The sequence below is a fragment of the Novosphingobium sp. YAF33 genome, assembly GCF_052113265.1.
Taxonomy (GTDB): domain Bacteria; phylum Pseudomonadota; class Alphaproteobacteria; order Sphingomonadales; family Sphingomonadaceae; genus Novosphingobium.
Genome location: NZ_JBFRCW010000009.1, coordinates 111604 through 169274 on the forward strand (window position 1 = coordinate 111604; position 57671 = coordinate 169274).

Genomic DNA, 57671 nt, shown 5'->3' on the forward strand with positions numbered 1-57671 from the left:
TTTCCAGCGAGTTCCCGCTGATGGTTCCAGTGCCCTCCGCGCCTTTCTCCAGCGCCGTCGCGCCGGTGCGGGCCGGCACTTACATGAGCGCTCGCCAGCTGATCGAGCTGATGATCACCCGCTCGAACAACTACGCCACGGACGCCTTGCTCAAGGTGGTGGGCGGGCCATCGGCCGTGAACGCCTGGGTCCGCCGGACCGGCATCGATGAGTGGCATATCGACCGCGACATCGCCACCCTGGTCCGCGACGATGGCGCCATCGATCCCGCCAAGGTCGTCGACAAGCGCGACAGCGCGACGCCGATCGCGGTGGTCGAACTGCTCTCGGGCATCTACCAGGGCAAGTGGATGAGCAAGCAGGGCCGCGACGTCCTGCTCGGCGCCATGAGCCGTACCGTCACCGGCAAGCGCCGCATTCGCGCGGGGCTTCCGGCCGAAGTGTCGGTTTCGCACAAGACCGGATCGCTCAACAACACCTCCAGCGACATCGGCATCATCGAGACGCCGGATGGCCGGGCCTATGCCGTGGCGATCTATGTCACCGGACAGGGCACGCGCCCGAACCGCGAGGCGCGTATCGCCAGCATCGCCCGCGCCATCTACGAGGGCTACCTGGCGGAAGGCTCTTCCTACCGCACTGCCGTGCGCTGAGCCTCCGCACGGCCCCGGCCGTGAAGAAAGCCACGAAAAAGGCGCTTCGGACCGGGTCCGAAGCGCCTTTTTCGTAATCGCAACCGGGCGGCGGGCGCCCGGTCCGCGAGGATCAGTGCTGATCGGCGGTGTCGTGCGGGGTGCTTTCCGCATCGGTGACGTCGGCGGCGGCCTTCTCGGCATCGGCGGCGATGTCGTCAGTGGTCTTTTCGGCCTTCTTGGCAGCGTCGGCCGCGGCATCCTTCACGCCGTCGGCAGCGTCGCCGGCAGCGTCCGAAGCCTTGGCGCCGAGATCGGTCATGGCATCGCCCACGTCATCGGCAGCGTCCGACACGTCGCTGGCAGCCGAAGTGGCGGTGTCCGATGCGGCGTCCTGCGTCTTCTCGGAGCAGGCGGCGAGCGACAGGGCCGCGACGGCGGCAGTGGCGGCGATAACGATCTTGCGCATGTTCTCGGTATTCCCTCGTTTGCTGAAAGCGTTTGCTGAAAAGACAAACCCTGTGAGCCCATCCGCGCGGATGCGGGCGGCTTCCCCCCGTGGAAGGAGAAACTAGGCCGCTCGGACGCGCGATTCAAGCAGTCGCGGGCAAACGACGGGGGAGCGAATTGGTTCCATCTATTCCGCCGGGTGATTTCACCCGTCTCTTTCCACTGCCCTGCTGACGGCCCGCGCCCGCGCTGCTAGTGGTCTTGCCATGGATTCCAAGCAGCATCTCTACCTCGTCGACGGCTCGGCCTACATCTTCCGCGCCTATCACCGTCTGCCGCCCCTGACGAACCCGGAAGGGACGCCGGTGGGCGCGGTCTACGGCTATACGACGATGCTGTGGAAGCTCGCGGACGACCTGAACAAGGCCGATGGCCCGACTCACCTGGCGGTGATCCTCGATGCCGGCAGCCATTCGTTCCGCAACGATATCTACGATGACTACAAGGCCAACCGCCCCCCGCCGCCCGAGGATCTGGTTCCCCAGTTCCCGCTGATCCGCGACGCCACCCGCGCGTTCTCGCTGCCCTGCATCGAGGAAGCAGGCTTCGAGGCGGACGACCTGATCGCCTCCTACGCCCGCGCCGCCACGGCGCAGGGCTGGGACGTGACCATCGTGTCCTCGGACAAGGACCTGATGCAGCTGGTCGGCAAATGCGGGATCGGTGGCGGCTGCGTCGACATGCTCGACACCATGAAGAACCAGCGCATCGACATTCCCGAAGTGGTCGAGAAGTTCGGCGTCCCGCCCGAGAAGGTGGGCGACGTGCTGGCGCTGATGGGCGATTCGGTGGACAACGTGCCCGGTGTCTACGGCGTCGGCCCCAAGACTGCCTCGAAGCTGATCCAGGACTATGGCGACCTCGAATCCGCGCTCGCCGCCGCGCCTGCGATGAAGAAATCCAAGCTCCAGGAGCGCCTGATCGAACAGGCCGAGCAGGCCCGCCTGTCCAAGGTGCTGGTCACTCTGAAGGAAGACTGCACGCTGCCGATGGCGCTGGAGGACTTCAAGCTGGACGCCATTCCGCCCGCGCCGCTTGCGGAATTCCTTGGCAGGCACGGCTTCACCAGCCTGCTCAAGCGTCTGGACGGCGGCACCGGCAGCCCGGACCGGCCGACCCAGCTTCACCCGGCCAAGCCGGTCACGGCAGCCAGCGGGCCCACCGAGGGCGCGGCGCGCCAGTCGCTGCCGGAATGGCCGGCGGTGGACTATGCCGCCTACGAATGCGTGCAGACCGTGGAAGCGCTGGAGCGCTGGGTGGCGCGCGGGCTGGCCGCCCATGTCGTGGCCATCGACACCGAGACATCGATGCTCGATTCGATGAAAGCGGATCTGGCAGGCGTCAGCCTTGCGCTCGGCCCGAACGATGCGTGCTACATTCCGCTCGGCCATGGCGGCACCGACATGTTTGCCGAAAAGCCGCAGCAGGTGCCGCTGCAGACTGCGCTGGCGCTGCTCAAGCCGCTGCTGGAGAGCGATGCGGTGCTCAAGGTCGGGCAGAACATCAAGTACGATCTCAACGTCCTGGCCCGCCACGGCATAGACGTGGCGCCGGTGGACGATACGATGATCGTCAGCTTCTGCCTCGACGCCGGCCGCCAGATCGAAGGCATCGGCGGCGGGCACGGCATGGACGAACTGTCCGAACGCCACCTTTCGCACAAGACCATGGCCTTCAAGGACGTCTGCGGTACCGGCAAGAAGGCGATTCCCTTCGGCGAGGTCCCGCTGGACCGCGCCACGCCTTATGCGGCCGAAGATGCCGACGTGACCTGGCGCCTCCACGCCCTGCTCAAGCCGCGGCTTGCGGACGAAGGCGGCACGCGCATCTACGAGCGGGTCGACCGCCCGCTGATCCCGGTCGTGGCGCAGATGGAGCGCCACGGCATCAAGGTGGACCGCGAGAAGCTGGCCGGGCTCTCCAGCCAGTTCGCCGAGGCGATCGGCGCGCTGGAAGGCGAGATCTACGGCAAGGTCGGCCAGGAATTCACCATCGGCAGCCCCAAGCAGCTCGGCGATATCCTGTTCGAGAAGCTTGGCTACAAGGGCGGCAAGAAGGGCAAGAGCGGCCAGTATTCCACCGACCAGTCGGTCCTGGAGGGCCTGGCTACCCAGGGCGCCGAAGTCGCCACCAAGGTGCTGGAATGGCGTCAGCTGTCCAAGCTGCGCTCGACTTATACCGAGGCCCTGCAGGCGGCGATCAACCCGCGGACCGGGCGCGTCCACACCAGCTACAGCCTTGTCGGCGCGCAGACCGGGCGTCTGTCCTCCACCGATCCGAACCTCCAGAACATCCCGATCCGCACCGAAATCGGCCGCCAGATCCGCGACTGCTTCGTGGCCGAGCCGGGCCATGTCCTGCTGGCCGCCGACTATTCGCAGATCGAACTGCGCCTGGCCGCGCACATGGCCGACGTGCCAAGCCTCAAGGAAGCGTTCGCCGAGGGCGAGGACATTCACTCGCGCACGGCGATGGAGATGTTCGGCACCGTGGACCGCGACACGCGCGGGCGCGCCAAGACCATCAACTTCGCGATCCTCTACGGCATTTCCCGCTGGGGCCTCGCCGGCCGTCTCGGCACCGAGGCGGACGAGGCCCAGGCCATGATCGACCGCTACTTCGAGCGGTTCCCGGGCATCCAGCGCTACATCGTCCACACCCTCGAACAAGTGCGCGAGCGCGGCTATTCGGAGACCCTGTTCGGCCGCAAGACCTGGTTCCCGCGCATCACCTCGAAGAACGGCGCCGAGCGTCAGGGCAGCGAGCGCGCGGCGATCAATGCGCCGATCCAGGGCACCAGCGCCGATATCATCAAGCGCGCCATGGTCCGCATGAACCCGGCGCTCGCGGCAGCGGGGCTCGGCCATGTCCGCATGTTGCTTCAGGTGCACGACGAACTGGTGTTCGAACTGCCGGAAGCCGATGTCGCGGCCGCGTCCGACGTGATCCGCAGCGTGATGGCCGGCGCGGCGGCGCCTTCCGTCAGCCTCGACGTGCCGCTGGGCGTGGAGATCGGCTCGGGCCTGAGCTGGGGCGCGGCGCACTGACGGCCCAGGTTGGGGGAGGCGCCGGCGGCAAGTGAGCCGCGGCGCCGATCCCCGGGCAGCGCCTAGGTTCCGCTTTGGCCCTGCCGGGGAGCTTCCGCCGCCCCAGGCCATTCCCGTCAGGCGACGGCAGGACGGTGTCCGCTATCCGGGACATCGGTTCCTTACCGGCCGGGCATGAGGCGGTATGCCACCATCACGCGCCATAGGCGCTCGAAATGGCCTGCGGAATGACGGGCGATGGCCTCCGCTTCGCGCGAAACGCCCTGCAACACCGATGAACCGAAGCCCGGGGTGAAACTGCTGCGATGCAGCATTGTTTCAGCACCATGATCCAGTTCATCGATCGCATCCTCGACGGGTTGCCCGATTGGGCAGAGGGGCCGCTCATGGCGGTGCTGGCCGCGCTGATCGGGCTGGTGCTGGCATTCGCTGTGCACACTTTGCTGTTCCGCATCCTCAACCGCATTGCCCATCGCAGCGCGAGCGAGGCGGACGACCTGGTGGTGAACCGGCTCAACCGGCCGACGCGCTGGGCTTTCCTGGCGATGGGCGTGGTGCTGGCCGCGCGCGAGACCCCGGCGCTGGAATCGATCTGGGAGCGGTTCGCGCCTTTCGTCATGCCGCTCCTCACCGGCTGGGTCGCCGTGGCCGTGCTGCGCGCCTTCGTCGAAGCGATGATCGTGCGCGCCGACATCTCGGTGGAGAACAACCGCAATGCCCGCCGCCGCCGGACCCGGCTGGCGATCTTCAGCCGTATCGGCACGTTCCTCATCGTGTTCCTCACCGTATCCGGCATGCTGGCCTCGGTGCCCGGCGTGCGGGAGATCGGCGTGACGCTGATGGCTTCGGCGGGACTGGCGGCCCTGGCGGTCGGCGCGGCGGCGCAGCCCGCGCTCAAGGCGCTGATCGCCGGCTTCCAGATGGCGATGACAGAGCCCATCTCCATCGACGACGTCATCATCCTCGACGGCGAATGGGGCCGCATCGAGGATATCCGCACGACATACGTGGTCGTGCGGCTGTGGGACGACCGGCGCCTGGTGGTACCGTCCAACCGTTTCCTGGAGGACACCTTCCAGAACTGGACCAAGACGACCTCGCAGCTCCTGGGCACGGTGTTCCTCTATCTCGACCAGGGGACCGAAATCGGCCCGATCCGCGAGGAATACAGCCGCCAGATCACGGCGCACCGCCTTTGGGACAAGCGCGCCCAGGTGCTGCAAGTGACGGATTGCAAGGACGAGGCCATCGAAGTGCGCCTGCTCATGAGCGCCAAGGACGGCCCGACCCTGTTCGACCTGCGCTGCGAGATCCGCGAAAGCATGATGGACTGGATCCGCCGGAACCAGCCCGAGGCGCTCGTGCGGCGGCGGACCCTGCCGGTCGGGCCGGTGGAAATGGGTGCCACCGCGGGTTTGGCCGAACTCGTCGCCGCTTCGGGAAATGGCGAGGCCAGGAAGGCGAACTGACCGGGGGCCGGGACGTGGGCGCTAGCCCAGCGCGATCTCTTCACCCAATTCCAGCGCTGCGCGAAAATCCGCATCGTGGCTGACGCAGATGATGGCGCCGTCATAGCCGCGCAGGGCCTGCTCCAGCATCTCCACGGAGGCGAGATCCAGGTGATTGGTGGGCTCGTCCAGGATCAGCAGCCAGGGGACGTCCCGGCGCGTGAAGAGGCAGGCCAAAGCCAGCCGCATCCGCTCGCCGCCGGAAAGGGTGGAGATGTCCCGCTCGGCCCAGGCGCTGCGGAAGCCGAAGCGGGCAAGGGCGGCGTGGGCGGCGTGGCGGTCGGCATCGGGGTTGAGCCGCAAGTAGGCGTCCAGCACGCTTCCGCGCTCGCCCAGCAGGGAGACGTGCTGGTCCAGCAGGGCGATTCGCGCATTCTTGGAGCGAAGATCGCCGGTTTGGATATAGCCAGCGTCGGGCCGGTCGAGCCCGGCCAGGATGCGGATCAGGCTGGTCTTGCCCGAGCCATTCGGCCCGGTCACGGCAATCCGGCGCGGGCCGCGCAGAAGGAGGTCGAGCGGACCGAACAACCGGCGCCCGCCGCGCTCGCAGCATAGGCCCCGCGCCTCGATCAGGGTGTGGCCGGCAGGCAGTCCGCTCGGCGGCAGGTCGATATGGATCGGCGCCAGCACTTCGACTTCGCGGCGGGCCACGTCGAACTGCTCCTGGACGCGGCCGACCAGTTCGTCGCCCAGCTTGCGCTGTCGCCCGCCCGTTTCCTCGGCCCGCTGCTTGCGCGCGCCGAGCAGGATCTTTGGATCGCCGCCCTTCGCAGCGTCCTTGCGGCCCTTGCTGTCGCGGCGCGCCTGCTTCTCGGCTTCCTGCTGCTTCTCGCGCCGGGCCTGCCGCAGGGCGTCCTCGCTGCGTTCGAGCGCCGAGGCCGCGCGGGCGCGTTCGGCGCTGCGCTGTTCGTCGAATGCGTCCCAGCCGCCGCCGACCATATGGATGCCCACGCTCGTCAGTTCGACGATGCGGTCGGCGCGGCGAAGCAGGTCGCGGTCATGGCTGGCGACAAGGGCGCCGCCGCTCCAGGCACCCAGCAGGTCGGCCACGGCCTGGCGTCCGGCATCGTCGAGATTGTTGGTCGGCTCGTCGAGCAGGAGCACGTCGGGTTCGCCCAGCAGCAGCCCCGTCAGCATGAGGCGGGTACGCTGCCCGCCGCTGAAGCTGGCGAGCCGGCGCGCGGGGTCAAGCTCCGCGAAACCCGCCAGGGCGGCGGCTTTTTCGAAACGTTCGGCAAGGGTCCAGTCGGCGAGGTCGAAATCGTCGTCCTCGAACCGGCCTTGCGTGATGCGGTCGAGCCGGGCGAAGTGCGCGGCAAGGCCCAGCGCCTCGGCGACGCTGGCGCTCTCATCGGGGGGAAGCTGGCGCAGCAGGCCGATCCGGCCCTGGCGGGTGATCGTGCCTTCGGAAATCGGAACTTCGCCGGCAATCGCGCGCAGGAGCGTGCTCTTGCCCGCACCGTTGCGGCCGACCAGCCCCAGGGTTTCGCGGCCGAGCGCGAAAGTGAGATCGCGGAAGAGGGGAGAACCGTTGGGCGCCGAGCAGGCAACGCGGTCGAGAGTCAGAAATGTCATGGGAACACCGGCAGATAGCGTTTGGGAAAAACGGGCTATGTGCTCAGATGTCCATCGATCCATTCCTTCGGTTGCGACCGGTTCCTTACCTCAACGCGCTTCCATGGGCAAGTCGGCCCATGGACGAATCAGGCGCCTTTGGTGCAGGCCGGGGTGATCTGGAATATCTGGTTCCAGTTCTTGCCGGTCACGAAAATGCGGCGGCCCGGCGCGTCCCAGGCGATACCGTTGAGCACGGCATCGACGCCGGCGCCGCCCGCCTGCTCGCGCAGCCCGGCAAGGTCGAGCCAGGACTTCACTTTGCCCGTTTTCGGGTCGATGCGGGCGATGCGGTCCGTCATCCAGACATTGGCCCAGATCTCGCCGTCGATCCATTCCAGCTCGTTGAGATTCTCGACGGGCTTGCCCTCGGCCGTGACGGCGAGGCTGCCGGTCTGGCGCATGGTCGCCGGATCGCGGAGGCGCAGGGCGGCGGACCCGTCGCTCTGGTAGATCGTGTTGCCGCTGCGCGTCATGCCCCAGCCTTCGCCTTCGTAATGGAAGGTACCCAGCGGTTTCAGCGTGGTGCGATCCCAGCGATAGCCGATCCCGTCGCGCCAGGTCAGGCTGATGAGCTGGCCGTTCCAGTCGATCAGCCCTTCGCCGAAGACCGCAGGATCGATCTCGATCTGCCCCACCGGCTCCAGCGTTTCCAGCTTGCGCACGACGATGCGGGAATCGCCCTTCTGGCCGGTGCTTTCGTAGAGCAGGCCCCGGTTGAAGAAGAGGCCTTCGGTGAAGGCGGCGGTGTCATGCGGGAAGGCGTTGTCGATGCGGTAGCCGCAGACCGGCACGTCCTTCGCCTGCGCGGCAGGGGCAGCGGTGAGGGCGAGTGCGGCGGCGAGCAAGGCGCGGACGGGAGAATTCATGCGATGCAGGTGCCGCAAGGGCGCGGCCTCCGCAAGAGGCGATGGGATGGGGAAGGGCCGTCGTCCCGGACCGGGTCCGGGACGACGCACCGCTCAATCGCCGTGCTTCTTTTCGCGGCGGGATTCGACCATGCCCGGGGCGATGAAACCGATCGGGATCACTTCCATGGCCCGCTTTTTCAGTTCGCCCTTCATGCGCTCGTACTCGGCTTCCATTTCCTCGGTCACCGTGGCGCGGCTGTCTTCGAGCGCATCGTCGAAGTCCTCGCGGCGAACCTGTTCCACTTCGGCACCGCGCTTGCGGATGGCGATCAGACCGGCGCGGCGCACCACGTCCTCAAGGTCCGCGCCGGTGAACCGCTCGGTCCGCGCGGCGACATCGCGCAGCGAGACATCGTCGGCCAGCGGCATGCGGGCGGTGTGGATGCCCAGGATGTGCTCGCGCCCGGCCTCGTCAGGCGTGCCGACATAGACCAGCTCGTCGAAGCGGCCGGGGCGCAGCAGGGCGGGATCGACCAGCGCCGGGCGGTTGGTCGCGCCGATCAGCACGACCGACTGCAGTTCCTCCATGCCGTCCATCTCGGCAAGGATGGTGTTGACCACGCGGGAGGTGACTTGCGGTTCGCCGCCACCGCCGCCCATGCCGCGGGCGGGCACGAGGCTGTCGATCTCGTCGATGAAGATCACGCAAGGCGCGACCTGGCGCGCGCGGGCGAAGAGGCGGGCGATCTGCTGCTCGCTCTCGCCGTACCACTTGGACAGCAGGTCGGACGACTTGATCGAGATGAAGTTCGCCTCCGCCTCCTTGGCGACGGCCTTGGCGAGCAGGGTCTTGCCGGTGCCCGGCGGGCCGTAGAGCAGGAAGCCCTTGGCGGGGCGGATACCCAGCTTGTGGAAGGCTTCCGGGTTCTTCAGCGGCAGTTCCACGCCTTCCTTCAGCTTGAGCTGCGCATTGTCGAGGCCGCCGATGTCGGCCCAGCCGATGTTGGGCACTTGCACCATGACTTCGCGCATGGCCGAAGGCTGGACGCGCTTGAGCGCGGCCACGAAATCCTCGCGAAGGACCTGGAGTTCTTCCAGCACTTCGGGAGGGATGGTGCGGGCTTCAAGGTCCAGCCGGGGCATGATCCGGCGCACGGCCTCGATCGCCGCCTCGCGGGCGAGGGCGGCGAGGTCGGCCCCGACGAAGCCGTGGGTGGTGCGCGCGAGTTCGTTCAGATCGACCTTGCTGCCCAGCGGCATGCCGCGCGTGTGGATGCCGATGATCTCACGGCGGCCGGCTTCGTCGGGCACACCGATCACGATCTCGCGGTCGAACCGGCCGGGACGGCGCAGGGCCTCATCAATGGCGTCGGGCCGGTTGGTGGCGGCGATCACCACGACATGAGCGCGGCTGTCGATGCCGTCCATCAGGGTGAGCAACTGGGCAACGAGGCGCTTTTCCGCCTCGCCATGAACCTGGCTGCGCTTGGGCGCGATCGAATCGATCTCGTCGATGAAGATGATCGCCGGCGCGGCCTTGGTGGCCTGCTCGAACACCTCGCGCAGCGCCTTCTCGCTTTCGCCATAGCCCGAGCCCATGATCTCGGGACCGTTGATGGTGAAGAAGTTGGCCTCGCTCTCATTGGCGACCGCCTGGGCGAGGCGCGTCTTGCCGGTGCCCGGCGGGCCATGCAGCAGCACGCCCTTCGGCGGGGCGACGCCGAGGCGGGTGAACAGTTCGGGATAGCGCAGCGGCAGTTCCACCATTTCGCGCAGCTGGCGGATGGTGTCGCTCATGCCGCCGACATCGTCGTAGTTGACGTCGCCGCGCGCGTCGTGGGCTTCCTCGAAGACCTCGCGCAGTTCCACTTCCGTGTTCTCGTCGATGTGCACGATGCCGCGCGGCGTGGTGGAAACGACGTTGAGGCGGATCTGGGTCAGCGCATAGGCTGGTGCATCGAACATGCGGCGAAGCTGCGGGGGAATATCCGCGACCTGCTGCTGGCCGGTGGTGGCGACAAGGTCCCCCTGCACCATCGGGCGGCCGAAGAAGTTGCGCTTCAGCGCGGCCGAGGGCCCCTGGAGGCGCATATCCTTCTGCGCGGGCGCGAAGACCACGCGCTGCGCGGGGCGCGATTCCGCCTTGCGCACGATGACGTGATCGCCGGATCCGACTTCGGCATTGCCGCGCTGGAGGCCGTCCAGGCGAATGACCTGAAGGCCTTCGTCCTCGTCATAGGCGAGCACGGCGCGAGCAACGGTGGCGGCCTTGCCGGTGATTTCCAGCACGTCGCCTTCCATCGCGCCGATCTCGGAAAGCGCCGCGCGCGAGAGGCGGGCGATTCCCTGGCCGCTTTCTTCCTGTCGGGCAGCCGCGACCTGCAGCTTCACGGTCCGATCGTCGACGTTGGTCTGGGCGTCCGCCATGAGTGTCCTTTCATCCTCCCGATGCCGGCATGCACCGCTTCGTGCGTGCCGTCCGGGGTGTGGATCAGGAACTAGGTATCGGTCTCCCGGATTTCAAACCAACCAACGGTCACTGCGGATGTTTCCGATGGAACTCTTTGAGAACGCCGTTCTCAAATAAGCAAAAAGAAGGCCCGGACGTTGCCGGCCGGGCCATGAAAGTTTTGGGAGAGGATGCCTGAAAGGCAGCTTCTATATGCTCCGAATCGGGTTTTTGTGCAAGTGCGAAAACACCGATTTGAGATTGCGAAACGCGCAAGCAACGTTGCGCGGCCGGTAACTACCCCGGGTATACGACCTGTATTTTAAATAAAACAATGACTTATGAAATGAATCACCTTTCATGTCGGTCTTGACGCAATCGTCAAGGCGATGCGCCTGTCCGTTAGAATGCAAACGTTGACTGTTGCGTCGCGCCATTTGCTCACCGTGCTGAGTATCCAGCGGAAAAGGCGCCCGATCATGCGAAAGGGCGCCGGCGCACGGCCTGAAGCCGGCACCGACGCCCTTGATACGATTTACCTGCGCGCCTTGCGGGAACTCGTCAGTGCGAGAACAGGACCGCGGGGGCGCTCGCTTCGGACAGGAAGTGGGCGGTGACGCCGCCGAAGAGGAATTCGCGCAGGCGGCTCTTGCCGTAGGCGCCCATGACCAGCAGGTCCGCGTGGTTCTGGTTCACGGCCAGCGCCAAGGTTTCCTCGGTGGAACCGCGCCTTTCGTATTCCTCGTACTCCGCATGGAGTCCGTTGCGCGACAGATAGCGCAAGGCATCGGTTACCGGAAAGCCGCCGGACTTCTCGATCACGGTCACCAGTTTGACCGTCTGCGCGCTCTGCAACAGCGGCACGGCAGCCTTGAGGGCACTGGCGGCTTGCTCGCCGCCGTCCCAGGCGATGACGGCGCGGCGGATCGGCAGGGCCAGCGTGCGGCCTTCGGGCAGGGCCAGGACCGGCGCGCGGGCCACCATGGCCAGTTGCCCGGCAATGCCGCTGGACCGCGAGACGACCACCAGGTCGGACAGGCGCGCGGCGCCGGCAAGGGCGGGAACCGGGTCTTCCTCGCTGCGGATCACTTCGAAGGGAATGTCGCCGCGCGTCAGGCGTGCCTCGATGGCCTCGGCGGCGCTGTCGTCCTCGCCGCGCGCCTTGTCGAGCGCTTCGGAGATGACATAGCTGCCGCCCATCGGGTCCATGGCGATGTAGCGCGACACCGGGGTATCGACGAGCACGGTTACGTGGCCGTCCATGTGGCGGGCGAGTTCGAGCGCGGTGGCGACGCGGCTGTCGCTATCGGGCTTGCGGTCGGCGTTCACGAGTATCGAGCGCATGGTATTTCTCCCGTTGATGGCAGCTAACCTATGGCCCGGTAACCTATCGTAAGGTCATGGAATTGCCATGACGAAGATCAAACTTCCGCTTCTCCGGCCGTTTCTATGGAGAGGCGGGTGGCGCGCTCGAACAGGTCCAGGATCATGGGATCGCGCTCTCGCGTGCGGATCGCGGCTTCGAAATGGACCTTGTGCTGCGGGCGGGGGAGCACTTCCACCAGGATCCCGCGTTCCAGCTCGCGGCGGACCATGGTTTCGGGCAGCACTGCCGCGCCCTGGCCGCGCGAGACGATCTCGATCAGCATGCGCACGTTGTTGCAGGTGTTGAGCGTGCGGGGCGCGATCCGGTGCTGCTCCAGGGTCTCCAGCGTGACTCCGTGGAGCGGGGAGTGGTCGGGCAGGGACCAGACGGGAAAGGAATGAGCGCCCGGCGTCCCGTTGCGGCGCAAATCTGCGGATTCGGCCAAGGCGGGGCTCGAGGCCCAGACCAGGTCGACGGCGCCGATCGGCGTGGTCCGCAGGCCGGGGCTGGCGACGGGGCCGGCCAGGAACACGATGTCGCGGGTGCCCGAGAGAAGCTGCTGGAGCAGCCGGGCCGTCAGGTCGAGTTCGATTTCCAGTGTGACGCCGGGGCGTTCGCGCGCGATCGCGCCGATGAAGCCGGGCAGGCAGGTGGCGGCCGCGATCTCGCCCGAGCCGATCCGCACGGTGCCGCTGGCCCCGGCGAAGTCGCTGGCGTCGAGCAGCACGCGCTCCAGACCCTGCCGCAGCGGCTCGCAATCCTGCACCAGGCGGCGGCCGCGGGCCGTCAGCACCATGCGCCGTCCGTCGCGCTGGAACAGCGATACGCCGAGTTGCTCCTCGATCTCGCGAACCCGCGCGGAGATGGCGGGTTGGGTGGTATTGAGTCTTTGCGCCGCGCCTGCGAACGTGCCGAGCCGGTCGATCCACATCAGCGTTTCGAGATGGAAARGGGCGATACGTTTCATAACCGTGTCTTATCTATTCCGATAAATAACAATCGCTATTCGTAATGGAATTGCCTGTCTAGGCTCGCTTGCCGGAGCGATTTTCCGAGCCGACCAGAACGGCCCGGATGCTCCAAGATTTTGGTTTGCCGCGTTTTCCGGGCCAGAGGGTGATGCCACCCGATCGGAAGACGCTCTAACGGGAGAATGGCATGAACAAGGTCTATCCCAGCGCCGATGCCGCGCTGGACGGATTGCTGAAGGATGGCCTGCTGATCGCCGCCGGTGGTTTCGGCCTTTGCGGCATCCCCGAGCGCCTGCTCGATGCAGTGCGCGATTCGGGCGTGAAGAACCTGACGTTCGCCTCCAACAATGCCGGTATCGACAACGAAGGCATCGGCAAGCTGCTGCGCACCAAGCAGGTGAGCAAGATGATCTCTTCCTACGTCGGCGAGAACAAGGAGTTCGAACGCCAGTTCCTCTCGGGCGAACTCGAAGTCGAATTCTGCCCGCAAGGCACTCTGGCGGAGCGCATGCGCGCCGGCGGCGCCGGGATTCCGGGCTTCTACACCAAGACCGGCGTCGGCACCCAGATCGCCGAGGGCAAGGAAGTGAAAGTCTTCCGCGGCGAGGAATTCATCCTGGAGGAAGGCATCTTCGCCGACCTCAGCCTGGTGAAGGCGTGGAAGGCGGACGAGACCGGCAACGTCGTGTTCCGCAAGACCGCCCGCAACTTCAACGTGCCGGCCGCCACTTGCGGCAAGGTCTGCGTGGTCGAAGTGGAGGAGATCGTCCCCACCGGCTCGCTCGATCCCGACGGCGTCCACCTGCCGGGCGTGTTCGTCCAGCGCTTGGTCCTCGGCGCGCCCTACGACAAGAAGATCGAATTCACGACCACGCGCGAGAGGGAGACCGCCTGATGTCCTGGGACCGCAACGAGATGGCCGCGCGCGCGGCAAAGGAACTCCAGGACGGGTTCTACGTGAACCTCGGTATCGGCATCCCGACCCTGGTGGCGAACCATGTGCCCGGCGGCATGACGGTGACGCTCCAGTCGGAAAACGGGATGCTCGGCATCGGGCCGTTTCCTTACGCCGACGAAGTCGACGCCGACCTCATCAATGCGGGCAAGCAGACCGTCAGCGAACTGCCGCAGTCGGCCTATTTCGACAGCGCCACCAGCTTCGGCATGATCCGCGGCGGACACATCGACCTGGCCGTGCTGGGCGCGATGGAGATTGCCGAGAACGGCGACATCGCCAACTGGATGATCCCCGGCAAGATGATCAAGGGCATGGGCGGCGCGATGGACCTCGTGGCCGGCGTGAAGAAGATCATCGTCGTGATGGAACACAATGCCAAGAACGGCGATCCGAAGTTCATCCCGGCGTGCACTCTGCCGCTCACCGGCAAGAACGTGGTCGACATGATTGTCACCGATCTGGCCGTGTTCCAGCGGCCCGGCCACCAGAGTCCGTTCAAGCTGATCGAACTGGCTCCGGGCGTGACGGCCGACGAAGTCGCGGCTAAGACCACGGCGCACTACACGACCTGATGTCCCGCGAAGGAGAGTTCCGGATGGCCTATACCCTGATCACCGCCAATCGGAACTACTCCAGCTGGTCGCTGCGGCCGTGGCTGTTGATGAAGGCGCTCGGCATCGATTTCGCCGATCGGATCGAGCCCTTCACCGCGCCTGCGAACTACGACGCATTCCGCAGCTTCTCGCCCACCGGGCAAGTGCCCGCGCTGATCGACGGCGACCGTACCTTGTGGGATTCCCTGGGCATCACGCTCTATCTGGCGGACCGCCATCCCGGCATCTGGCCGGCCGATGACGCCGCACGCGCCTTCGCGCAATGCGCGGTCGCGGAAATGCACGGCGGCTTCTCGGCCCTGCGCAACGACTGCACGATGAATGTCGGCGTCCGCGTTCGCCCAAAGCCGATGCGGCCGGGGCTGGTCCGCGATGTGGCCCGGCTGCGCGAGCTGTTCAGCGAGGGTCTCTCGCGCTTCGGCGGCCCCTGGCTGGCCGGGGCCAGCTTCACCGCCGTGGATGCCTTCTTCGCCCCGGTCGCCTTCCGCATCCGCACTTACGGCCTCGATGTCGGCACCTGCCAGTCCTGGGTCGATGCCGTGCTGGATCACCCCGCGATGAAGCAGTGGGAAGCCGAAGCCCTGGCCGAGACCTGGCGTGAGGAAGGCCACGAGGCGGAACTGGCCGAATGCGGCGACGTGATCGCCGACTACCGCAACGCGGATTGATCGCGCGCGGCCTTGCCGCCAATGCCTTGCTTGCGTCACCAAGCTGACGCAGTCTCCGTCCCCGAACCTATTCCCTCGCTTCCCTTGGAGAGCCTCGAATGTCCGATATCGCCCAGATTCCGCTGACCCGCATCGATGGCAGCGCCGACAGCCTGGCCAATCACGAAGGCAAAGTCCTTCTGGTGGTCAACGTCGCTTCCAAGTGCGGACTGACGCCGCAGTACGAAGGGCTGGAGAAGCTCTACGAGGACTACAAGGGCAAGGGCTTCGAAGTGCTGGGCTTCCCGGCCAATGACTTCGGCGCGCAGGAGCCGGGCACCGACGAGGAAATCGTCGAGTTCTGCCAGCTCAATTACGGCGTCTCGTTCCCGCTCTTCACCAAGGCCGACGTTACCGGCGAAGCCAAGCAGCCGCTCTATGCCGCGCTCACCGCAGCCATTCCCACCAAGCAGGGCGATGTCGATGGCATGAAGGAGCGCTTCAAGGGCTATGGCATGACCCCGAACGACGATCCCGAAGTGCTGTGGAACTTCGAGAAGTTCCTGGTCTCGCGCGAGGGCGCCGTGGTCGGACGTTTCGCGCCGGGCACCACCCCGCAGGATCCGCTGCTGGTGGATGCGATCGAGGGCGAACTGGCCAAGTAAGGTAGGGCGGCCGAGTAGGGCAGGTCGGGCCCGACGGGGAGGTTCCCCGGTCCGGCCACCTGCTCATTCGCCGACGAGGACGAAAGGCGCCCATGTGGCGGGATGGGCCCCGCCAGGCACGTGGGTGTCCCCAAGCACGGTCATTTGCGCGCGTCTCAGCGCCTCGGCGCGGCTGGTCCGGCCATGCGCCGCCCGCACGGTGCGCAGCGTCATGCGGCTGGCGACATCGTCGCGGACGGGCCAGTGCGACAGCAGGAGCGCGCGGGCTCCCGCCGCAACGAAAGCGCGGGCCAGGCCCGAATACGTCGGAGCATTCTCGCTCTCGCCCGCGCTGGTGTCGCAGGCCGAGAGAATCACCCAGTCCGCATCCAGGTTCAATCGCGCGATTTCCGAAGCGGTGAGCAGGCCATCTTCGGAGCCATCCGAGCCGGGAGCGGGCGTGAGCACCAGGGCAGGCTCCACCAGGTTGCGGTACGCGCCGCCGACCAGGCCGTGAGTGGCGAAGGCGATCACCCCGGCGGCCGAGAGCGGGGCCGCTTTCACCGCCGCCTCGGTCGCTCCCGCTCCCACGAGAACCTGGCGTTCGCCATGAAACGACCGGGCCATGGCCTGAAGTTCCTGCGCCGCACCCGGCAGTTCGGGCAGGCCGGCGAGCGCGGATTCGAGGGAGTTGGTCCAGCTTTCCGTTCCGCCCCGGGGCAGAAGCGGCGCACCGATCCCGGCAAATCCGCGCGAGCGGGCATGGCGCTCGCCGGGGCGGGCGAGCGGCGCTGCGGTCACCAGCGTGCTCACGCCGTGATGGCGGGCGAGCCAGTCGGTCTGGCGCAGCGCCTGCGGATCGGCATCGTCGCCAGTCGGGGGCCTTGTCACCAGCGCGCCGAAGGGCAGGGCGGACAGCATGCCCGGCGCCAGGATCGCGACATCGCGGCTTTCCTGCAGCGCCCTGGCGATCGGCTGGGGGAACAGCAGCCGGTAGAGCTGGTAGGCCGAATCGCGGTCGAAGGCGGATTTGCCGTCGGTGAGCACGCCGTCCTCGATCGAGGCGCGAAGCCGCCGCTGCAATTCGGCCAGGCGCCGTCCGGGGACCGGCGTTTCCGCCGCCGTTACGGCCTTGCGGGTGACGGCCATGATCACCAGGCCCTCCGCGTCCTGCCCGTAGAGCAGGAGCGCCTGGCCCGGCGCCAGTCGGGACCGGGCGGCGGCCAGGCTGGCAGGTTCGAAGCCCGTCAGTGAGGCATAGCCGGGCACCAGTGCGCCGATCCGTTTGTCCAGTGCGCGGAGGTTTTCCTCGGCTGCGGCGATCCTCTCGGCGGTCGTGTCGGGGCTCTCGTTCGGGCTTGCGCCGGTCCGGTCCCGGGTGAGCGCGCGGTCGCGCTGCTTGTGCAATTCGCGCAGTTCGGCGCTGGCGGAGAGATAGGCGCGGATCGCGGCATTGGCCTCGGGACCATAGCGATCGGCAATGGCGTCGACGGAAGTGAACGCGGTCTGGAGATCGCCCATCCCCGCCATCTGCAAGGCGTCGAACGCGGTTTCCCGGTCCCCTGCGGCGATGGCGATCCGGGCTTCGAGGACGAATGTGCCCGCGGCCTGGTCGCGAAGGCGAATCGTGCCGGTGGCGGCGCTGGTGCGATCCAGCAGATGGCTGCGCAGAGGCTCGAGTGCGGGCTTTGCCGCAGCGAGCGCCGCTGCCGGATCGCCCCGGCGGGCGTCGACGGCGGCGCGCAGGGCCAGCGCGGCCACCCGGTCGAGATTGGTCGGCAGCGCCCGGCGCGCATAGGCTGCGTTGACATGGTCGAGCAGCGCCTGCGCGGCATCGATGTCTCCGGTGGCAAGGAGCAGTTTGGCCAGGCTGAGTTCGGCGCGGAGCACTTCGGGATCGTCGGGCGAGGCGGCGATGCGCCGCGCCATGCCCAGCGCCTTGCGGTCGAGCGCGAGGGCGCGGTCGATCTGGCCGTCGTCGCGGACGATCCGGGCGATCTGCCCGAAGACATTGGCGCCGGACATCGGCTGGTCCGAAGCGGGCAGCTTTTCGAAAATCTCCGCCGAGCGCTCGTAGAAGCCCAAGGCGTCCTCGGAAAATCCGGCCAGATCCAGCGCATAGGCCACGGCATTGAGCGAATAGCCCAGATCGCGCGGGTCGGGATCGCTCTTGGCCATGCGCAAGTCCAGCGCCCGCCGCAGGATCGGCGTGGCCTGGGCGTAAAGCCCCGCATCGTTGAGCGCGGCGCCCAGCGCATTGAGCGTGGCCAGCGTCAGGCGGTGCTCCTTGCCGAGATGCGAGTCGGCCCAGATCGCGGCGGCGCGGGCGGCGGCGATCGCGGACGTCGAATCGCCGGCCTGAATCTGCAAGGTGCTGAGGGTTATGCCGTAGACGGCGGGACTCTCGTTGTTACGGCCCGTCCGCGTGCTGGCCAGGGTGGCCACGGTCACGGCCTGCTGCACTTTGGGAATCGCTTCCAGAGGCAGCCCGCGGCGGTAGTCGATCAGCGCCAGCCCGTAGAGCGCGGCGGCATATTCGCTGCTGTCGCGCCCGGCGAGGGTCTCGCTCAATTCCAGTGCGCGCAGCTTGTAGGTTCGCGCTTCGTCCAGCTTGCCCATGCTGGAGAGTGCGGATCCGATGTTGTTGACGATTTCCGCGCGGCGCGGCGTCATGGGTTGATTCCGCGCGGTCATCTCCGCGTCGAAATCGCGAAAGCCCGCCAGCGCTTCCTTGTAGCGGCCCATCCAGAACAGCGCTTCGGCCCGGGTGGCTTCGGCCATGAGGCGGTCCACGGGATCGACGGCGCCGGCCTTGCGGGCACCGGCAAGTGCGGCATCGATCCGGCGAAGCGCGGCCTTGGGATCGCCCGAGGTGTCGTAATCGGCAAGGGCGCGAAGTTCGGCCACGGCGGAAACTGGCCCGGGCGCTGCCGAGGCTCCTGCCGCAGTCCGGGCCGAAGCCAGCGCCGCCGGAACGCCCACCGTCATTTCCGCCAGAAGGCCCGCTGCCAGGCAGGCCCAGAGCCGAGTCTTCATGCTTGCCCCCCGCCGTAAGTCGATGGCCAGGGCGAATCCCCTTCATCGAAACCGGCAACGCTCATTCAAGGGCAGAAATCCGGGCTTCGGGCAAGCATCCAATTGTTCTGACAGCGCAAACCCTGCTTCAGGAGGGGCGCTCAGGCGTCTCCGGTGGCGACGGGCCGGGCCGGGTCGGCGATCCATTCGCTCCATGATCCGGGGTAGAGCCTTGGCTGCGGCAGGCCAGCCACAGCCATCGCCAGGGCATTGTGACAGGCGGTCACACCCGAGCCGCAGGAGAGCAGGGCCGGCTGCTCTCCCAGCAGGGCGGTGAAGGCGGCGCCGAGTTCGTCGGCCGGGCGGAAACGTCCATCGGCGGCGAGGTTGTCGCGGAAGAAGCGGTTGCGGGCGCCCGGGATATGCCCGGCTACGGGGTCGACGGGGTTGGGATCGCCCCGGAACCGCGACGGGTCGCGCGCGTCCAGCACTTGCGCCGCGCCTTGCTCGATATTGGCCAGGACTTCCCGCGCGGTGGCCGGCGAGGGGACGAGCGGATCGCCGGCGACGAAGTCGCCCGGCACGGCAGGTGCGGCGTCGCCGGTCTCCAGCGGCAGGCCGGCGACCGTCCAGGCTTGCTTGCCGCCGTCGAGCACGGCGACCCTGGCGTGGCCTATCCAGCGCAGCAACCACCAGGCCCGCGCCGCCCAGGCGCCGCCGCTGGAATCGCAGGCCACCACCTGCTGGCCCTGCTTGAGTCCCTGAGTCCGCAGCCAGGCCGCAAAAGCGACGCGCGCGGGCAGCGGATGGCGGCCGTTGCTGCCATCGGGCGGGCCGGCCAGATCCTCGTCGAGATGGGCATAGCGCGCGCCCGGCAGGTGCCCGGCGCGATAGGCGGCACGGCCCTTGTCCGGCATGCCCAGTTCGAAATCGCAATCGAGCACCAGCACGTCCGCACCGTCCGCGAAGAGCGCGTGCAACTGCGGGACGGATATCAGCGTGTCGTAAGCCATCGGGAATGCCTCGGAGAAGAGATCGGATGCCATTAGGCCAAAGCCGGGCGCGCTGTCGACGCCGCGCATCGCGAATAGCGCAGCACCGGGCGCAGGGGGATGACAGTGGGGAGAAAAGTCCGAACCTGGCTGGACGGAACGAAAACGGGCCGGGTTTCCGCGTGGGAAACCCGGCCCGCTTCAAGGCCGTCCGCCGAATTCCGGGATCAGATCCCGGACCGGACTGCGGTTCAGGCCAGAGCGGCCTTCAGCGCGTCGGCAAGGTCGGTGCGTTCCCAGGGGAACAGGTCGCCTTCGGGCTTGCGGCCGAAGTGGCCGTAAGCAGCCGTCTTGCCGTAGATCGGCTTGTTGAGGCCAAGACCCGTGCGGATGCCGCGCGGGGTCAGGCCGCCGAGCTTGTCCGCAGCGACCTTGGCGATCGCCACTTCGAGATCCGCGTCGCTGGCCGAGCCGGTGCCGTGAGTATCGACATAGAGCGAAAGCGGCTCGGACACGCCGATCGCATAGGCGATCTGGATCGTGCAGCGCTTGGCGAGGCCGGCTGCGACGACGTTCTTCGCGAGGTAGCGCGTGACGTAGGCGGCCGAACGGTCGACCTTGGTGGGGTCCTTGCCCGAGAAGGCGCCGCCGCCGTGCGGAGCTGCACCGCCGTAGGTGTCGACGATGATCTTGCGGCCGGTCAGGCCGGCATCGCCGTCAGGGCCGCCGATTTCGAACTTGCCGGTGGGGTTGATGTGGAACTTGGTGTTTTCGGTGACGAAACCGGCAGGCAGGATCTCGCCCACGGCTTTCTTCACGTATTCCTTGAGTTCCGCGTCCTTGCCGCCTTCGTGGTAGCCGGCCTTGTGCTGGGTGGAGACGACCACGGCGGTCGCTTCCACGGGCACGCCGTCCTTGAAGCGCAGGGTGACCTGGCTCTTGGCGTCGGGTTCGAGGAACGGCGCGGCGCCCGAGTGACGGTCGGCCGCGAGGCGTTCGAGGATCTTGTGGCTGTAATCGAGCGTGGCCGGCATGAGGTCCGGCGTTTCGTCGCAGGCGAAACCGAACATGATGCCCTGGTCGCCAGCGCCTTCGTCCTTGTTGCCGGCCGAGTCCACGCCCTGCGCGATGTCCGCGCTCTGCGGGTGCAGGTGGTTCTCGAACAGCAGGTCCTGCCAGTGGAAGCCGGCCTGTTCGTAGCCGATGCGCTTCACGGTTTCACGGACGATGTGCTGGATTTCCTCCTGCGCGCCGTCTTCCCAGTGACCGTCCTTGTCGATCATGCCCTTGCCGCGCACTTCGCCGGCAAGGACGACACGCTGGGTGGTCGTCAGGGTTTCGCAGGCAACGCGGGCTTCCGGGTCCTTCGAAAGGAAGAGATCGACGATGGCGTCGGAAATCTGGTCCGAAACCTTGTCGGGATGGCCTTCCGAGACGCTCTCGGAGGTAAAGACATAGTCATTTCGCATCGTGACACCACATATAAAGAAATCTTTATGTGGGCACTGGTCTAGCGACGACGACGGCGGAGCGCAATAACGGAAAGCGCAAGCGTCCAGAAAGCCGTGGCAAGTGTCAGCGGCAGCAAGTTTCCGAATATTGCGAAAGGCGTCGGTTCGCGGGGCGGCGGGATGCGTCCGTCAAGCCTGCCGGCGCTGTGCCAGGGCACATAGGCGCGCACCAGGCCATCGGCATCGATCACCGCGCTGATCCCGGTGGTGGTGGAGCGCATGACCGGAAGCCCTTCCTCGATCGCGCGAAGCCGGGCCTGGGCCAGGTGCTGCGGCGGGCCCCAGCGTCCGAACCAGCCGTCGTTGGAGGGGTTGAAGATATAGTCCGGCCTCACGCGCGGGTCGGCCACCTGACCGCTGAAAACGATTTCGTAGCAGATCTGCACGCCCGCCTTGCCCCAGGCACCGAGGTCGAACGTGCGCGGACCCGGTCCGGGCCAGAAATCCAGCGCGCCGGGCACGAGGCGCGTCGCGCCGAGCGGTTCCAGCAACCAGCGCAGCGCGAGGTACTCGCCATAGGGGACGAGATGGGCCTTCGAATAGCTCGCCAGCAGATTGCCGTTGCCGTCGATCATGGAGACCGAATTGCGTGCGGCGATGCCTTCGCCGTCCTTGATGACGAGATCGACCGCGCCGGTCATCAGCACGGCGTAAGGGCCGATGACCCGGCCGATACGCTCGCGCGCCAATACGGGATCCTCCGCATAGGTATACATGCGGTAGAGGAACTGCGGATAGCCATCGCGAATATAGTCACCCAGGCCCGATTCTGGCCAGAATACCACGCGCCGGTCACCCGGCGCGCGCGGCAGGGACAAGCGCGCCAGCTTGACGAAATTGGCCTCGTAGAAGCGCGGGTCGTCGATGAATTCCTGGCGAATGTCCGGCTGGACAAGCGTGTAGCGAACGGCGCCTTCGGTGCGCGCGGCCCAGGGGTCTGGCAGGGTCATCAACGCCGCGAGCGGCCCGAACAGGGCGAGGGCAGCGAGAGCCCAGGCCCAGCGTGCGCCGCCGCGCGATCTGCGCGAAAGCCGCCAGAGCAGGCCGGGGACACAGGCGATCAGCGCGAGGAGCCCGGACAGCCCATAGGTCCCCACCCAGGGCGCCAGCACGGCCAGTCCGCGCGTATCGTGACCGCCGAGCATGGCCACGCCAAGCGGGTTCCAGGCAAAGCCGGTGAAGACCCAGGCCCGCAGCCACTCGGTGACGATCCAGGCCGGGGCAAAGGCCAGCGCGAGAAGCAGGAAAGCGCCGGGACCGGCGGCATTCGGCGGGCCTTCCGGGGTTCCGCCGCGGTCCAGCCGCAGCAGCAGCCAGGCGCCCAGCGCGGCGAGGCCCGGATATACCGCGAGATAGAGAGAGATCAGGCAGACGGCGATCATGCCCAGCCAGGCAGGCATCGAGGCCTGATAGGTAAAGGCCGTCGCGATCCAGTTGTCGCCGAGCGTGAAGTGACCGAGACCGAAGAACCAGCCGATGAAGAACGCGCGCTTCCCGGTGGGCGCCCGCGCGATGAGTTCCACCAGCACGGCCACGCCGAGCAGGGTCAGCGGCCAGAGGCCCAGAGGTTGGAAGCCGAAGGCGGCGATGACGCCGGCCAGAATCGCGACAAGTCCGGCCGCAAGGCGCGGGCGGCGATCGAGGAAGTCCATTACGGGTTTCAGAGCCGGGCCTCGCGCCGATGGGAATCCAATGGCGCCGCTATGTAGGGGCCTGTCGTGGGAGGCAAGCGAAGTTCGTGAAAAGAGCGGATTTGCCTGCGCCGTCCCTGAACTCGCTTCACTTATTGCCGGGCCGGAAAAGCGACGACCCACGTCCTGCCTTGCGGCGAGACGTGGGTCGCGAAATGCAGGACGTTTCCGCCCGGCCGGTCAGGCTCTTACGAGTTGACGGCTTCCAGCGGGTTTTCACCGCCTTCGTCCGACGACGGCGCAGCCTTGCGGGTGCGGCGGCGACGGGGCTTTTCCTCGGCGGCCTCGGCCTCCTCGGTGGGCTTTTCAACCGGCTTTTCCGCAGCCTTGGCGGCGCGGGGTGCGCGCTTGGCCGGAGCGGCGGCGATGGCGGGCGGCAGGATCGCGGGATCGAGGTTGCCGGTCGGTTCGGCTTCCACGGCGGGAGCCTCTTCACCGGCATTTTCGCCCGCTGCTTCTTCGTCACGGCGGCCGCGCGGCTTGCGCTGCTTCAGGCCACGCGAGGCGCGATTGTCGCGAACGAACGGGTTTTCCGCCGGTTCGTAGACCATCGGATCGCCGGTGACTTCCGCCTCGTTGCCGGGAGCGGCAACCGCCTCTTCCTCGACCGATTCGGGGCGGGGAGCGCGCTCGTCGCGGCGGCTGTCGTCGCGACGGTTATCTTCGCGGCGGGTATCCTCACGACGCCCATCTTCACGGCGGGTATCGTCACGACGGTTATCGTCACGGCGCGAATCTTCGCGGCGGGGCTGGCGCTCCTGGCGCTGCTCCTGCCGATCGAAGTTGCGCTCCGGACGCTCCTGGCGTTCCGAACGTTCCTGCCGTTCCGGGGCGGGCGATTCGTAGTCGCCATATTCGTCGACTGCGTAATCGTCGCCATAGTCGGAACCGCGATCGTCGCGGCGCGGCTGGCGCGAATCTTCTTGGCGTTGCTTTTGATCAGCAAGGACGCGGAAGTAGTGGTCTGCGAACTGGAGGTAATATTCCTCCTGCACGCGGTCACCATTCAGATGCGCGTCATGGGCCAGCTTCTTGTACTTCTCCAGCAACTGCGGCGCATTGCCGCGAGCCCTGCTGTCGATCCGATTGATCTGCTGACCGCCCTGCTGGCGATTGTTACCGCGGCCACGCCGACGGTTATTACCACGATTATTATTCAAGGATTATTTCCTCAAAAACCCAGGGCATCGGCCTGTTCCCGTCGGGCCGATCTGCCACACGTCACATGATCACGGATCGCCCCCGAGTGCCGTGAACTCCACCGTTGCCGGGTCGTAGCCACTTCAGGCCGCGACGATCTGCAAAGGTTGGAGGCGAACCACCCACATGGGAAATTCCATCCATGTGCTGGTTCGCCGTAATCCTTAGGCATTCCGGGCCGGAATTCCAAGTGAAAACTTACGCAGCTGTTGAAAACTCCAGCACCCTGGGACGATTTCCCRGATCGCGATGGAGGCGGCTGGAGAGGCCGCACTCGCTGCCGATCGCAGTGACGGGCTCGGCCTGTTCGTGGCCGATCTCCACCAGCGCGGCGCCGCCCGGGGCAAGCAGGCCCGGTAATTGCGGGATCAGCACGCAATAGTCGTCCAGCCCCATTTCGCCCGCGTAGAGCGCGCTGGCCGGCTCGTACCCGGCGACCGAGCGGTCAAGCGTCACGGTCGTCTCGACATAGGGAGGATTGGCGAGAATCAGGTCGAACGGCCCGCCCAGCGCATCGGCCCAGCCGGGCGCGTGCCAATCGGCCAGCGCCATGCGGGCACGCGCGCCAAGGCCCAGCGCTCCGGCATTGCCGGTCGCCACCGCGAGCGCGCCGGGGGAACTGTCCACGCCCACGCCGCGCGCTTCGGGCAAGTTGGCGAGCACGGCCAGCAGCAGGGCGCCGGACCCGGTTCCGCAGTCCAGCACGGCGCGGGCGGCGGGCCGGGCGGCCAGTGCCGCCTCGACGAGAATCTCCGAATCTCCGCGCGGGATCAGCACGTCCGGCCCGACCGTGAACGGCAGGCCGAAGAACTCCTGAGTGCCGGTGATATAGGCGACGGGTTCATGCTCCGCGCGGCGCGCGACCAATGCGGCGAAACCTGCGGGCGCAGGATCGCGCATGCGCGAGAGCAGCAGCGACGAGCGCGAGCAGCCGATGGCGTGGGCCATCAGCACTTCGGCGTCGAGACGGGCGGTGTCGCTGGTCGCGGAGAGAAGTCCGGCGGCTTCGCGAATCGCCTCGCCGGCCGTGAGCACGGGGTCAGTCATGGTTGGGCGCGGTCAGCAGGCGCGGGGCGCTTGACAGGCACCCGGCGCCAAGGCCGGATCCTCAAGCATCCATGGCCGCGAGGCGCTTGGCCTCGTCCTCGGCCAGCAGAGCGTCGACCATTTCGGCAAGGCCCGGACCTTCGAGAATTTCGGGCAGGCGGTGGAGGGTCAGGTTGATGCGGTGATCGGTCACGCGGCCCTGCGGGAAATTGTAGGTGCGGATGCGCTCCGAACGGTCTCCCGAACCGACCATCGCCTTGCGGGCCTCCGCCTCCGCGCCATGGGCCTCTTCGCGCATCTTCTCGTAGAGACGCGCGCGCAGGACCTGCATGGCCTTGGCCTTGTTCTTGTGCTGGCTGCGCTCATCCTGGCAGATCACCACGAGATTGCTGGGCAAGTGCGTGATGCGCACGGCCGAATCGGTGGTGTTGACGTGCTGGCCGCCCGCGCCTGAGGCGCGGAAGATGTCGATCTTGAGGTCCTTGTCCTCGATCTGGACGTCGACTTCGCTCGGCTCGGGCAGCACCGCGACGGTCGCCGCCGAAGTGTGGATACGGCCGCCCGATTCGGTGACCGGCACGCGCTGGACTCGGTGGACGCCGCTCTCGAACTTCAGCTTGGCGAAAACGCCCGCGCCGGCGACATTGGCGACCACTTCCTTGAAGCCGCCGAGATCGTTGGCGTTGACGGAGATCATCTCGACCCGCCAGCCCTGTTCCGCGGCATAGCGCTCGTACATGCGATAGAGGTCGGCCGCGAAGAGGGCGGCTTCGTCGCCGCCGGTGCCGGCGCGGATTTCCAGCATGGCCGGGCGCACGTCTGCCGCGTCGCGCGGGAGCATGGCGATGGCCAGCTGCCGCTCGGCCTCGGGCAGTTCGGCCTTGATCCGGTGGATTTCCTCCTCGGCCAGGGCGCGCATGTCGGGGTCGGGGTCTTCCAGCGTCTGGAGCGATTCCATTTCCCCGCGCATCGACACGACTTCGGCAGCGACGCGCGCCACCGGTTCCAGCTCGGCATAGTCGCGGCTGGCGGTGACGAAGGCGTCGCCTTCCAGCGTTCCCGAGGCGAGACGCGCCTCAAGCTCGGAGAAACGCGCGGCGATCTGCGCCAGACGGGTGTCGGATATGCTCACGGATGGACCGACTGGAGGACCTGCTCGACCGCGAGGTATTCGGCGGTCGGCTCGGCCGCGCGCAAGTTGGCGCTGGGCTGGCCGTCCTTGGCGCCGAACGAGACGAGCACCTTGGCGCCCATCTTCACGGCCTTGTCGAAGCGCTTGCGGGGGCTGCCGGTGGCGACCATCTCCGCGTCGAGGCCCTGGAAACGCAGCGCGGTGATGACCTTCTGGGCATAACCCAGCGCGGCATCGTCCTCGACCGCAAGCACCACCGTCAGCGGCGCTTCGGTGAGCGTGCCGGCATCGGCCACCAGCATGGCGAGCCGCTCGATCCCTGCCGCCCAGCCCACGGCCGGGGTGGCAGCGCCGCCGAGGCTTTCCATCAGTCCGTCATAGCGGCCGCCGCCGAGCACGGTGCCCTGCGCGCCGAGGCGGGTGGTGACGAATTCGAAGGCGGTGTGGCGATAGTAGTCCAGCCCGCGCACCAGCGACGGCGCGCGCTCATAGGCGACGCCGGCGGCATCGAGCCCGGCGGTCACCGCGGCGAAGAAGTCCTGCGCCTCGGCCGAGAGATAGGCGTCGATCTTCGGCGCATCGCCGACGAAGACCTTGTCGCGCGGGTCCTTGGAATCGAGGATGCGCAGCGGGTTGCGTTCGAGGCGGTCCTGCGAATCCTCGGACAATTCCGCCTTGTGAGCGCGGAAATATTCGATCAGCGCCGCGCGCCAGGCATCGCGGCTGGCAACGTCGCCCAGGGTGTTGAGCTGAAGCGTCACGCCGTCCGAAATGCCCAGTTCCTTGAGCAGGTGGTCGGCCATGACCAGCAGTTCCACGTCGGCCAGCGGTTCGGGCGAGCCGATCAGTTCGGCGTCGATCTGGTGGAACTGGCGGTAGCGGCCCTTCTGCGGGCGTTCGTAGCGGAACAGCGGGCCGTGAGTCGCGACCTTGAGCGGGGCGAACTGCTTCCAGCCGTCGGTCAGGTAGGCGCGGGCGAGCCCGGCGGTGAATTCGGGGCGCAGGGTCAGCGATTCGCCGCCGCGGTCCTCGAAGGAATACATCTCCTTGGACACCACGTCGGTGGTCTCGCCGATCGAGCGCGAGAACACTTCGGTCTTCTCGAAGACCGGCATTTCCACCCGGCGGAAACGGTAGAGCTTGCGGACACGCTCGAACGTCGCGACGACATGGGAGAAAGCCTCGGCATCGGTGCCGAAGATGTCCTGGGTTCCGCGAATAGCCTGTGGTGTGGTGCTCATGACGCGCGCGCTTAGCCCGATTGCAGCGGCGGGGAAAGTGGCCCCGGCCGGTTTAGTGGATTGGACGGTTGCCAAATCGGGCAACTGTCGCAAAGAATGACGTAATGAAATATCGTTCCGCGGTCGTCACGCTCCTCGCCCTTCTCTCCGTATCAACCCCGGCCCTCGCGCAGGACACGGCGCAGCGCAGCCGTCCTGCGGCCCCCGCGCTGCCCGCACCGCTTCCCGCCGCGCAGGACAAGGCCTATCCCGGCACGATCGCGCTCGACATCGATGCCAGCGATGTCGTCCACGGCGTCTACCGCGTCACGCAGCAATTCCCCGTTGCGGCCGGCACCGACAAGCTGATCCTCGTCCAGCCGAGCTGGCTGCCGGGCAACCATTCGCCCACCGGCCCCGCGGCGCTGCTCGCGCAGGTCCATTTCTTTGCCGATGGCAAGGAGATCAAGTGGCAGCGCGACACCGTGGCCGTGAACGCCTTCCATCTGGAGCTGCCGGCAGGAACGCAGGTCGTCACGGCCAGGTTCATCCACACCTCGCCGGTGCAGGCCAAGGAAGGCCGCATCACCATGACGCGGGAAATGCTGAACCTGCAGTGGGAAAAGATGAGCCTCTATCCCTCGGGCTACTACACCCGCGGGTTGACCGTGAAGCCCACCGTCAAGTTCCCGGCCGGCTGGACCGTCTACACCGCGCTCGATGGCAAAAGCCAGCAGGGCGACACCGTGACCTGGGCGCCGACCGACTACGAGCGCCTGGTCGACGAGCCGATCTTCGCGGGCAAGTACGCCCAGCGCTGGGACCTTGGCCATGACGTCAGCATGGACGTGGTGGCAGACGAGGCCAAGCTGCTCGGCATCAAGCCCGAGAACATGAAGACCTACCGCAACCTCGTCTCGGAAGCGCTGCTGACGTTCGGCGCGCGCCACTTCGACCATTACGACTTCCTGCTGGCCCTGACCGACCGCATGGGCGGGATCGGCCTGGAGCACCATCGTTCGAGCGAAAACCAGATGGAGCCCAAGGTCTGGACCGAGTGGGACAAGATGGACTTCGATCGCAACGTGATCCCGCACGAATTCGTCCATAGCTGGAACGGCAAGTATCGCCGCCCGGCCGATCTCTGGACGCCGGACTACCAGCAGCCGATGCAGAACACGCTGCTCTGGGTCTATGAGGGCCAGACCCAGTTCTGGGGCTATATCCTGGCCGCGCGCTCGGGCGTGCAGACCAAGCAGACCATCCTCGACACGCTGGCCGGCGCGGTCGCGCGCTATGCGGAAGCCACGCCGGGGCGCGGCTGGCGTTCGGTGGAGGACACCACGTTCGCGCCAGTCCTCAACATGCGCCGCCCGCTGCCCTACACCTCGGTCACCCGCACCGAGGACTACTATGTGGAAGGCGCGCTGACCTGGCTCGAAGCGGACCAGATCATCCGCCAGGGCACCGGCGGCAAGAAAGGCCTCGACGATTTCGCCAAGGCCTTCTTCGGCGTTCGCGACGGCGATTGGGGTGAACTGACGTACGACTTCGACGAAGTCGTCAAGACGCTGAACGGCGTCTACCCCTACGACTGGGCCAGCTTCCTCAAGACCCGCATCTACGACACCAACCAGCCCGCGCCGACCAAGGGCGTGGAGATGGCCGGGTACAAGCTGGTCTGGAAGGATACGCAGAACGGCTATGAGAAGGGCGTCGCGGATTCGCGCAAGTCGCTGGACCTCAGCTATTCGCTGGGCGTCTCGCTGGACAACGAGGGCACCGTGACGGGCGCCGTGTTCGATGGACTGGGCTACAATGCCGGTCTCGTCAGCGGGGTGAAGGTCATGGCGGTGAACGGCACCGCCTATAGCGGCGAGACCATCAAGGACGCGATCACCGCGGCCAAGACCGCGAAAGAGCCGATCTCGCTGCTGGTGAAGCGCGGCGATGCCTTCAGCACCGTGACCATCGACTATCACGGCGGCCTGCGCTGGCCGTGGCTGGAAAGCACCACGCCGGGCAAGGTGAACGGGCTCGACCGCCTGCTGGCGCCGCGCAGCAAGTAACGCTCCGTCCGCGCGGGGGTCATCGCGCAAGTTAGCCTTTTAAGGCAACGAGTTAGCCCGGAAGCGGATCCCCGTCCGCTTCCGGGTTTTTTCGTGCCGGGCCATCAGTGTCTGAGGGGATTCGTCTATCGCAGCAGCGCATGTGTCGCAAACTGGCTACATCTACCACGATAAGGCAGTTGCGGTGCATAACTCGCAAGGCTAAGCCCCGCGGTCAAAGACTAACCGGCACTATTGACCCGTGCCTGTAATGAAGGACCAACATGCGCATCGACATGATTCCTGTCGGCAAGAACCCGCCGGAGAGCCTGAACGTCATCATCGAGGTCCCCATCGGCGGTGAGCCCGTGAAGTACGAGTTCGACAAGGACTCCGGCGCCCTGTTCGTCGATCGTATCCTGCACACCCCGATGCGCTATCCGGYGAATTACGGTTTCGTGCCGCACACGCTTTCGCCCGACGGTGATCCGCTCGACGCGCTGGTCGTCGCGCGCTCGCCCTTCGTCCCCGGCGCGGTGGTGCGCGTTCGCCCGATCGCGGTGCTGAACCTGGAAGACGAGCACGGCGGCGACGAGAAGCTGGTCTGCGTGCCTGACGACAAGACCTTCCCTTACTATTCCGACGTTCAGGAAAAGGGCGATCTGCCGCCGATCGTGTTCAGCCAGATCGAGCACTTCTTCACTCACTACAAGGATCTCGAGGCCGAAAAGTGGGTCCGCGTCGGCACCTGGGGCGGCGCTGAGGAAGCCCGCCGCATCGTCGTCGAGGCGATCGAACGCTACGAGACCGAGGGCAAGAAGGCCGAGGCCTGATCTTCCTCCAGTAATTCCACCACCCCCCATGTGGAACGAAGGGCCGGCGGTGCAAACCGCCGGCCCTTTACATTTGTCCGGGCAAGCCTGGCCCCATAGGCGAGGCTGATGCCCGCCGGCCTGGCCTGAGCCTTGACCGGGGGGAAGACCCTCTCAGGTCACCACGCGTCCGCCGTTGACGCCGATGGTCTGGCCGGTGACGTAGCCCGAATCCTCGTGACAGAGCCAGGCACAGGCATTGGCGATGTCGTCCGGTTCGCCAAGGCGGCGTACCGGGACCGACTGCAGCAGCACCTCGGTCGGGATCTGGAAGCGGTCGCGGTTCGCTTCCGACATGATCGTCCCCATCACCGATCCGGGCGGGATGTTGTTCACGGTGATCCCGTAAGGCCCGAATTCCTGCGCCATGGAGCGGGTCATGGTCACCACCGCGCCTTTCGAGGACGAATAGGGGATCATGTTTATCGCCCCGGTCTGCGCGCTGGAGGACGATATATTGACGATCCGGCCCCAGGCCGCCGCTTTCATGTCGGGCAGGCACTCCTGCGTCATGATGAACGGACCGCGCACGTTGACGGCGTAGATGAAGTCCCAGCGCTCGTCCGTGAGTTCCTCGAACGGCGTGAAGTCGGTGACGCCTGCATTGTTGACCAGGATCGAGATCGGCCCCAGCGCCTCGCGCACCTGTTCCACGGCGGCCTGCACCGAAGCCCGGCTCGACACGTCGGCCCCCACGGCCAGGGCCGTGCCGCCCGCCTCGCGGATGGCAGCGACGGTATCGGCGCAGCGCTCAGCGTCGAGGTCGAGCACGGCGACGGCCACGCCCTGTCTGGCCAGCCGCCTGGAGCAGGCCGCGCCGATGCCGGCGGCGGCGCCGGTGACGATGGCAACCTTGTAGGACACACGCATTCTCCCGTTGCGGCGCCTGTCTCGGCCTGGATCGATGGCCGGGCCCGGCGCGCTTCCCCACCGGGCTAGACCGAAACGGCCGCCATCAGAAGAGGTGTGCTGAACGGGTGTTCAAGAATTCGCCGGAGCGAAGCGCCACCATTTCCTTGCTCCGCCCCGGTCTCAGCTGGAGTCTCAGCTGGAAACGCGTGGTGCTCGCCAGCCCATCCAGGCGCCCAGCCGAGGCGCCAGCCGCTTGCCGGCCCCTTCCAGCGCGGCCGCCAAGGCGAGCGACAACCCGAACAGCGGCATCGCCAGCGCCAGTGCGAAGACCAGCGCGACCAGCAGCCAGCTATGTCGCAGCGGCGCGAAAGCGGCGGGCGCGCCCAGCACCCGATCCGGCCGCCTACGCCACCAGAGCACCACGCTCGAAAGGCATAGCATGACCAGGCCGAGCAGGACGGCGAGGTTGACCAATTGGTTGGCCAGTCCCCACCACGCGCCCTCGTGCACGGCGACACCATAGCCGACTGCGCGGTCGATCCAGTGGCGCTGGCCGAAGCGCTGCACGCCGACCAGTCGGCCATCGCCGGAAATCTCGGCGCTGTCGCGGGCGGGGCGGTTCTCGGCCTGGCTGCGCACTTGCCACAAGGCGCCCTCGGCCATGGGCGGGCTCACTTCGACCGGCGCGGCAAAGTGAAGGCCCTGCGCCTGCGCGACGACGGCATCGAGCGCCTTCTCTCCCGGCGCTGTCATCGCCTCTGGCGCGGCCATCATCATTCCCCCGGGCATGGTCATCGCACTCTGCGCGCCATGCTCGGCGTGCTCCGCCATCATCGCCCGCATGCCGGCATCGGCGATGGCGCGGCGATCGGCATCGGCAGCGGAGCCGGCGGACCAGTCCTGCACCCCCTCCAGCGTGCCGGTGACCGCGCGGATGTTCCGGAAGTAGTCCCCCCAGGCATTGGCCCAGGGCAGGCCGGAAGCGATCAGGAACAGCGCACCGAGCGAGATCCACAGGCCAGTCACGGCATGGATGTCGCGCCAGAACAGCGCGCGGCCGCGGCGCAGGCGCGGATAGACCACGCCGGCCAATTTCCCTCCCGTCTGCCGGGGCCACCAGAGGAACAGGCCGGTAAGCAGCATGACGATGGTCCAGCACGCGGCCGTCTCGACCAGGGCCGATCCGCGATTCCCCGCCAGCAATTCGCCATGAAGGCGGAAGACGACGCGCATCAGCCTGTCTTCTTCGGCCACCTGGTGAAGGACCCGGCCGGTCTGCGGATGGACCCAGACCCGCACCTCTTCCGTGCCCTGGCCCACCAGCACTTCCGCGGCATCGCCCTTGGCCTCGGGCAGGACGTACTTGTGGAGCACCGACCCCGGCACCGCGGCAACGGCGCGCGCCGCGATCGTCGCGGGCGCCAGCGCAGGGGCCGGGCCGCTCGCGACATCGCGGAAAGGTGCATAGAGCAGGCCCTCGATCTGCGGCTTGAACAAGTAGATGCCCCCCGTCACCGACAGCCACAGCACGAACGGCAGGCAGAACAGCCCGGCATAGAAATGCCAGCGCCAGACGGCGCGATACCAGCGTTCGGTGCGCGGCGCGGCTGCGTTCACGGTTCGGATCGTCGTCACAGTTTCCATCCCGCTTCCACCAGGAAGCTGCGCTGCGGGTAGGGGTGATAGACCCAGGCCCGGTCGTTGGTGAGATTGTCCACGCCCGCGCTGAAGCGAAGCTGGTCGGTAACGTCCCAGCTCACCTTGGCGTCGAGCGCGAAAAGTTCGGACGTGTAGCCGTAAGTGTCGCCGCGCTGGAGCCCGAACAGGTCGGTGTTCGGACGGCTGGCATAGCGCACCCCGATCGAGACAAGCACCGGCGGCGCCACGCGATATCGCAAGTTGCCGTTGAGGCGCCAGCGGGGGATGCGGGGGAACTGCACACCTTCCGCTGCTGGCGCGCTGTCGTTGCGCAAGGTGGCCGAATCGATCCAGGCCGCATTGGCATCGAGATCCAGGCCCTCCAGCAGCACGCCGCGTGCTTCCGCGATCAGCTCGAAGCCATATTGCCGGGTCAGGTCGATGTTCTTGTACGTGGACGTCGTTACCCCGTTCTGGTTGAATCCGGTGAACGAGAAGATCGTGTTGCGCACCCGCTGCCAGAAGGCGGAGCCGGTGAGCTTCACTTTGCCGAACTGCCGCGCCAGCACCAGATTGGCATCGGTGGATCGCTCCGGCTTCAGGTTCGGATCGAAGCTCTGGGGGTCGAACAGGCCGTTGCCGTCCAGGCTGCCCTGAAACAACTCGCCCACCGTGGGAAACCGCGTGGCCTTGGCAAGGCTCAACTGGAGTCTCGTATCCCCGTCGATGGACCATTCGGCCGAGGCCTTGGGCTGGAAGGCATCGGCATGGCGGCCATCATACCGGTTGTCCACGGCAAGGCCGTTCGAACCGATCCGGCCGAGCCCGCCGTCGAAGGCGTGCCAGTCCTCGAACCGGCCGCCGAGGGTGAGTTTCACGGCCTCGACCGGCACCCGCAGTTCGGCCCAGGCGGAAAGCGTGCGGGTCTTGCCGAAGCTGCGGGTCGCGAATGTCCGGCCCGTGTCGCGGCGCCAGTTGGCCAGGCTGTAAGTGATGAGGTCGGTGCGATAGAGGTTGGCCGCGGTGCCGCCCGCCAGTTCGGCGCCGCCCAGCCGGGCCGTGGCGGCAAGCTCTCCGGTGTACCATGCCGTCGGCCCCTGCCGTGCGAGCGTCCCCGCGCCGTCCTGCGCGCCGGCATTGTAGCCCTTCGAGGTGAAGGCGTCCGAGCGCAGGATCTGGTAGGTCGAGATATTGGCCGTCACCGTCACCGCATCCGAAACCGGCGCGGAAAGCTTGATCCCTGCCAGCAGTTCGTCGCGGATAGTGCGGGACCAGTTGGCGCCGCTGGCAGTGTAGGCCTGCCCGCCGAGGGTCACGGTGCCGTCGCAGACCGTGCCTCCCGCGGCGTCGCGCAAATAGCAGTCGGGCGCGGTCTGGCTGTCGAGATTGTGCCAATAGGCCAGCAGCGCCTCGCCGGTCACGCCGGAAGCGCCATCGTAGCCGAGGCGGAGCTTGGCCTGGTCCTGGGTGATGATCGCCGGGCTCTGCGCTGCGAAGATCGGGTTGGTCGCCGTGCCCGGGGCACTGGTCATGTGCTGGCCCGGATCGACCACGGCGCCGGTCACCGCCGGAAGGGCGGAGGCGCCGACGCTCGCCGTGCTCGGAGAGAGCCCGTAGAACATCTGCGGATGGCCCTCGTTGCGGAAGTGGCGGCCCGACAGGCGGATCGACCAGGGACCGTCTTCCTGCCGGAAACCCATGCCCGCTTCGGCCGAATAGCCCCAGTAGCTGTCATGGGTGCCGTATTGGTCATAGGGCTGGTTCATGCCCTGGACGGACACGAAGGCTTCGGTCTTCTCGGGCGAGCGGGTAGTGATATTGACCACCCCGCCCATCGAATTGCCGCCATAGCGCGCCGAGTAGGGGCCATAGACCACGTCGAACTGCGAAACCTCGCCTGGGCCGACCACGCCCCATTTGGGCGCATAGGCAAAGGAGTTGCCCAGGAAGTTGGAGACCGTGAAGCCATCCACCATGACCAGCGTCCGGGCGCTCTGGGTGGAATGCGTGCCGCGAAAGCCGGGGACGCCGTTGGAATCGCCGGCGTAGCGGGTGCGCACGAAGAAGTCGGGCGCGTATTTCATCAGGTCTTCGACGTTGCGGGCATTGACGCCCGCGAACTGTTCGTTGCCGAGGCTGACGGAAAGGCCGCGGGCTTCCAGGCTGATGGGCGCGTCGCGCTGGCCGACGACGAGGATGGTCGAGCCGGGCGCCGCATCGACGTCCTCGGCAAGGGCTGCCCCGGAAAACAGGGCAAGCGGCGTCGCGCCAAGCGCGAGCAGGAATCTGTACATGGGGATATTCACCTGATCGGCAGGCCGTCCATGAGGATCGGCATGCGCGCGTCATGTCGTGCCGCAGGCGCGGGGCCGGCAGCGTCGCATCGGGATCAGGCGGGGAGGGGYGGCCCTCTCAGGGGCGGACGGATCTGCGCGCGAAGGCGGCGAAGCGCCAGCGGACGGTGCAGGACGGCCGCGACGAAGACGAACAGCAAGGCCGCCGCGACGAGCGCCGGAAGCACGGCATCGAGCGCGGCCGCGGAGTGCGAGGAAAAGGCGCAAGGGTGATCGGCGGTGTTCGACGCGTCGTGACTGCCGCCCTTGCGCTCGACGTGGATCAGCAACTTGGAGCCGGCCGGTGCCGAGCCGGAGCAAAGCTCCACCGTCAGCGCGCCGCCCTGGGCTGAAGGCATGTAGCCGGTGGGCACGAAGATCTTGAGGCACAGTGCTGCCGCCAGCAGCATTGCCGCAAGGCCGGGACGGGCCCGGAAGAACTGCCTGAGAGTGCCCACGGCGGATCGTCTACCCGCAAAGACCGGGTGCGTCATCAGGCGAAAATGTCCCAGGTGGCCCTGAGGGGCTTTTCGCGGCGGCGATCAGTCGACGACCAGGAAATAGTTGGCCTGGCTCTGGCCGCCGTTGCGCACTTCGATCAGGTAGCGCTGGGTGAACACCGGCACCCAGCGGCAGGCGCGGCGCTGGGCGTCCGCCAGGCAGACCGGCTTGTGGTCGGCATCGACGACGCGCAGGCTCAGCGGCTCGCCGCCCACGGCGGAAAGGGCGATGCTGGCCTTGCGGCCCGAAAGGAACACCTGCTGGAAGGAATCGCTCTTGCCCGCGCCGATCTGGCCGGAGCGGTAGCCCGGCCCGAGCGGGCTGCCGCGCAAGGGAGAGCCTGCCGCCTCCGGCACCAGTGCACGCCAGGCGGGGACCGGATCGGCGCCGGTCCAGCCTTCCATCGGCCGGGCGCCGGAACGGTCGATCACGCGCAGCGCATCGCCCAGCGCCGCCGGGTCGGCGGAACCGGCGGCTTCCTGCGCGGCAAGCAGGGCCTGGGCCACGCGCTCGTCCCGCGACGGGGGCAGGGCTGGTGCGGCTGAGACTGGGGCAGGCACGCAGAGTGCCGGCGTGCCGACCAGCAGCGCCGCGCCGGCCAGGACGTTCAGGGCGGACCTGGGCGCATTCATGGTTTCGACTCCGGTGCAATCGTGAAGCAGGCGCCTTTTTCGGTGGGCGCGAGAGTGATTTCAAGATGATGGCGCTCGGCAATCGCCTTGCAGAGGGCAAGGCCCAGCCCGGCGCCGTTCTGGCCGTCCCGGTTGGCCGCGCGGCCGAACTTCTCGAAGATGCGCTCCCGCTCTTCGGCCGGAACGCCGGGGCCGTCGTCGCGCACGGTCAGCCGCGGCCCCTTCTCCAGCTCCAGCCTGACATTTCCGCCCGGGGGGACGAACTTGAAGGCATTGTCGAGCAGGTTGGTGATGAGACGGGTCAACTGCATTTCCTCGCCTTCCACCACGACGCCGGGGGTGATGGCGAGTTCGAACCCGTGGCCCGATTCCTCGGCACTGTCGGCATAGAGTTCGCCCAGTCGCTCGGCGAGAAGGCTGAGGTCCACCGGGGCCAGGCCATGGCGGTCGCCGCGGCGGGCCTGGCTGGCGGCGATGTCCAGCAGCGATTCGAGCATGCGGATGATGCCGCGGATCTCCAGCCGGGCATCGACGATCCGCGCCGACGTTTCGCCGTCGGGCGTCGCGGCCAGCGCCCGCACCAGGCGGTTGTCCAGATGCATGAGCGGGGTGCGCATCTCGTGCGCGACCTGGTCCGTGGTTTCGCGCTGGGCGCTGGCGAGGCGGCGCAGGCGGGCGAGGGCATCGCCGGAGTGGCGGGTCAGCTCGTCGATCTCGTCGCGGTCCTTGGAGCCTTTGGCGAGCTGGGCCAGCGCGGCATCGTCGGGGTGGCGGAAGGCGGCGTTGATGCGCTCGATCCGGCCGGCCAGGCGGCGCGCGGCGAACCAGCCGGCCAGCGCCACGGCGCCCACCGCCAGCAGCCCGCCGGCCAGGAAGGCCAGCGCGACTTGCCGCAGCAGCAGGCCGAGGTCGCGGTACTCGTGGGCAACCAGCAGCCGCAGGTCCGGCCCGAGCTGGGTGGCGCGGCCCAGCGCGCGCTGGCCATCGGGCAAAGTGACGTCGCCGGTTTCCGAGACGCCGGCGTGGAGGCCGGGCCATGCGCGAAGGTCGCCCGCGAGCGGTGCGCCCCTGGCGTCGGCCAGAAGATAGTGCGCCGGGTTGGCATCCCGCGGCTGTAGCGCGAGGCGGTCGTTGATGCGGTTGGAAAGCTCGACCGCGCCGCCGCTGGCGAAAATGTCGACCATGCCCGCAAGGTCCACGTCCACCGCGCGTTCCAGGGCCAGGCGGTTGGTGCGCTGGATCGTGGTATCGGTCAGCAGCCAGAGGCCGAACGTGATCATCGCCGCGATCAGGATCGCCCAGGCGACGATCTGGGTAAAGATCGACCTGTGAATTTCCACGAGGCGCGCCATGGCGTCTAGCGCCCGTCGAGCAGGCGGTAGCCCGAGCCCCAGATCGTCTCCAGCGCGGGCGTATCGAAGCCTTCCTCCAGCTTGCGGCGGAGGCGGCCGATATTCACGTCGACGACGTTGGTCTGCGGGTCGAAGTTCATCTTCCACACGTCGCGCAGCAGCATCTCGCGCGTCAGCACTTCGCCGGCGTTTTCCATGAAATAGCGGAAAAGCTCGAATTCCTTGGGGCTCAGCGCGAGGTAGCAATTGTTGCGGAAGGCGGTGCGCGCTTTCACATGGCACTCGAAGGCGCCGTAGAGGATCACCGCGCTATGCGCCCGCCCCGAGGCGCGGCGATGAAGCGCGCGGAGCCGGGCGAGCAGTTCCGGCGCTTCGAAAGGCTTGGCCAGGTAGTCGTCCGCCCCGGCGTCCAGCCCCTCCGCCCGGTCGCTGGTGCGGCCCAGCGCGGAAAGCATCAGCACGGGCGTGCCGATGCCGCTTTCGCGCAGGCGCGAAAGGATCGTCAGCCCGTCGAGATCGGGCAGCATGCGGTCGAGGATGATGACGTCGAAATGCTCGAAGCCGGCCAGCTTCAGGCCTTCCTGTCCGCTTTCGGCCCAGACGAGCGGGATGCCGGCCTGCGCGGCCAGCTCCTTCACTTGCGTTGCGGCGCGGACGTCGTCTTCGATATAGAGGGTTTTCGGGCCGCTCATGGCGCTGTTCGCTGCTGCGTCGTACCGGCCGGGAAAAGGCCCCGGCCGGTCATTCCGCAAGATCGTGTCGATCAGTGGGCCTGGGCGTTGGTGGCCTGCGGGGCCGCCGCCGAGGCGCTTTCGGGCAGGCCGCCGAGCTGGGTGACCAGCTTGGTATAGGCATCGAGATAGGCGAGCACGATGATCTGGCCGATCTGGGTGTTCTGGTAGCCGCCGCCGCCAGCCGCGCCGAACGTGCCGCCGAAGAAGCCGCCACCGCCGCCGCCGAAGCTGACGTCCGACTTGCGGGCATAGCCCTCGGTCAGCGCTTCCTCGACCGTGGTGCGCGCGTTGACGATGGAGAGCGTGACGTTGGCCTCGCCCTTCTTGACGTTGAGGCCGCCGGCGATCGCGCCGAAGCCGCGACCGAACAGGCCGCCCACGCCGCCAAGCGCCGCGCCGAGACCGCCGCCGCCGGAATTGTTGTTGGTGGAGACGATATCGGGCTGGATGAAGTAGTCCGCCGCCTTGATCTGGCCCTTGCCGATGTTCGAGCCCTTCTGAAGCTCACCCTGTTCGGCCAGCGCGCGTTCCATCGCGCTGTTCTGCAGCGAACGGCCGCGGTTCACCATGGTGAAGCAGCCGGACTTCTGCACGAAGACGCGCAGGATCGCCTCGGGGCTGCCCAGGCTCAGTTCGCGCCACCACTGGTTCTCGGGCTCGACGATGGCGACGGTGCCGAGGTTCTTGCGGCACACCGGGATCTCCTGGGTGCCCTTGTCCTGGACCTTGCGTGCGGAAGAGCGGTCTTCGGCGAAAGCCGAGGGCGCGCCGGCCACGACGGCAAGTGCGGCGAGCGCACAGGCGAATTTCTTCATGATGACTTCCCTCTGTTGCACCGGACGCGGGGCGACCCGGCCTTCCCAACCCGGTTCGACCTTAAGCCGGAATTCCCGGCACGCAAATGACTATTGCTGTGAGATTTCCCGAAGGAAAAATCGGGATGGCGCAGCGGCTATTCCGGCAAGACCGCCATGTTGTCGATCAGGCGGGTCGTGCCGATCCGCGCCGCCACCAAAAGACGCATCGGCGCGGTCCCGTGCGAATCCAGCGGGGCAAGGCTGTCGGCATCGCGAAGCTCGGCATAGTCGACCGAGGAGAAGCCGCCTGCCAGCAAGGCGTCCTTCAGGTGGCCGATGCAGGCCGCTACGGGCTCGCCGTTCCGAATGCCCGCGATCGCGACTTTCATGGCCATCGGCAGGGTGACGGCCTGCAGGCGCTGCTCGGCCGTGAGGTAGGCATTGCGCGAGGACATGGCGAGGCCGTCCTCCTCGCGGACGGTGGCCACGCCCAGCACGGCGTCGGCGTGGGGGCTGGTCAGGTCCAGATCGCGGGCCATGCGGCGGATCACGGCGAGCTGCTGCCAGTCCTTCTCGCCGAACAGCGCCACATCGGGCAGGACCTGGTGGAACAGTTTGCACACCACGGTGGCGACGCCGTCGAAGTGACCGGGGCGCGATGCGCCGCAAAGGCCGTCGCTGACGCCGGTGACGGAGATATTGGTGGCAAAACCCTGCGGGTACATCGCCTCCACAGTGGGTGCCCAGACCAGGTCCACCCCTTCCGCTTCCAGCAGCGCACAATCACGCTCCAGCTGGCGGGGATACTTGTCGAGATCCTCGTTCGCGCCGAATTGCAGCGGGTTCACGAAGATCGAGACGACGACGTGATCCGCCTGCTTCCGCGCTTCGCGCACCAGTGTCAGATGGCCTTCATGGAGCGCGCCCATGGTCGGCACCAGGGCGACGGTTTTCGGCCCGTCGGGCGACTGGCGCAGGGCGGCAACGGCACGGCGCAGTGGATCAAGGCTGTGGAGGGTTTGCATTGGGTGTCACTGCTCCGATAGGATGCACTTGACCGGTGGTCGCGCCTGCCCTTAGCCGCACCGCGCCCCGGGCGGCAATGGGTTTGACCCGCTTCGGCGGTTAAGGATTTGATTTCGCTTCCCGGGCTAGAGTCCGGGGGCAGCGAATCCGGGCTAGGGCCCGGGGGCAACAGGGAAAGCGAACAGGGTCCGTGACAGCGCATCGCATCGTCTTCGCCAATGAAAAAGGCGGCACCGGCAAGTCCACGACAGCCGTCCACGTCGCCATCGCGCTCGCCTATCAGGGCGCCAAGGTCGCCGCGATCGATCTCGATCCGCGCCAGCGCACTTTGTACCGCTATCTGGAGAACCGCGTCGAAACCGAGCGCCGCCGCGAAATCGCGCTGCCCGGCGCTCGTTTCTCGGTCTACGACGGCGAGGATATCGGCGAGCTGGACGATCTGGCCGAAGCCATCGCCGATGGTTACGACTTCCTGATCTTCGACACGCCCGGCCGTGACGACCAGTTCGCCCGCCACGTCGCGGCAACGGCCGATACCCTGGTCACCCCGCTGAACGACAGCTTCATCGACTTCGACCTCATCGGCCAGGTCGAGAGCGAATCGTTCAAGGTGAAGAAGCTTTCGTTCTACGCCGAACTCATGTGGGAAACCCGCAAGAAGCGCGGCCTCAAGACCATCAACGAAGGTCGCCGCGAACTCGACTGGGTGGTGGTGCGCAACCGCGTCCAGCACGTCGAGGCGAAGAACATGCGCCGCCTGGAAGGCGCGCTGCTCGAACTGTCCAAGCGCGTGGGCTTCCGCATTTCCAACGGTCTTTCCGAGCGCGTCATCTTCCGCGAGCTGTTCCCCTCGGGCCTGACCCTGCTCGACAAGGGGCATCTTGGCGAACTCGGCACCAGCCATCTCGTGGCACGTCAGGAACTGCGCCAGCTGGTGGCGGGGCTTAACCTGCCGATGCCGACGAACCGTGAGCCGGATCTCCAACTCGCCGGCGACGAATGAAACTGCTCTGGCTCATCGCGCTCGGCTGCATTGCCTGGCGGCTGATCAAGGGGCGCTGGCCGTGGCAGGGCAAGGCGCTGCCCGGTCCCTCCTTCGCGGACGTTCACGCCAGCGCGCAGGCGCGGGCGCTGCTGGGCGTGAGTGAAGGCGCGGACCGCCGCGAAATCCTCGACGCGCACCGCCGCGTCGTCGCGCAAGTCCATCCCGACCGGGGCGGCACGAACGAGAAAGTTCACGAAGCGAACGCGGCGCGCGATCTCCTGCTGGCCAGGTTGAGCAGCCCGCAGGCCTGAACATGGGCCACAGGTTCGATCCCACCATCCTGCGCGAATACGATATTCGCGGCGTGGTCGGCCGGGATCTCGGGCCGCAGGACGCGCATGCGATCGGCCGGGGCTTTGCCACCGTGCTGCGCCGCGCCGGGGGGCGCAAGGTGGCGGTGGGCTACGACGGCCGCCTCAGTTCCCCGATGCTGGAAGCGGCGCTGGTCGAAGGGCTGCGCGCCAGCGGCGCGGACGTGGTCCGCATCGGCCTGGGGCCGACGCCGATGCTCTATTATGCCGAGGCGACGTCCGGCGACGTGCAGGGCGGCATCCAGATCACCGGCAGCCACAATCCCGCCGATCACAACGGCTTCAAGCTGGTGCTGGGCGGGCGGCCGTTCTTCGGCGCCGATATCGTCCGCCTGGGCGAGATGGCGGCGGTGGGCGACTGGGACGAGGGCGCCGGGCAGGTCGAGCAGCGCGAGGTGCTGGAGGCTTATGTCGATCGCATCGCGCAGGGCGTTTCGGGGCTCTCGCACGAGGGTCTTGCCGGTCTGCGGATCGGCTGGGATGCTGGCAACGGCGCGGCCGGACCGGCGCTGGAGCGGCTCGCGGCGCGCCTGCCGGGCGAGCACCATCTGCTGTTCACGCAAGTGGACGGTACTTTCCCCAACCACCATCCCGATCCCACGGAAGAGCGGAACCTGGCGGACCTGAAGGCGCTGGTCGCCGCGAAGGGTCTGGACTTCGGGGTGGCTTTCGACGGCGATGCCGACCGGATCGGCGCCGTCGACGGCCTGGGCCGGGTGATCTGGGGCGACCAGTTGCTCGGGATCTTTGCGGAAGACGTGCTGGCGCGCATGCCGGGGGCCACGGTGATCGCCGACGTCAAGGCATCCGGCGCCGTGTTCGACACGATTGCGCGCCACGGCGGGCGCCCGCTCATGTGGAAAAGCGGCCATTCGCACATGAAGGCCAAGATGAAGGAGACCGGCGCGGCGCTGGCGGGCGAGACCAGCGCCCATGTCTTCTTCGCGGACGAATTCTACGGTTTCGACGACGGTCTCTATGCGGCGGTCAGGCTGATGGCGGCCACGGTCCGGCTGGGGCGCTCGGTGACCGAACTGCGCGGCGCGATGCCGGAGATGCTCAATACGCCGGAACTGCGGTTCCAGGTGGACGAGGCGCGCAAGTTCGCGGCCGTCGCGGAAGTGCGCGCGCGGCTTGCCGAGGCGGGGGCAGTTTTCGTCGACATGGACGGTGTTCGCGTCACCACGCCCGATGGCTGGTGGCTGCTGCGGGCTTCCAATACGCAGGACGTGCTCGTTGCCCGCGCGGAAAGTCACTCGGCCGAGGGACTGGAGCGGCTGGTGGGCGAGATCGACGGGCAACTGGCGGCCTCGGGCCTGCAACGCGGGCCGCAGGCGGGGCACTAGCCGCCCTTAGCGCAGGACGAGCCAGGCAAGGCCCACCGCCAGGGCGCTGCCGACCAGGGGGAGCACGCCGTCGCGGCCTTTCTCCCATCCCGCCACGCTGGCGACCACGCCGGCCTTGAACAGGGTGTTGAGCGCCACCGGCACTGCCAGGACCAGCCCGGCGGTACGCGGATCGAGCGTCTGGCCGGCCAATCCGCCCATGGTGATAATGGCGGAATCGACGTCCACCGTGCCCGAGATCGCCAGGACCAGCGCAAGGCCGCGGTCCCCGAAATTCTGCAGCACCCATAGCGAGGCGACGGTGAGCACCATGACCAGACCGGCGAGCATCAGCGCGGGGGCGACGTCGAAGGGATTGCGGATCGTCATCTCGTGGCTGGTGTCGCCCACTTCGGCGAAGCGCGTGCGGTGGAGATACCAGGCGGCCAGCGCGAGGCTGACCGTGAGGCCCGGGGCGATGAGCCTGACCAGCATCGGCAAGGCGGCCGGCGCGAGCAGGCCGGTCAGGACCATCACGCGCAGGAACATGACGACGGAGGATACCGATACCGCAGAGGCCAGCACGGGCGCCGGTATGGCGCCGTCCTTCATGCGGTTGGCGATCGAGGCGGTGACCGCGGTCGAGGAGACCAGCGCGCCGGCCGCGGCCGTGGCGATGACCCCGCGCGCCGCGCCGACGATGCGGGTGGCGAAGTAGCCCGCGAAGGAAAAGCCGGAGACCAGCACCACGATCAGCCAGAGCTTCCGCGGATTCCACGCGCCGTAAGGGCCGAAATCCTGGTTGGGCAGGAGCGGCAGGATCACCAGCGCGATCAGGGCGAAGCGGGCGATCGAGAGAACCTCGCGCTGGCTGAGGCGATCTATCCAGCCGTGCAACTGCTCGCGCATGGCGAGCAGCAGGACCATGACCACCGCGATCACGGTGCCGATCAGCCGCTCGCCCAGGCCCACCATCAGGCCGCTCGCCAGCGTCAGCAGCGCGACGACGCCGGATGTGCCGCTGACGCTGCTGTTCAGCCGCGCATCCCGCCAGTAGCCCACGATCACCAGCAGGGCGGCGGCGCCGAGCAGGACGGTGGCCGGGCCGGGGGCGGGGGCGAAGAGAATGCCCGCAAGCCCGCCGGCAAGGCCCATCAGCGCAAAAGTGCGGATGCCGGCAAAGCGCGACCCGTCGGCCTGTTCGCGCGCGGCCCAGCCGCGTTGCAGGCCCACCAGCAGCCCCAGTGCGAGGCTGACGGCCAGGGCGATCAGGTGTCTGAGATCGAGATCCGTCGGCATCGTCACCCTGGCCCTCGCTGCTGGGAACCGGCCGACCATCCGCGAAGGGGCACAAGTACGCAAGAAGATTGGCGCAACCGCGCCGCATGCTCGGGCTTTCCTGTTGTTCGCCCCCATGCTTCAACGGAGCCGTGCTGCAACCACCCGAGCGATGACCGTGCCGAGATCGACTTCATGACGCCGGCAACGGCCGTCCCTCCCGAGCTTGGCGACTGGTTCGCCGGGCGCGGATGGCGCGTGCGGCGGCACCAGCTGGAGATGCTGGAAGCCTCCGACCGCGGACTTCACGCCTTGCTGGTGGCCGATACCGGCGCCGGCAAGACGCTGGCGGGCTTTCTGCCCACCCTGGCGGCGTTCTGTCCCTCGCGGCTGGACGGCGGGCCGCTGCCCGAGGGCCTGCACACGCTCTACGTCTCGCCGCTCAAGGCGCTGGCGCACGATGTTCAGCGCAATCTCCTGACGCCCGTGGAGGAGATGGGACTGCCGATCCGCATCGAGACCCGCAGCGGCGATACCCCCTCGGACCGCAAGGCCCGCCAGCGCGCCCGGCCGCCGCATGTGCTGCTGACCACGCCCGAATCGCTCTCGCTCCTGCTGAGCTATCCCGAGGCGCCCACGCTGTTTGCCGGGCTTCAGCGGGTGGTCATCGATGAAATTCACGCCTTCGCCACCGGCAAGCGCGGCGATCTCCTGGCGCTGGCCTTGTCCCGGCTGCAGGCGCTTTCGCCGGCGCTGCAACGCGCGGGCCTGTCGGCGACGCTGGCGGACCCTGACGCCTTTCGCGGCTGGCTCGCGCCCTGGGGCGAGATCGATGCGGTCCAGCTCGTCGAAGGCGAGGCCGGCGCCGAGCCCGAAGTGTCGATCCTGCTGCCGCAGGAAGAACGCATCCCGTGGAGCGGCCACGCCGCCACCTGGGCGATCCCGCAGCTGATCCAGCAGGTCAAGGCCCACCGCACCACGCTGATCTTCACGAACACGCGCTTCCTGGCGGAATATATCTTCCAGGAGTTGTGGAATGCCAACGAGGACAACCTGCCGATCGGCATCCACCATGGCTCGCTCTCCAAGGAGGCGCGGCGCAAGGTGGAAGGGGCGATGGCGGAGGGGCGGCTGCGGGCCCTGGTCTGCACCGCCAGCCTGGATCTCGGGGTGGACTGGGGCGATATCGACCTGGTCGTGCAGATGGGCGCGCCGAAAGGATCGTCGCGCCTGCTCCAGCGCATCGGCCGCGCCAATCACCGGCTCGACCAGCCGAGCAAGGCGCTGCTGGTGCCGGGCAACCGGTTCGAGTTTCTCGAGGCTTTCGCCGCGCAGCAGGCCGTTCACGAGGGCCAGCGCGATGGCGAACCGTTCCGCCCCGGCGGCCTCGACGTTCTGGCCCAGCACGTCATGGCAGTCGCCTGTGCAGGCCCGTTTCGCGAGGATGCGCTGCTATCGGAAGTGCGCTCGTCGCTGGCCTATGCCTGGGTGGACGAGGCCATTTTCGCGCGCGTGCTCGATTTCGTGGCGACCGGGGGATACGCGCTGCGCTCCTACGATCGTTTCCGCCGGATCGTGCGCGAGAAGGACGGGACCTGGCGGCTGACCCACCCCGAGCATGCCGCACGCCACCGTCTCAACGCCGGGATCATCGTCGATTCAGAGATGCTCGACGTGCGCTTTCGCAACGGCCGCTCGCTCGGCAAAGTCGAGGAGGGGTTCGGGGCGAGCCTCAAGCCGGGGGACACTTTCCGCTTCGCCGGAATGGACCTGGAAGTGGAAGGGCTGCGCGAACTGGAGCTGGTCGTGCGCGCGGCGCGGCGCTCGGCGACGATCCCCAGCTACATGGGCCAGCGCATGCCGATCTCGACCCATCTTGCGGACCGGGTGCGTGCCATGCTGTTCGACCGGGCCGGCTGGTCGCGTTTTCCCGACGACGTGCGTGAATGGCTCGAAGTGCAGGACTGGCGCTCGCACTTGCCCGCGCCCGGGCGTCTGCTGGTGGAGAGCTTCCCGCACCAGGGCCGCGCCTACACCACCTATTACACCTTCGAGGGCTGGCCGGCGAACCAGTCGCTGGGGATGCTCGTGACGCGGCGGATGGAAGACCGGGGGCTGGGGCCGCTGGGCTTCGTGGCGACGGACTATGCGCTGGTGGTCTATGGCCTCAAGCCGGTGGACGATCCGGCCTCGCTGCTCTCGCCGGACATCCTGACGCACGAATTCGTCGACTGGGTGCAGCAGTCCTATCTTCTGCGCCGGGCCTTCCGCGAGGTTGCGGTGATTTCCGGCCTTGTCGAGCGGCAGCAGCCGGGCAAGCGCAAAACCGGGCGGCAGGTGACCTTCTCGACCGACCTGATCTACGATGTCCTGCGCAAGTACGAACCCGATCACCTCCTGATCGAGGCGGCCTGGGCCGATGCTCGGGCGCGGATGACCGACGTGGCGCGCGTGGCCGATGTGCTGGACCGCGCGGCGAAGGAAGTGGACCATGTGCGGCTGGAGCGGATCAGCCCGCTCTCGGTGCCGGCGATTTCGATGATCGGGCGGGAATCGCTGCCCTCGGGATCGGCCGACGAGGACTTGCTGGTGGAGGCGGAAAGCCTGGCCTCCATGGCCATGCGGGTGGACCCGGTGGCCGAGCCTGAGGAAGACTGAGCCAGACTCGGACTGAATAGGGCTTGGCCTGAATAGGACTGGGCCGGACTAAGGCGGCTCCAGACTTAGGCTGCTCCGGACAACAAAAAAGGGGCGGATCGCTCCGCCCCTTCATTGGTCCTTGAGAGACCGGTTCCGTTCGTTCGGCTTACTTGCCGAAGTCGCGGAACTGTTCGTTGCCGACGAAGCCGAACTTCGTGACTTGCGCCGCCTTGATCACCTGCAGCACCTGGGCCGAGAGATCGTAGCTGGCGTTCGCTTCCGGCTGGTACTGCAGCTCGGGTTCGACCGCGTAGCTCAGCGACTGCTTGAGCAGATTCGCGAGACCCGGGCCGTCAACCTGCGTACCGTTCCAGAGGATCTTGTCGTCCGCGGTGAGAACCACCTTGTTGCGGATCGGATCGACCGGAGGAGGCGTGTTCGTCGGAGGGGTCGCAACCGGAAGATCGATGTCGATCGAGTGGGTCGCAACCGGGATGGTAATGATGAACATGATGAGGAGAACGAGCATGACGTCGATCAACGGCGTCGTGTTCATTTCCATCATCGGCTCGCCATTTTCCTTGCCGCCTGACATTGCCATGGAAAGTTACTCCTGTTCCTGCCTGAACGTCAGCCGTTCGGGTCGACCGGGTTGGTGATGAAGCCAACCGTGGGGTAGCCCGAGATCTGAACGTTGTAGATCGCACCGGCAACGCAGCGCCACGGGGCGTTGACGTCACCACGGATGTGGACCTGCGGCACGAGATCGGGGTTGGCCTGAAGGGCCTGCGGGCCGCCTTCGCGCTTCACGATTGCATCGAGACGCTTGAAAGCCTGGTCGCGCAGTTCCTGCGAGGTCACCGGCGTGATGTTGTTGAAGTAGACGCGGCATTCGCCGTTGCGCGAAGCGCCGACGTAACCGGGTTCACCCGCTGCCTTGCCCGCATCGTCGGTGGTCGAAACGGTGAGGAGAAGGTTTTCGACCTTGTCCTTCGATTCAACGGCCTCGACGACGGGGATCTTCAGCTTTTCGATCGTCTGGATCGCAACCGGAACCGCGATCAGGAAGATGATCAGAAGCACCAGCATGACGTCGACGAGCGGCGTCGTGTTGATGTCGGACATCGGTGTCTCGGCACCGCCTCCGCCCGAGGATATCGCCATAGTTTTATCCTAATCCTTGCGTTGCCCTGGGCAGGCGACGGACGCGCATGCAACGCACCGCCGCCTGAGTCCCTCGGATGTGGCCTGCCGTCCTGCGACAGGCCCATCCCATGCTGCTTACGGCTTGGCCGGAGCAGCAGCCGGCTTGGCCGGAGCAGCGGCGGGCTTCGCCGGGGCAGCAGCAACGATCGGCTTCACGGCGCCGCGCGAGTTGATGTTCGCGAGAACGTCGCTGGAGAAGCCGGTCAGGTTTTCGGCGATGCGCTTGTTGCGGCTCTGGAGGTAGTTGTAGGCCAGAACTGCAGGAACGGCGACGATCAGGCCGAGCGCGGTCATGATCAGCGATTCACCGACCGGACCAGCGACCTTGTCGATCGAAGCCGAACCGGCGATGCCGATGGCGATCAGGGCGCGGTAGATGCCGACCACGGTACCGAACAGACCGATGAACGGTGCGGTCGCGCCGACGGTGGCGAGGAACGGCAGGCCCTGAGCAAGGCGAGCGTTGATCGAAGCTTCCGAACGCGCGAGCGAAGCGTGCATCCAGTCATGGGCTTCGAGCGAATCGGTCATCTTGGCGTGCTGGTCTTCGGCGGCGATGCCGTCGTCGACGAGCTGGCGCCAGGCGCTGTTCTTCTCGAGCTTGGTGGCGCCTTCACGGAGGGTCGGAGCCTTCCAGAAGGTGGTGCGCACAACGTTGTACTGGCGCATGATCTTGGACTGTTCGAACCACTTGGTGAACAGGATGTAGAACGAGCCGAAGGACATGATGCCCATGATGATCACGGTGGCGTACGAAATGAAGCCGCCAGCCTGAAGGGCTTCCATGAAACCGAACTTGTTCTGGGGCGCAGCTTCGCCCGCTGCGGCAAGGATATCAACGATAAGCATGCGATTTACCTCTCAAGAAGAATGCAGGGACTGATTCCGGCCGGGGTGTGGGCCTAACCAGTCTTAAAAGGAGTTAGTTCAGCTTGTAGACGATGGCCGTCGAGAACTGGCCGCTCGTCGGGTTGCCGGCATCGTCGAGCGCCGGGTTGAACCGCGCGTAGCGGGTCATGCCGTCGCAAGCTGCCTCGTCAAGGTCAGGGCTGCCGCTCGATGCGGTGACCGAGCAAGCGGTGACCTTGCCGTCCGGACCGATTCCTACGCGCACACCGACACGGCCTTCACGCTCTTCACGAGCGGCGCGGGTCGGATAGTTCGCCTGAATGCGGGCGGCCCAGCTGCCCTGACCCTTCGGCGAAGCGCCGCGGGCCTTGGACGGACCCGGAGGTGCCGGAGCCGGAGCCGGGGGTGCGGGCGGAGCCGCGGTCGTGATCACCACCGGCGGCGGCGGCGGAGCCGTCACCACGGTCTGCACCGGCGGCGGGGCCGGGGCAATGTTGATCGGCGGCGGAGGCGCGACGATCGGCGGCGGCGGAGCTTCTTCCTGCTTCGGCGGCGGCGGCGGCGGCTCTTCCTCCTTCGGTTTCTCTTCCTTGATGTCGACTGTGGTCACCTTCTTGATGACCTGTTGCGCAGCCTGATAGGCCAGGCCCGTGACGAGCGCATAGCCTACAAAGACGTGGATCAGCGCAACAATGACAAGCGCGGTAATCTTGTTACCGCTCATTTGCTGGTCAGCGTAAGCCATTCAAACGCATCACTCCATTATCTAGCCCCGGGAAAGCCCGTGCCGGACGTGTCCAAGGGCGCCCATGGCCCTCACCCTGAGGCAAGGTCCATGACGAAACTCCAACTTACCCACCCTGACGGCTGACAGTCAGCCCATCCGTAAACTTTTAACGGGAGGCGAACCGCGGGGCTTATTCGTTTTTTTGCCCCAATTTGCGAGTTTCCTTAGCCCGACAGTTGCATGTGTGCAACGCCTTATCGGCACGTCAACGGTTAACGGTCAATTCAGGGCGGATAAGTTCCAATCGGAAAAGGGGGATTTTGTGGCCGGGCCCCAAAGCCGCTATAGGCTGGCCTTTTTCCACGGAGAGTGTCCCCCATGTCATCCCATCTGCACCGACTTGTCGCGAATCTGGCGGGGGTTGCGCTGGCCGTGCAGGCTGTTCCGGTCCTGGCCCAGGGGGTAACCGGTGGCAATTCGAACGAAGCCGGCGCGCGTGACTTGACGAGCGCGGGCGGACCGACATTTGCCGATATTGCCGACTTGTCCGAATCGGCCGGGCTGGTGGTCAAGGCACAGATTCGCAAGATGGTGCGCGTGGAGGATGCGCGGGCCCCCGGCCTCGCCCAGGGCATGGCGCGCTTCTACATGACCGCGCAGACCCAGGCGCTGATCGCGGGCAAGGCGCCGATCGGCGAATCGTTCGTCTATCTGGTGGACCTTCCGCTCGATTCCCGCGGCAAGGCGCCGAAGCTGAAGAAGCAGGACGTGCTGCTCTTCGCCCGCGCCGTTCCCGGCCGCCCCGGCGAACTGCAACTGGTGACGCCCACGGCCCAGCAGCTCTGGAGCGAGCAGGCCGAGGCGCGCGTGCGCGGCATCCTGCGCTCGCTGCTCTCCGGCAATGCCCCGGTCAAGATCACCGGCGTGCGCGAACTGCTCTATGTTCCGGGCAATCTGGCAGGGCAGGGCGAGACGCAGATATTCCTCAAGACCAAGGACAATTCGGCGGCCTCCATCACGGTGCATCACGAGCCGGGTGCGGCGCCCGCCTGGGGCGTTTCGTTCTCCGAGCTGGTGGCCGACACCGGCAATCCGCCGCAGCCCGAGACAGTGGAATGGTACCGCCTGGCCTGCTTCCTGCCCAATAACCCGCCGCCGGGCACGAATGTGGCCGAGGGCATTGCCGAGCGCCGCCAGGCCGAAGCCGATTATCGCACGGTGATCGGTCAGCTCGGTGAATGCCGCCGGACGCTCAACCAGGGCACCAAGGTTTCCGGCTGATTCCCGGCGCCGGGGTCCTCGCGCCCGAAGTTTCGGGACAGACCCCGGCGAAGGTACTGGAATTTCACCGTGGGCTCCCCTAGGGCCCGGACCCGAAAGGGTTGTCCATGGTTGAACCGCTGAATATTGCGCTGGCCGGTCTCGGCACTGTCGGAACGGGCGTCGTCCGTCTTATCGAGACCAATGCCGAACTCATTGCCCGCCGTGCGCGCCGGCCGATCCGCATTGCCGCCGTCAGCGCGCGCGATCGCACCAAGGATCGCGGTGTCGACCTGTCTCATTACGACTGGGAAGACGATCCCGCCGCGCTCGCGGCCCGTCCCGACGTGGACGTGGTGGTGGAAATGGTCGGCGGGTCTGACGGACCGGCGCTGACCCTGGCGCGCAATGCCATCGGCCAGGGCAAGGGGCTGGTCACCGCCAACAAGGCGATGATCGCGCACCATGGGCTGGAACTGGCCTCGGCCGCTGAAAAGGCAGGCGTGGCGCTCAAGTTCGAGGCCGCCGTCGCGGGCGGCATCCCGGTCATCAAGGGGCTCAGCGAGGGTGCGGCGGCCAATGCCATCGACCGCGTCTATGGGATCCTCAACGGTACCTGCAATTACATCCTCTCCACCATGGAGGACACCGGGCGCGATTTCGGCGACGTTCTGGCCGAAGCCCAGCGCCTGGGCTACGCAGAGGCCGACCCCACGTTCGACGTGGAAGGCATCGATGCCGGCCACAAGCTCTCGATCCTGGCGGCAATCGCCTTCGGTTCGCGCCTGCGCTTCGATGCGGTGGAGACCACCGGCATTTCGCGGGTAAAGGCGGCCGACATCGAGCAGGCCCGCTCGCTCGGTTACGTCATCCGGCTGCTGGGCATGGGCGAGATCGACCGCACCGGCGGCAGCGCCCGCCTGTTCCAGCGGGTCCATCCGCATCTCGTGCCTTTCGACCATCCGCTCGCTCACGTCGACGGTGCCACCAATGCCGTCGTCGCCGAGGGCAATTTCATGGGCCGCCTGCTGTTCCAGGGCGCGGGCGCCGGTGACGGGCCGACCGCCAGCGCGGTGGTCGCCGACATCATCGACATCGCACGCGGAGAGAAAGGCGCTGCCTTCTCCATGCCGGAAGGCGAGCTGGAAGCCATGGAGCCTGCCGAAACCGGCCACCGCCGTGGCCGCAGCTATATCCGCTTCGCCGTGCCGGACCGTCCGGGCGTGCTGGCCGAGATCACGGCCGCCATGCGCGATGCGGGTGTCTCGATCGCCAGCATGATCCAGAAGGGCGAGGATGCGCAGACCGGCGAGGTGATCCTGGCCATGGTCACGCACGAAGGGCCGGAATCGGCGGTGACCGAGGCGCTGCGCATTCTCGACGGATCGCAGAGCCTCGCAGCGCGTCCGCTGGTGATGCAGATCATCGAAGGCTGACAGGGGTCTGCGCCGGCGGCTTTTGGTCAGCGGCGCGGCGTGTTCCTGATGGAAAACGGGCGCAGCGATGCGCCCGTTTTTCGTATCAGTGCGCGCGCATCTCGCCCCTGGCGACCTTGTCCGCGTCCGACCCGGCAGGCGCTTCGGGAATGGCCGACAAGTCGATCAGGTAGGGCTTTTCCACTTTGCCGAACGTGGCGGTGGCCTTGCCCTTGAAGATGCCGTTGCCCGCGACGTCGGGCGGCGTCAGCCGGCCGTCGTTCAAGGCCTGGTCGGACATCGGGTCTTCCTGAGACGTGGACTGGACGCGGAACTTGTCCTCATCCGGGGCACAGACGACGATCTCGCCCGGGCGGGCGCTGCGGGTGTCGCTCAGGCATTTCTGCCGTGCGGTTTCCGGCGTGACCCTGCCGGCGCCGGACATCATGCGCTGGGCAATGGCCCTGTCTTCCGCGGAAACCGAGCCGTTTCCATTACTTGCCGAAGTGGATTTCGTCTGGCCAGCCGTACCGGCAGAAGCGCCAGCCGATTGCTGGGCAATCGCCGGAGCGGGAGCTAGTAATGCGATTGCGAATAGGATCCGCCCTCTTCTCGACAATTGAAAATCCTCTGTCTAAGCCGCTCCCAGAACCTTTCCTCCTCGGATTAATCCGGAGTGAACATGCCTGAAAACAAGACGCCTGCGAGTAAAGTTCTCGACCGTGTCCTCGTCCTCGAAATGGTTCGTGTAACCGAGGCCGCGGCCATCGCCGCATCGCGCCTCGTCGGCCGCGGAGACGAGAAGGCGGCAGACCATGCCGCAGTCGAAGCGATGCGCAAGGCCTTCGATACACTTTACATGGATGGCACCGTGGTTATCGGTGAAGGCGAGCGCGACGAAGCGCCGATGCTGTTCATCGGCGAGAAGGTGGGCGGGGCGCCCGGTCGCGGGCCGAAGATCGACATCGCACTCGATCCGCTGGAAGGCACCACGATCACCGCCAAGGCCGGGCCGAACGCGCTGGCGGTACTGGCCGCCGCGGAAGAGGGCTGTCTGCTCAACGCACCCGATGTCTACATGCAGAAACTGGCCGTGGGCCCCGGCTATCCCGAGGGCGTGATCGACCTCAACCGGACCGCGACCGAGAACGTCGCATCCGTGGCGGCGGCCAAGGGCGTGAAGCCGGACGAGATCATCGTCTGCGTGCTCGATCGCCCGCGCCATGCCGATCTCATCGAGGAACTGCGCGAGATCGGCTGCGGCATCCACCTGATCCCCGACGGCGACGTGGCCGGCGTGATCGCGGTGACCGACGAGAACACCACGATCGATATCTACATGGGTTCGGGCGGCGCCCCGGAAGGCGTGCTGGCCGCTGCGGCGCTGCGCTGCGTGGGCGGCCAGATCCAGGGCCGCCTGCTGTTCCGCAACGAGGACGAGCGCAGCCGGGCGCGCAAGTGGGGCATCAAGGATCTCGACAAGATCTACACCCTCAGCGACCTGGCCAAGGGTGACTGCATCTTCGCCGCCACCGGCGTGACCGACGGCTCGCTGCTCTCCGGCGTCAAGCGTCTCAAGGGCGGCAAGATGACCACCGAAAGCGTCGTCATGCGCGCCAGTTCCGGCACGGTGCGCTGGATCAAGGGCGAGCACCGGGACCGGTGACGTGCCGCGGCGCATGCGCGTCCCGCAGCGGGACTCGTGTTTGTGCTCAGATGGTTAGTCCATCGAACCGCCGGTTCCGGAACCTCCGGAGCCGGCGTTTTCACATCCGGGTCACGGTGACAGGCTGACGCTTTCTGTTGCAATCCGATGACTCATGGCTAGAGGCGACCGCGTCCAGCCACCCATCACCTCAAGCCGTCTCGGGGATTCGCAATGAAGATCATGTCCGGCAACAGCAACCTTCCGCTCGCACGCGCGATCGCGGGGTATCTTGAACTGCCGCTCACCGATGCGGCTGTGCGTCGCTTTGCCGACGAGGAAATCTTCGTCGAAATCCACGAGAACGTCCGCGGCGAGGACGTCTTCATCGTGCAGCCCACCAGCTACCCGGTGAACGACAACCTGATGGAACTGCTGATCGGCATCGACGCCCTGCGCCGCGCCTCGGCCAAGCGCATCACCGCCGTGGTGCCCTACTTCGGTTATGCCCGCCAGGACCGCAAGCCCGGCCCGCGCACACCGATCTCGGCCAAGCTCGTGGCCAACCTGATCACCGAAGCCGGCGCCGACCGCGTCCTCTGCGTCGACCTGCACGCAGGGCAGATCCAGGGCTTCTTCGACATCCCGACCGACAACCTCTTCGCCGCGCCGGTGATGGCGGCCGATATCCAGGCCCGCTACGGCGACCAGTCGCTGATGGTGGTTTCGCCCGACGTCGGCGGCGTGGTCCGCGCCCGCGCGCTAGCCAAGCGCCTCGACAACGCCCCGCTGGCGATCGTCGACAAGCGTCGTGACCGTCCCGGCCAGTCGGAAGTCATGAACATCATCGGCGACGTCAAGGGCCGCGCCTGCATCCTGATCGACGACATCATCGATTCGGGCGGCACGCTCTGCAACGCCGCGCAGGCCCTGATGGACGAGGGCGCCACCAGCGTCACCGCCTACATCACTCACGGCGTGCTGTCGGGCGCGGCGGTTTCGCGCGTGACCAACTCGGCGCTGAAGGAACTGGTCATCACCGATTCGATCCAGGCCACCGAAGCGGCCCAGCAGTCGGACAAGATCCGCATCCTGACGATCGCGCCGCTGATCGGCGAGGCCATCCGCCGCATTGCCGACGAAAGCTCGGTTTCCAGCCTGTTCGATTGATCGGCCTCCCGGACCAGCGCCGGGCCGCCAGCCAGCAAAAAGGCGCGTCCTCCTGGGAGGGCGCGCCTTTTTGTTTCATGTGGAACGTTTTACGGCCCGCGCTCTTTCCGGGCCGGGACGGTTATTCCCAGGGCCGCGTCTGGCCGGGCTCCAGCCGGTGCAGCGCTTCCAGCCGCCGGGCCTGGCGCGATTCCAGCGACAGGGTGAGGATCGGCTGCGGAGTCTGTGCGAACTGGCGGGGCGAGATGCCGAACAGTTCGGTGAACTCGTGGATCAGGTGGCTCTCGTCATAATAGCGCAGGGCCATCTCGTCGGCTTCGTCCTTGTCGGCCACGCCGCGCAGGAAGCTGGCCATGTCCAGAGCGCGGGCGCGGCGCAGCACCTGCTTGGGGGCCAGGCCGAAGTCGCGATTGACCACCCGCTCCAGCTTGCGCCGCTCCACCCCGCAGGCCGCCGCGGCATCGGCGATCGACATGGCGGGATCGCGGTAGCTGATGTCCTCGAACCGGGCGCTGATCGGGTCGGGCAGGGGCGCGCCCATATGTTCGATCCGCTTGCGCATCATCGCTTCCAGGGCGTGGAGCCATTCCTCCGGCTCGGCATCCGGTTCGAGCATGGCCAGGATCCGGTCGGAGGGGATCCCGACGAGATCGGTGGAGGCCAGACGGTCGAGATGCTCGCCCACGCGCGGCCCGCGCAGCGCGGTGCAGGCGCCGGGCCGAAAGGCCAGGCCCACGCTGATGAAGCTGCCGGTGACGCGGATCGGCATGCGATGCGATTGCGGGCCGCAGAACATCGCGGCATTGCCTGCCTCTATCCGGCCACCGGCGGTCTCGGCCTCCCAGAGACCGGCCAATTGGATGCGCAGGAAGGCGGTGTCGTTGAACAGGCCGCACTGCAGCGTGTAGTCCGCCGGTGCCGCCACCTTGGTGACATAGAGCCGCCCGATCCAGGGCGCGAGGTCCGGGGCGGGTGCTCTGTTGTAGCTGAGCGGTTGTCCGCCCTTGGTCGTTCCCTGTTCCGGCACGATCGCACTGTCGATGGCCGGCCGCACTTTATGGTACATGTACCCTGCTTCCGTTCTTCTGCATTCGCTGCGGCCCCAGCCATGGAATAAGTGCGTGTCCGGAGCGCTGCAATGTGGGAAAAACCCATAGAGTTTCTCCACAGGCCCGGATTGCGGCCAATCTGGCGGTTTTTCCGATGGTCCCTTGACCTGCCATCGCCGTGGCGGGCAGAGCAGGGGGCATGAAACTCGACAACGACATCGCCCTCGCCCTGCGCCTTGCCGACGCCGCCGGGGACGCGATTCGCCCGCACTTCCGCTCCGGCGTCGGGGTGGAGCGCAAGGGCGACGCCTCGCCGGTCACTGTCGCGGACCGCGCCGCCGAGGAAGCGATGCGCCGGATCCTCAAGGCCGAAGTCCCGCGCGACGGTATCATCGGCGAGGAGTTCGGCAGCGAGGAAGGCACTTCGGGCCGGACCTGGGTGCTCGATCCGATCGACGGCACCGTCTCCTTCATCGCCGGCCGCCCGATCTTCGGCACGCTGATCGCGCTGCTGGTCGATGGCTGGCCGGTGCTGGGCGTGATCGACCAGCCGATCCTGGGCGAACGCTGGGTCGGCGCGAGCGGCTTCCCCACCACGTTCAACGGCAAGGAAGTGCGCACCCGCCCCTGCCGCGAACTCTCCGACGCCATGCTGGCAACCACCGGCCCCCACTATTTCGACGACCACCAGGGCGAGCACTTCATGACCCTGGCGGCCAAGACCGATCACAAGCGGATGGTCATGGGGGGCGACTGCTACAACTACGGATTGCTGGCGAGCGGCCATCTCGACGTCGTTTGCGAGGCCGGTCTGAAGCTGCACGACTGGGCCGCCCTGGTTCCCGTGGTCGAAGGTGCGGGCGGGACGATGTGCGACTGGAACGGCGAACCGCTCCATGCGCAGTCGGATGGGCATGTTCTGGCCATTGGCGACCCGGCACGGCTGGAAGACGTCGTGGAAGCGCTGGACTGCCACCACTGACCCCGGCGCAGAGGCCCGCGATGCGCAAGGTCCGGCTGTTCGTCTATGGAACGCTCCAGCCCCACGCCGGAACCCGCATGGGGCGTTGGGTCGCGGCGCGGATGGTTTCGGCCGAGCCGGCCAGCGTTCCGGGGAGAATCCGGGCGATTCGCGGCGGGGACGGCTGGTTTCCCGCGCTCGTGCCGGCCAAGTCCGGAGCGTGGGTGCAGGGAACGCTTTGCGAACTGGCGCTCCATCCGGGCGACCTTGCCAAGCTCGACCGCTACGAGGGGCGCGAGTACCGGCGCCGGACCATGCCGGTGCGCGGCGCCAACGGCCGGCGGCGGCAGGCGGAAATCTATCTCTGGCGCATTGCCTTGCCCAAG

49 protein-coding genes (2 of these 49 only partly in view) are annotated in these 57671 nt (G+C 67.1%); 19 read left to right on the plus strand and 30 right to left on the minus strand.

Annotated features, from left to right (window positions below; genetic code table 11):
* Positions 1–653: the 3' portion of a serine hydrolase gene (locus AB4Z00_RS19200; protein WP_132264535.1), read on the plus strand. 454 nt of this gene lie to the left of the window's left edge; the window shows 653 of its 1107 coding nt (coding positions 455–1107); its start codon lies off the left edge, out of view; it ends in the stop codon at positions 651–653.
* 112 nt (positions 654–765) lie between these two features.
* Here the strand turns inward: AB4Z00_RS19200 and AB4Z00_RS19205 are convergent, their stop codons facing one another.
* Positions 766–1101, minus strand: coding sequence for a hypothetical protein (locus AB4Z00_RS19205; RefSeq protein ID WP_132264537.1), 336 nt, complete (start codon positions 1099–1101; stop codon positions 766–768).
* 247 nt (positions 1102–1348) lie between these two features.
* Here AB4Z00_RS19205 and polA point away from each other — a divergent pair, with 247 nt between their 5' ends.
* Together polA and AB4Z00_RS19215 are read left to right on the plus strand one after the other, a co-directional pair.
* Entirely contained in the window at positions 1349–4189 is a 2841-nt protein-coding gene (gene polA / locus AB4Z00_RS19210; RefSeq protein WP_442046928.1) for a DNA polymerase I, read from the plus strand.
* Positions 4190–4515: 326 nt separating this feature from the next.
* Positions 4516–5658, plus strand: coding sequence for a mechanosensitive ion channel family protein (locus AB4Z00_RS19215; protein ID WP_442046929.1), 1143 nt, complete (start codon positions 4516–4518; stop codon positions 5656–5658).
* A gap of 21 nt (positions 5659–5679) precedes the next feature.
* Here AB4Z00_RS19215 and AB4Z00_RS19220 read toward each other — a convergent pair whose 3' ends face one another.
* The 5 genes from AB4Z00_RS19220 to AB4Z00_RS19240 form a co-directional block, all read right to left on the minus strand.
* Positions 5680–7272, minus strand: a complete 1593-nt coding sequence (locus tag AB4Z00_RS19220) for an ABC-F family ATP-binding cassette domain-containing protein (RefSeq protein WP_442046930.1) — start codon at positions 7270–7272, stop codon at positions 5680–5682.
* 128 nt (positions 7273–7400) lie between these two features.
* The gene (locus AB4Z00_RS19225) at positions 7401–8180 is read right to left on the minus strand and encodes a glutaminyl-peptide cyclotransferase (RefSeq protein ID WP_442046931.1); all 780 of its coding nucleotides are present in this window, start codon (positions 8178–8180) and stop codon (positions 7401–7403) included.
* A gap of 93 nt (positions 8181–8273) precedes the next feature.
* Positions 8274–10589 (minus strand): CDC48 family AAA ATPase, encoded by a 2316-nt coding sequence (locus AB4Z00_RS19230; protein WP_132264546.1) that lies wholly within the window; start codon positions 10587–10589, stop codon positions 8274–8276.
* A 583-nt stretch (positions 10590–11172) separates the two neighbouring features.
* A complete protein-coding gene (locus AB4Z00_RS19235) occupies positions 11173–11955 on the minus strand; it encodes a universal stress protein (protein WP_132264547.1) in 783 nt (260 codons plus the stop codon).
* 77 nt (positions 11956–12032) lie between these two features.
* Entirely contained in the window at positions 12033–12944 is a 912-nt protein-coding gene (locus AB4Z00_RS19240) for a LysR family transcriptional regulator (RefSeq protein ID WP_442046932.1), read from the minus strand.
* 191 nt (positions 12945–13135) lie between these two features.
* On the opposite strand from AB4Z00_RS19240, the gene AB4Z00_RS19245 reads away from it, so the two are divergent.
* The 4 genes from AB4Z00_RS19245 to AB4Z00_RS19260 all read left to right on the plus strand — a co-directional run bounded on the left by AB4Z00_RS19245 (position 13136) and on the right by AB4Z00_RS19260 (position 15832).
* Entirely contained in the window at positions 13136–13843 is a 708-nt protein-coding gene (locus AB4Z00_RS19245) for a CoA transferase subunit A (protein ID WP_442046933.1), read from the plus strand.
* A complete protein-coding gene (locus AB4Z00_RS19250; RefSeq protein WP_442046934.1) occupies positions 13843–14478 on the plus strand; it encodes a 3-oxoacid CoA-transferase subunit B in 636 nt (211 codons plus the stop codon). The genes AB4Z00_RS19245 and AB4Z00_RS19250 overlap by 1 nt, the downstream gene beginning before the upstream one ends.
* Before the next feature lie 23 nt (positions 14479–14501).
* Complete coding sequence (locus AB4Z00_RS19255; RefSeq protein ID WP_442046935.1) at positions 14502–15188, plus strand: glutathione S-transferase family protein; 687 nt, start codon at positions 14502–14504, stop codon at positions 15186–15188.
* A 98-nt stretch (positions 15189–15286) separates the two neighbouring features.
* Positions 15287–15832, plus strand: a complete 546-nt coding sequence (locus tag AB4Z00_RS19260) for a glutathione peroxidase (RefSeq protein ID WP_132264556.1) — start codon at positions 15287–15289, stop codon at positions 15830–15832.
* A 63-nt stretch (positions 15833–15895) separates the two neighbouring features.
* On the opposite strand, the gene AB4Z00_RS19265 is transcribed toward AB4Z00_RS19260, so the two are convergent.
* The 8 genes from AB4Z00_RS19265 to hisS form a co-directional block, all read right to left on the minus strand.
* The gene (locus AB4Z00_RS19265; RefSeq protein ID WP_442046936.1) at positions 15896–18847 is read right to left on the minus strand and encodes a CHAT domain-containing tetratricopeptide repeat protein; all 2952 of its coding nucleotides are present in this window, start codon (positions 18845–18847) and stop codon (positions 15896–15898) included.
* 140 nt (positions 18848–18987) lie between these two features.
* A complete protein-coding gene (locus tag AB4Z00_RS19270; protein ID WP_243654140.1) occupies positions 18988–19872 on the minus strand; it encodes a sulfurtransferase in 885 nt (294 codons plus the stop codon).
* A gap of 197 nt (positions 19873–20069) precedes the next feature.
* Positions 20070–21287 carry a methionine adenosyltransferase gene (metK, locus tag AB4Z00_RS19275; RefSeq protein WP_132264560.1) on the minus strand — a complete coding sequence of 406 codons (1218 nt, stop codon included), beginning with the start codon at positions 21285–21287 and terminating at the stop codon, positions 20070–20072.
* A gap of 41 nt (positions 21288–21328) precedes the next feature.
* The gene (gene lnt, locus AB4Z00_RS19280; protein WP_442046937.1) at positions 21329–22981 is read right to left on the minus strand and encodes an apolipoprotein N-acyltransferase; all 1653 of its coding nucleotides are present in this window, start codon (positions 22979–22981) and stop codon (positions 21329–21331) included.
* 227 nt (positions 22982–23208) lie between these two features.
* Positions 23209–24180 carry a DUF4167 domain-containing protein gene (locus AB4Z00_RS19285; RefSeq protein WP_134094740.1) on the minus strand — a complete coding sequence of 324 codons (972 nt, stop codon included), beginning with the start codon at positions 24178–24180 and terminating at the stop codon, positions 23209–23211.
* Positions 24181–24418: 238 nt separating this feature from the next.
* Positions 24419–25267: a peptide chain release factor N(5)-glutamine methyltransferase gene (gene prmC / locus AB4Z00_RS19290; RefSeq protein ID WP_442046938.1), complete on the minus strand. Its 849-nt coding sequence runs from the start codon at positions 25265–25267 to the stop codon at positions 24419–24421.
* 61 nt (positions 25268–25328) lie between these two features.
* A complete protein-coding gene (gene prfA, locus AB4Z00_RS19295) occupies positions 25329–26399 on the minus strand; it encodes a peptide chain release factor 1 (RefSeq protein WP_132264567.1) in 1071 nt (356 codons plus the stop codon).
* Positions 26396–27640: a histidine--tRNA ligase gene (hisS, locus tag AB4Z00_RS19300; RefSeq protein ID WP_442046939.1), complete on the minus strand. Its 1245-nt coding sequence runs from the start codon at positions 27638–27640 to the stop codon at positions 26396–26398. The genes prfA and hisS overlap by 4 nt, the downstream gene beginning before the upstream one ends.
* 104 nt (positions 27641–27744) lie before the next feature.
* Here hisS and AB4Z00_RS19305 point away from each other — a divergent pair, with 104 nt between their 5' ends.
* Positions 27745–29688, plus strand: coding sequence for a M61 family metallopeptidase (locus AB4Z00_RS19305; RefSeq protein WP_442046940.1), 1944 nt, complete (start codon positions 27745–27747; stop codon positions 29686–29688).
* A gap of 263 nt (positions 29689–29951) precedes the next feature.
* Positions 29952–30500, plus strand: coding sequence for an inorganic diphosphatase (gene ppa, locus AB4Z00_RS19310; RefSeq protein WP_442046941.1), 549 nt, complete (start codon positions 29952–29954; stop codon positions 30498–30500).
* 153 nt (positions 30501–30653) lie between these two features.
* On the opposite strand, the gene AB4Z00_RS19315 is transcribed toward ppa, so the two are convergent.
* The 9 genes from AB4Z00_RS19315 to panC all read right to left on the minus strand — a co-directional run bounded on the left by AB4Z00_RS19315 (position 30654) and on the right by panC (position 40403).
* Positions 30654–31403: an SDR family NAD(P)-dependent oxidoreductase gene (locus AB4Z00_RS19315; RefSeq protein WP_132264573.1), complete on the minus strand. Its 750-nt coding sequence runs from the start codon at positions 31401–31403 to the stop codon at positions 30654–30656.
* Between the two features lie 180 nt (positions 31404–31583).
* On the minus strand, positions 31584–33017 hold the full coding sequence (locus AB4Z00_RS19320; protein WP_442046961.1) for a PepSY-associated TM helix domain-containing protein: 1434 nt from the start codon (positions 33015–33017) through the stop codon (positions 31584–31586).
* A gap of 5 nt (positions 33018–33022) precedes the next feature.
* Positions 33023–35323, minus strand: a complete 2301-nt coding sequence (locus tag AB4Z00_RS19325) for a TonB-dependent receptor (RefSeq protein WP_442046942.1) — start codon at positions 35321–35323, stop codon at positions 33023–33025.
* A gap of 95 nt (positions 35324–35418) precedes the next feature.
* Positions 35419–35820, minus strand: a complete 402-nt coding sequence (locus tag AB4Z00_RS19330; RefSeq protein ID WP_442046943.1) for a hypothetical protein — start codon at positions 35818–35820, stop codon at positions 35419–35421.
* Positions 35821–35904: 84 nt separating this feature from the next.
* Positions 35905–36495, minus strand: coding sequence for a hypothetical protein (locus AB4Z00_RS19335; protein ID WP_442046944.1), 591 nt, complete (start codon positions 36493–36495; stop codon positions 35905–35907).
* Positions 36492–37835 carry an ATP-binding protein gene (locus tag AB4Z00_RS19340; RefSeq protein WP_442046945.1) on the minus strand — a complete coding sequence of 448 codons (1344 nt, stop codon included), beginning with the start codon at positions 37833–37835 and terminating at the stop codon, positions 36492–36494. Before AB4Z00_RS19340 ends, AB4Z00_RS19335 begins: the two co-directional genes overlap by 4 nt.
* A 17-nt stretch (positions 37836–37852) precedes the next feature.
* The gene (locus tag AB4Z00_RS19345) at positions 37853–38539 is read right to left on the minus strand and encodes a response regulator transcription factor (RefSeq protein WP_442046946.1); all 687 of its coding nucleotides are present in this window, start codon (positions 38537–38539) and stop codon (positions 37853–37855) included.
* A gap of 71 nt (positions 38540–38610) precedes the next feature.
* Positions 38611–39396 (minus strand): CsgG/HfaB family protein, encoded by a 786-nt coding sequence (locus AB4Z00_RS19350; protein ID WP_132264587.1) that lies wholly within the window; start codon positions 39394–39396, stop codon positions 38611–38613.
* Positions 39397–39533: 137 nt separating this feature from the next.
* Positions 39534–40403: a pantoate--beta-alanine ligase gene (gene panC, locus AB4Z00_RS19355; protein WP_442046947.1), complete on the minus strand. Its 870-nt coding sequence runs from the start codon at positions 40401–40403 to the stop codon at positions 39534–39536.
* A gap of 191 nt (positions 40404–40594) precedes the next feature.
* Between panC and AB4Z00_RS19360 the strand changes: the two genes are divergently transcribed.
* The 3 genes from AB4Z00_RS19360 to pgmG are packed head-to-tail and all read left to right on the plus strand — an operon-like array spanning position 40595 to position 43106.
* On the plus strand, positions 40595–41407 hold the full coding sequence (locus AB4Z00_RS19360) for a division plane positioning ATPase MipZ (protein ID WP_132264590.1): 813 nt from the start codon (positions 40595–40597) through the stop codon (positions 41405–41407).
* Positions 41404–41700, plus strand: a complete 297-nt coding sequence (locus AB4Z00_RS19365; RefSeq protein WP_132264592.1) for a J domain-containing protein — start codon at positions 41404–41406, stop codon at positions 41698–41700. The genes AB4Z00_RS19360 and AB4Z00_RS19365 overlap by 4 nt, the downstream gene beginning before the upstream one ends.
* 2 nt (positions 41701–41702) lie before the next feature.
* Positions 41703–43106, plus strand: coding sequence for a phosphoglucomutase/phosphomannomutase PgmG (gene pgmG, locus AB4Z00_RS19370; protein WP_442046948.1), 1404 nt, complete (start codon positions 41703–41705; stop codon positions 43104–43106).
* A 6-nt stretch (positions 43107–43112) separates the two neighbouring features.
* Here pgmG and AB4Z00_RS19375 read toward each other — a convergent pair whose 3' ends face one another.
* Positions 43113–44384 (minus strand): MgtC/SapB family protein, encoded by a 1272-nt coding sequence (locus AB4Z00_RS19375; protein ID WP_442046962.1) that lies wholly within the window; start codon positions 44382–44384, stop codon positions 43113–43115.
* A gap of 174 nt (positions 44385–44558) precedes the next feature.
* On the opposite strand from AB4Z00_RS19375, the gene AB4Z00_RS19380 reads away from it, so the two are divergent.
* Positions 44559–47021, plus strand: a complete 2463-nt coding sequence (locus tag AB4Z00_RS19380) for a ligase-associated DNA damage response DEXH box helicase (protein ID WP_442046949.1) — start codon at positions 44559–44561, stop codon at positions 47019–47021.
* 148 nt (positions 47022–47169) lie between these two features.
* Here the strand turns inward: AB4Z00_RS19380 and AB4Z00_RS19385 are convergent, their stop codons facing one another.
* From AB4Z00_RS19385 to AB4Z00_RS19400, 4 genes are all read right to left on the minus strand, one after another.
* Positions 47170–47604: an ExbD/TolR family protein gene (locus tag AB4Z00_RS19385; protein WP_134094727.1), complete on the minus strand. Its 435-nt coding sequence runs from the start codon at positions 47602–47604 to the stop codon at positions 47170–47172.
* Positions 47605–47633: 29 nt separating this feature from the next.
* Positions 47634–48167: an ExbD/TolR family protein gene (locus AB4Z00_RS19390; RefSeq protein ID WP_207912874.1), complete on the minus strand. Its 534-nt coding sequence runs from the start codon at positions 48165–48167 to the stop codon at positions 47634–47636.
* Between the two features lie 117 nt (positions 48168–48284).
* Entirely contained in the window at positions 48285–49058 is a 774-nt protein-coding gene (locus tag AB4Z00_RS19395; protein WP_132264599.1) for a MotA/TolQ/ExbB proton channel family protein, read from the minus strand.
* A 73-nt stretch (positions 49059–49131) separates the two neighbouring features.
* Positions 49132–49803, minus strand: a complete 672-nt coding sequence (locus AB4Z00_RS19400; protein ID WP_132264601.1) for an energy transducer TonB — start codon at positions 49801–49803, stop codon at positions 49132–49134.
* 360 nt (positions 49804–50163) lie between these two features.
* On the opposite strand from AB4Z00_RS19400, the gene AB4Z00_RS19405 reads away from it, so the two are divergent.
* A complete protein-coding gene (locus tag AB4Z00_RS19405) occupies positions 50164–51066 on the plus strand; it encodes a hypothetical protein (RefSeq protein WP_132264603.1) in 903 nt (300 codons plus the stop codon).
* A gap of 107 nt (positions 51067–51173) precedes the next feature.
* Positions 51174–52481, plus strand: a complete 1308-nt coding sequence (locus AB4Z00_RS19410) for a homoserine dehydrogenase (protein WP_132264604.1) — start codon at positions 51174–51176, stop codon at positions 52479–52481.
* Positions 52482–52566: 85 nt separating this feature from the next.
* On the opposite strand, the gene AB4Z00_RS19415 is transcribed toward AB4Z00_RS19410, so the two are convergent.
* Positions 52567–52908: a hypothetical protein gene (locus AB4Z00_RS19415; protein WP_132264606.1), complete on the minus strand. Its 342-nt coding sequence runs from the start codon at positions 52906–52908 to the stop codon at positions 52567–52569.
* Between the two features lie 234 nt (positions 52909–53142).
* Here AB4Z00_RS19415 and glpX point away from each other — a divergent pair, with 234 nt between their 5' ends.
* On the plus strand, positions 53143–54126 hold the full coding sequence (gene glpX / locus AB4Z00_RS19420) for a class II fructose-bisphosphatase (RefSeq protein ID WP_132264608.1): 984 nt from the start codon (positions 53143–53145) through the stop codon (positions 54124–54126).
* A 213-nt stretch (positions 54127–54339) separates the two neighbouring features.
* Complete coding sequence (locus tag AB4Z00_RS19425) at positions 54340–55275, plus strand: ribose-phosphate pyrophosphokinase (protein ID WP_132264610.1); 936 nt, start codon at positions 54340–54342, stop codon at positions 55273–55275.
* Positions 55276–55396: 121 nt separating this feature from the next.
* On the opposite strand, the gene AB4Z00_RS19430 is transcribed toward AB4Z00_RS19425, so the two are convergent.
* Positions 55397–56341 (minus strand): helix-turn-helix domain-containing protein, encoded by a 945-nt coding sequence (locus AB4Z00_RS19430; RefSeq protein ID WP_442046950.1) that lies wholly within the window; start codon positions 56339–56341, stop codon positions 55397–55399.
* Between the two features lie 182 nt (positions 56342–56523).
* Between AB4Z00_RS19430 and hisN the strand changes: the two genes are divergently transcribed.
* Positions 56524–57306 (plus strand): histidinol-phosphatase, encoded by a 783-nt coding sequence (hisN, locus tag AB4Z00_RS19435; protein ID WP_134094725.1) that lies wholly within the window; start codon positions 56524–56526, stop codon positions 57304–57306.
* A 20-nt stretch (positions 57307–57326) separates the two neighbouring features.
* On the plus strand, positions 57327–57671 hold the 5' portion of the coding sequence (locus AB4Z00_RS19440; protein WP_442046951.1) for a gamma-glutamylcyclotransferase family protein. The gene runs 90 nt beyond the window's last position; the window shows 345 of its 435 coding nt (coding positions 1–345); it begins with the start codon at positions 57327–57329; its stop codon lies beyond the right edge, outside the window.

Coding starts and splice junctions, on each gene's coding strand:
- panC (WP_442046947.1), bottom strand. CDS start 40,403: ATGCAAACCCTCCACAGCCTTGATCCACTGCGCCGTGCCGTTGCCGCC.
- glpX (WP_132264608.1), top strand. CDS start 53,143: ATGCCTGAAAACAAGACGCCTGCGAGTAAAGTTCTCGACCGTGTCCTC.
- AB4Z00_RS19325 (WP_442046942.1), bottom strand. CDS start 35,323: ATGTACAGATTCCTGCTCGCGCTTGGCGCGACGCCGCTTGCCCTGTTT.
- AB4Z00_RS19345 (WP_442046946.1), bottom strand. CDS start 38,539: ATGAGCGGCCCGAAAACCCTCTATATCGAAGACGACGTCCGCGCCGCA.
- AB4Z00_RS19215 (WP_442046929.1), top strand. CDS start 4,516: ATGATCCAGTTCATCGATCGCATCCTCGACGGGTTGCCCGATTGGGCA.
- AB4Z00_RS19335 (WP_442046944.1), bottom strand. CDS start 36,495: ATGAATGCGCCCAGGTCCGCCCTGAACGTCCTGGCCGGCGCGGCGCTG.
- AB4Z00_RS19260 (WP_132264556.1), top strand. CDS start 15,287: ATGTCCGATATCGCCCAGATTCCGCTGACCCGCATCGATGGCAGCGCC.
- polA (WP_442046928.1), top strand. CDS start 1,349: ATGGATTCCAAGCAGCATCTCTACCTCGTCGACGGCTCGGCCTACATC.
- hisS (WP_442046939.1), bottom strand. CDS start 27,640: ATGAGCACCACACCACAGGCTATTCGCGGAACCCAGGACATCTTCGGC.
- AB4Z00_RS19255 (WP_442046935.1), top strand. CDS start 14,502: ATGGCCTATACCCTGATCACCGCCAATCGGAACTACTCCAGCTGGTCG.
- AB4Z00_RS19350 (WP_132264587.1), bottom strand. CDS start 39,396: ATGAAGAAATTCGCCTGTGCGCTCGCCGCACTTGCCGTCGTGGCCGGC.
- AB4Z00_RS19405 (WP_132264603.1), top strand. CDS start 50,164: ATGTCATCCCATCTGCACCGACTTGTCGCGAATCTGGCGGGGGTTGCG.
- AB4Z00_RS19225 (WP_442046931.1), bottom strand. CDS start 8,180: ATGAATTCTCCCGTCCGCGCCTTGCTCGCCGCCGCACTCGCCCTCACC.
- AB4Z00_RS19400 (WP_132264601.1), bottom strand. CDS start 49,803: ATGGCTTACGCTGACCAGCAAATGAGCGGTAACAAGATTACCGCGCTT.
- metK (WP_132264560.1), bottom strand. CDS start 21,287: ATGCGAAATGACTATGTCTTTACCTCCGAGAGCGTCTCGGAAGGCCAT.
- lnt (WP_442046937.1), bottom strand. CDS start 22,981: ATGGACTTCCTCGATCGCCGCCCGCGCCTTGCGGCCGGACTTGTCGCG.
- AB4Z00_RS19250 (WP_442046934.1), top strand. CDS start 13,843: ATGTCCTGGGACCGCAACGAGATGGCCGCGCGCGCGGCAAAGGAACTC.
- AB4Z00_RS19220 (WP_442046930.1), bottom strand. CDS start 7,272: ATGACATTTCTGACTCTCGACCGCGTTGCCTGCTCGGCGCCCAACGGT.
- hisN (WP_134094725.1), top strand. CDS start 56,524: ATGAAACTCGACAACGACATCGCCCTCGCCCTGCGCCTTGCCGACGCC.
- AB4Z00_RS19205 (WP_132264537.1), bottom strand. CDS start 1,101: ATGCGCAAGATCGTTATCGCCGCCACTGCCGCCGTCGCGGCCCTGTCG.
- AB4Z00_RS19265 (WP_442046936.1), bottom strand. CDS start 18,847: ATGAAGACTCGGCTCTGGGCCTGCCTGGCAGCGGGCCTTCTGGCGGAA.
- AB4Z00_RS19430 (WP_442046950.1), bottom strand. CDS start 56,341: ATGTACCATAAAGTGCGGCCGGCCATCGACAGTGCGATCGTGCCGGAA.
- AB4Z00_RS19270 (WP_243654140.1), bottom strand. CDS start 19,872: ATGGCATCCGATCTCTTCTCCGAGGCATTCCCGATGGCTTACGACACG.
- AB4Z00_RS19380 (WP_442046949.1), top strand. CDS start 44,559: ATGACGCCGGCAACGGCCGTCCCTCCCGAGCTTGGCGACTGGTTCGCC.
- AB4Z00_RS19365 (WP_132264592.1), top strand. CDS start 41,404: ATGAAACTGCTCTGGCTCATCGCGCTCGGCTGCATTGCCTGGCGGCTG.
- AB4Z00_RS19235 (WP_132264547.1), bottom strand. CDS start 11,955: ATGCGCTCGATACTCGTGAACGCCGACCGCAAGCCCGATAGCGACAGC.
- AB4Z00_RS19230 (WP_132264546.1), bottom strand. CDS start 10,589: ATGGCGGACGCCCAGACCAACGTCGACGATCGGACCGTGAAGCTGCAG.
- AB4Z00_RS19415 (WP_132264606.1), bottom strand. CDS start 52,908: ATGATGTCCGGCGCCGGCAGGGTCACGCCGGAAACCGCACGGCAGAAA.
- AB4Z00_RS19390 (WP_207912874.1), bottom strand. CDS start 48,167: ATGGCGATATCCTCGGGCGGAGGCGGTGCCGAGACACCGATGTCCGAC.
- AB4Z00_RS19410 (WP_132264604.1), top strand. CDS start 51,174: ATGGTTGAACCGCTGAATATTGCGCTGGCCGGTCTCGGCACTGTCGGA.
- pgmG (WP_442046948.1), top strand. CDS start 41,703: ATGGGCCACAGGTTCGATCCCACCATCCTGCGCGAATACGATATTCGC.
- AB4Z00_RS19385 (WP_134094727.1), bottom strand. CDS start 47,604: ATGGCAATGTCAGGCGGCAAGGAAAATGGCGAGCCGATGATGGAAATG.
- AB4Z00_RS19305 (WP_442046940.1), top strand. CDS start 27,745: ATGAAATATCGTTCCGCGGTCGTCACGCTCCTCGCCCTTCTCTCCGTA.
- AB4Z00_RS19245 (WP_442046933.1), top strand. CDS start 13,136: ATGAACAAGGTCTATCCCAGCGCCGATGCCGCGCTGGACGGATTGCTG.
- AB4Z00_RS19375 (WP_442046962.1), bottom strand. CDS start 44,384: ATGCCGACGGATCTCGATCTCAGACACCTGATCGCCCTGGCCGTCAGC.
- AB4Z00_RS19425 (WP_132264610.1), top strand. CDS start 54,340: ATGAAGATCATGTCCGGCAACAGCAACCTTCCGCTCGCACGCGCGATC.
- AB4Z00_RS19395 (WP_132264599.1), bottom strand. CDS start 49,058: ATGCTTATCGTTGATATCCTTGCCGCAGCGGGCGAAGCTGCGCCCCAG.